The following is a 57,671-nucleotide window of genomic DNA, read 5'->3' as shown; positions in this document are numbered from 1 at the left end:
CAGAATGGATTCGCCAATGATGACCGCGGCCAGCCCGATCACGATGGTACCGATTCCCATGGAAATGTCCGCGCCGCCCTGCGACTGGGCAAAAAAGGCACCCGCGAGCCCGCACAGGGCATTGGAGATCGCCATCCCCAACAGGACCATGCGCCCCGTGTGGATGCCCTGCGCGCGCGCCATGCGCGGATTGGAGCCCGTCGAGCGCATGGCCAGCCCGATCTGGGTGGCGAAGAACCAGTCCAGCAACCACTTGGCTGCCAGTACGATGAGCAACAGGATCAGTGGCCGCGCCACATAGTCTTCCAGGCCGGCCGGCTGCAGCACGGTAAAGACCGTGGGCTCCATGATCAGCGGAATGTTGGGCGCATCCATGACCCGCAGATTGATCGAATACAAAGCGATCATGACCAGGATGCTGGCCAGCAAGTCCATGATCTTCAGGCTGACGTTCAGCCAGCCCGTGACCACGCCGGCAAAACCCGCAGCCAATGCGGCGGCTCCGGTGGCCAGGAAAGGGTCGCTGCCATGGTGGATCAGGATGGCCGCTGTGGCACCGCCCAGTGGGAAACTGCCGTCGACCGTGAGGTCGGGAAAGTTGAGGATTCGAAATGAAATCAGGACGCCCAGGGCGACCAGGCTGAAAATCAACCCGATCTCCAGGGCGCCCCACATCGAATAGACGGACATTACTGGATAACCTGCGCCGCCGTCTTGATCAGGTCTTCAGACAGGGTGACCCCCTGTTTTTCGGCGGCCGCCGGGTTGACGAACAACTCGACCCTGGAGCTGGTTTCCGATGCCATGTCGCCCGGCTTCTCGCCCTTCAGGATGCGCACCACCAACTGGCCGGTCTGCAGCCCCAGATCGTGGTAGTTGACCCCCAGCGCAGCGATGGCGCCGCGCTTGACGCTGTCGGTGTCCGACGCGATCAGGGGAATCTTGGCGGAATCGGCCACCTTCACCAGGGACTCGAACGCCGACACCACGTTGTTGTCGGTGCTGGTGTAGATCGCGTCGACCTTGCCGACCAGGCTGCGCGCCGCCGCGCCCACGTCGACGGTACGCGCCGCTGAGGCCTCGACCAGGGTCATGCCCGACTGCGGCAGGAGCTCGCGCATCTGCTTGACCACCACCACCGAATTGGCCTCGCCCGGGTTGTAGACCATCCCGACTTTCTTGGCGTCGGGCACGATCTGGCGAATCAGTTCGACCTGTTTTTCGAGGGCCAGGGCATCGGATACCCCGGTGACGTTCGTGCCGGACGCCTCCCAGGATGGAACCAGCTGTGCGGCCACCGGATCCGTCACGGCGGAATACACCACCGGGATGGACTTGGTGGCAGCCACCACCGCCTGGGCCGATGGCGTGGCAATGGCGACGATCACATCCGGATGGTCGCCCACGAATTTGCGCGCAATCTGGGCCGCGATGGCCGTGTTGCCCTGCGCGGTCTGATATTGCCATTTCAGACCCTTGGCCTCGGTGTAACCCGCCTCTTTGAGCGCCTGATGGACGCCTTCTTTGACGGAATCGAGCGCAGGGTGCTCGACGATGGAGGTGACGGCCACCGATTGGGCCTGTGCACTGGCTGCCAGCATCAGGCTGGCCAGCGCCGAAGCAGTAGCCAGTTGGCGAAGGACGGAGGACAGATTCATGAGGAGCTCCTGGAAGATTGCAGGGTATGGTCCCTGACGGTGCGAGATCTGGATACGCGGGATTGTAGATCGGCTTGCATGACCGCCTGCACGAACTGGTGGATCTTGTGTTCGTCTTTGATGCCGGGGGCGGACTCGACCCCGCTGCTGACGTCGACCGCATAGGGCGCACAGGCCGCCAGGCCCGCAGCCACGTTATCTGGTGTAAGCCCCCCTGAAAGCACGATGGCGCGCGCCCCTGGCGCGCTGGGCACGGCGCTCAGCAGGGCCAGGTCGAACTTCAGGCCGCTGCCGCCATAGGCCGGGCTGTAGCTGTCGAACAGCCAGGCCGAGGCAGAGGCATAACGCGAGCAGGTGCGCGCGAGCGCCGCCGCGTCATGCTGGCCGGGCGCCCCCACCCGGAAAGCCTTGATGTAGGGCATGCCGAACGAGGTACAGAATGTCTCGGGTTCTTCACCATGAAACTGCAGGATGTCGGGCCGCACGGTGGCGATGACCTGTTGTACATCCGCCGCCCGTGCATTGGCAAACAGCGCGACCGTACTCACGAACGCAGGGACCTGTGCCCGCAGCCGCGCGGCAGCGCGCGGCTGTAGATAGCGCGGGCTGGCAGGATGGAACACCAGGCCGATGGCATCCACGCCGCAATGAATGGCTGCCTGGAGATCGGCGTCGCGGGTCAGGCCACAGATCTTGATGCGCGTACGGCCGGTCATTGGAATGCGCCCCCCGGATCGTCGTCGAAATCGTCCAGCCCGTAGGTGCTGTCCTGGCCGAAGGTCACTGTCGCCGGATCGATGACCGGGGCATCCCCTTTGTAGTGCGTGACCATGCCCGGGAACGCCAATACGGCCGCCACCATCAGGATCTGGATGATGATGAACGGAATCGAACCCATGTAGATCTGTCCCGTGGTCACTTTGGCGATCAACTGGCCCGTGACCCGGTCGTGATAGTCTTCCTTGGGTGCCACGGAGCGCAAATAAAACAAGGCAAATCCGAACGGGGGGTGCACGAACGAAGTCTGCATGTTCACGGCCAGCAATACGCCGAACCAGATCAGGTCGATCCCCATTTTTTCGGCCACCGGCCCCAGCAAGGGCACGATGATGAAGGCCAGTTCGAAGAAATCCAGGAAAAAGGCCAGGAAGAAGGTCATCACGCTGACCACGACCAGAAAGCCCAGCTCGCCCCCGGGCACGTGCAGCAGCAGTTGCTCGACCCACAAGTCACCGTTGATGCCCCGGAAGCTGAGGCTGAAAATAGTCGAACCGACCAGAATGAACACCACGAAGCACGACAGCCGGGCCGTGCTTTCCATCGCCTGGCGCAATTGCCGCATGGAAAAGCGCCCGCGCGAAATGGCCATGACCAAAGCACCGACGGCACCCATGGCGCCGCCTTCGGTCGGTGTGGCCAAGCCGATGAAAATCGTACCCAACACCAGAAAAATCAGCGCCAGCGGTGGAATCATCACGAAGACGACCCGCTCGGCCAGCGCCGACAGCAACCCCAGCCGCAGCCATCGGTTGCCAAGCGCCATGGCCAAAGCCGCGCAGCCCCAGATCAGGAGAATGATGACCACCCGTTCATCGACTGGGATGTCTTCATGCGTGCTGAAATAATAATTGGACCCCCAGTAGGCGGCGGCCGCGGCGATCAGCGTCAGGACCAGCAGTGAACGCAAGCCCCGGTGGCCGCGTTCGTCCACGAAACCACGGGCTTCCATGGGCAGAGCCGGGACATGCGAGGGACGTACGATGGCCACCAGCAGCACGTATGCCATATAGGCGCCAGCCAGTATCAGGCCGGGCATCATGGCGCCCCGATACATGTCGCCGATCGAACGCCCCAGTTGATCCGCCAGAATGATGAGTACCAGCGACGGCGGTATGATTTGCGACAAGGTTCCGGAGGCAGCGATCACGCCTGAAGCCAGGCGGCGATCATAGCCATAACGCAGCATGATCGGCAGGGAAATCAGCCCCATGGAAATCACCGAAGCCGACACGACCCCCGTCGTCGCGGCCAGCAGGGCACCCACGAAAACCACGGCGATGGCCAACCCGCCTCTCAGGGGGCCGAACAGCTGGCCCACGGTATCCAGCAGGTCTTCGGCCATGCCTGAACGCTCGAGGATCAGGCCCATGAAGGTGAAGAACGGCACGGCAAGCAAGGTGTCGTTGCCCACAATACCGAAAATACGCTGCGGCAAGGCCTGAAACAGCAGGGGGCTCATGAGGTCCAGGTCGATGGCGATCAGCCCATAGAGCACGCCTGTGGCGGCCAGCGAAAAGGCGACCGGGAATCCCAGCAGCAGGAACACGATCAGGTTGAGGAACATGATCGGGGCCAGATTGCCGACGATGAATTCCATGGCTCAGTGCCCTTGACCGTGGGTGGCGCGCTGCTGTTGGGCCAGTAAATCTTCGACCAATGCTTCCTCGTCGGTTTTGCGGTCGGATATTTTCATGGGATTGGGGCACTGCCCGCGCAGGAAGCCGACGCACTTGATGAGATGCGACAGGCCCGCCAGGATGAGCAGGAAGAACCCGACGGGTATCAGCAGCTTGGCAGGCCAGCGAATCAGGCCGGCCGTATTTGAAGAAAGCTCCTGCAACTCGAAAGACAGCCAGAAATAGGGGATGGACAGCCAAAAGACCAGGCTGGCGGCGGGCAGCAAAAAGAATACGACACCGAAGATCTCGATGCCGACCTGTGTTCGTTCCGACAATTTCTGAGACAGCACGTCGACCCGCACGTGTTCATTGCGCAGGAACGTGTACCCTGCGGCCAGCAGGAAAATGGCACCGAACAGATACCACTGCAGCTCGAGCCAGGCATTGGAGCTCAGGCTCAGGAACTTGCGAAACACCGCATTGCCGGCGCTGACCAGCACTACCACCAGAACCAGCCAGGTCACGGCCCGCCCCACCAGCGTATTGAGTGCATCCACCCAGCGGGACCACAGGAGTAGGAGTTTCATGTTGTTTCCGGCGAAACGGCCAGGCGCTTTTGGCACCCTGTTCGAATAAACCGCTCAATTCTATACGAAGCGGTCGTGAGCTGGCCTCGGTAATCCCCCGAGTATGCTCAAAAATGCAGGGCGACGTGACGCGCCAGGGCCTGCATGGGGGCCAGCAGCGGCAGATCAGGGTGCGCCGGGTAACCGACGTGCGCCAGATACAGGCCATCGGGCATGAAAGTCGGCGCCGCGAGGCGGCGGTCGCGCTGTTCGAGCAGATCCGCCACCCAATCCGGCGGTCGACGCCCACGTCCCACCATGAGCAGCGCGCCCATCAGGTTACGCACCATGTGGTGCAGGAAGGCGTTGGCACGGAACTCGAACAAAAGCCAACCGGGCCGATCGTAAATCACCAGGGCCTGTAGCGTACGCACCGGGCTGGCGGCTTGACATTCGGCCGAACGGAACGCACTGAAATCGTGCTCGCCCACCAGGTACTGGCCCGCCCTGCGCATGGCCGCAGCGTCGAGCGCGTCATGCACCCAACCGGCGCGTCCACGCATCAGGGGCGAACGAACCGCGGCACTGTTGAGCAGATACAGATAGGTCCGGCTGCGGGCGGCGAAGCGGGCGTGGAAGTGCGCCTGAACCGGATGGGCCCAATGCACGGCCACGGAGTCGGGCAGCAAGGCATTGAGCCCGCGCACCCAGGATTCCATCCGGCGCTCGGCCTCGACGTCCACGTGGATCACCTGCTGCAGCGCGTGCACGCCCGAATCCGTGCGCCCCGCGCAGACGGTCGGGCAGCGGGCACCCCCAAGAAAACGCTGTAATGCCGTCTCTACGGCATCTTGTACGCCCCTGTGATCGGGCTGGGTCTGCCATCCGTGCCAACCGGTGCCCTGATAGGACAAGCCCAGAGCGATGCGCGCCACGGGGACCCTGCCCTATTTGAGATCGAGGTCGATGTCGCGGATTTTCTCACTGACCATGGCATGCGTTTCGCTCGAACGCAGGGCCGCCGCCTCGCGCGCCTTGCTGGCCCGGCGCAGTACCCAGGCAATGATCAGAACCAGCAGCGCCAGGATGCCCGATACGACCTTGACGGCATGCTGCTGCCACCACGATCCCGTTTCCGCCACAGCCGCACCGGGCGTGGCCGCTGCGGCCCTGGAGGACGAGTCGGCTGGCGCGGGCAACTGGATCGCTCCGGCCCCCCCACCTTGCGCCCCCTCTGGCCCGCCCCCCGGCGCGCCGGAAGACACCCCCGTGGCGCCCTCTGTGGCGCCCGCCACGCCTGCGGCCTGCGTTGCAGCCGCCGGGGCTGCAGCGCCTGCAGCCGAGCCCGTTATGCCGGCACTGCCCGATGAATCGGTGGCACCCGCCGGTTGCGACTCGCCGACGGTGGGCGCTGCACCGCTGGTGGCCTGCCCCCCCGCCGTGCCCGCCGATTTTGCATCCGTGCCGTCGTTGGCACCTACGGCCTCGGCACCCGCGCCGGGCGCGAGACGCTCTGAGTCAGCCGCCTGCATCGTGCCAACCGGACTGCTGGTATCCTTCGTGCCGGCATCCGCACCGACATCCACCTTCGCATGGGTATCCGCACCGACATCCACCTTCGCATGGGTATCCGCACCGACGTCCGCCTTCGTACCGGCGACATCGACCCCCGGACCGGCTGCATCGGGTTCAGCACCCATGGAACCGGAAACGGCGGCGGCTGACTGATCGGCGGCCTGCGCACCGGCGACGTCCGTATCTGCGACGTCCGTGTCTGCGGCATCCGAGCCTTTTGAGGATTCATCCGAAGGATCGCCGATCACGTCGGCCAAATGGCCCAGGGAGCTTCCCAGCGCCTCGACCCCCTGCACGATGGCACTGCGGGCCGCCTCACCCTGCGACTTGAGCGCCTGATCCAGGTTCTTGATATTGTCTTCAAGCTGGCTGATACGGGATTCGGCTTCTTCCAGGGCGTGCTGACGCGCCGTGACGGTGTCCGAATCTTTGGCCACGGCCGCTGGGGCAGTGTCGGGTTCCTGGGTGGACGGCGTATCTGCCGCGGAGGGTGCCGAAGCACTGGGCGCGCCTGAAGGGCTGGAGACGGAAGACGTGGCATCGCTCTGTGCCTGGACTGCGGTGCTGGCGGCATCCGTGCGGTCGGATGAAGAAGCCGCGACACCCGATGCGGCGGCCATGGCGTCCTTGGAATCCATGCCCTTCGCAGCCGGACTGCCTACTGCCGATGCTGCGCCGTTCGAGGCCTGGTCATGCGAAGAGGCCGAATCCGACAAGCGGCTGGCAGCAGACTGCGCTGAAGCGGCGGCATCGCTGCGCGCCACCGTGCCCGGCAAAGGGCCGGAATCCGAGAGGACTGAAGGCCGAGAGACGGCATCGGCATCAGCCACTGCAACAGGCCCCACTGCAGCCCCGGCTGCCACCGTGCTGCCCGACGGTGCCGGAGCGGGAGACTGCACCGGTTCGGTCAGGCGCAGGCGGTCTTGTACGTCGGGCACGGTCGCGACGGGTGGCTGTGCAGGCGTTTCTTTGTTGGGCGCCTCGATGGCTTGCGCCTGACTGGCCATGGCCCGATCGATGGCCGCCATACTGGGCACGGAATCGGCCAATGCGCCGCGCAAGCGCTTGAAAGCCGCTACGTGGGCCATGAACTGGCGCCGGGCTTCGGCATCGGAAATGGACAGGATCTCTGCCAGATCGGGCATGTTCAGCGTGGCCCCGGCGCGAACCAGATTGACGTTGTCATGAATGAAGGCGCGCGGGTTGACCCGCTGAAACGCCATCATAAGCTGGTAGATGGAGGCCCCTTGAGGCACCCTGTAGCGACTGATCTTGAACAGATTGTCACCCGGCTTCACCAGGATGGCTTCTGGCCGGACTTGCCCGGCTCGGGTCGTGGCCGAACCATTGCCCGGGCCCGATGCCTGCCCCACGGCAGCCCCTTTGCCCGGTGCGGGAGACACCAGCGATACCTGGTAGCGCTGCTGGCCACTGGCCGTCGACACGTCGAGCAGGAGATCCGCCAGGTCGGCCGTAAAGGGCAGCTTGGAAGACACACGCAGCACCCGCCTGCCTTCCCCGGCTGCAGATGGCGCGATCGAGACCGTCAGGCTGTCTAGCGATACGGGGGGAGTCAGGCCCGCAGCCAGCCATTGCTCGGCCGGCGCGGGCCGGGCCGAGAGCACGCCTTCGTCGGCCGGCGTCAGATCGGATACCGGGATCAGGACGAGAAAAGGCTCGCCGGCGGCAGAGGCCAGGCGTGCATGGCCAAATGATGCGGCATGGACTGCCCCGGCGGCCAGCAGGCTGCTGCCCAGCACCCCGATGGCCAGACAGCCTGTGGAAAGATGACGAAATCGTGACAGGCGGCGGGCCGTGATGTTCATTCAGAGTTCACCCAGAGCGATACGCAACATGCGTCGTAGTGGTTCGGCAGCACCCCACAGGAGTTGATCACCTACGGTGAAGGCGCTGAGGTACTGCGGACCCATGGACATCTTGCGCAAGCGGCCCACGGGAATGGACAGTGTCCCAGTGACCGCCACAGGTGTGAGGTCGCGCATCGAGGACTCTTTTTCGTTGGGGATCAAGCGGGCCCATTCGGTGCCGCCGCGTATCGCCTCTTCGATGTCTTCGAGGGGAAAATCGGCACGCAGCTTGATGGTAAGCGCCTGGCTGTGGCAGCGCATGGCGCCGATCCGTACACACAGGCCGTCGACCGGAATGGGATCCGCCCCGGCCTGGCCGCGCCCCAGGATCTTGTTGGTCTCGGCCCCGCCCTTCCATTCTTCACGCGAGACGCCGTTGCCGAGGTCCTTGTCGATCCAGGGTATCAGGCTGCCCCCCAGAGGCACGCCAAAATTGTCTTGTGGCAGCGTGTCGGCCTGCTGCGCCTGGAGAACGCCGCGGTCGATCTCTAGAATGGCCGATGCCGGGTCGTCGAGCAAAACGCGCACCGACTGATTGAGAATGCCGAACTGGGTCAGGAGTTCGCGCATGTGGCGCGCCCCGCCCCCGGAAGCCGCCTGGTAGGTCATGGTGCTTAGCCATTCGACCATATCGGCCTTGAAGAGGCCGGCGAGCCCCATCAGCATACAGCTGACCGTGCAATTGCCGCCGATGAAATCACGCACCCCGCGCTGGATGGCCGCATCGATGACCGGCCGATTGACGGGATCCAGCATAATCACGGCGTCGTCATTCATGCGCAACGTGCTGGCCGCGTCGATCCACAGACCATCCCAGCCGGACGCGCGCAGTGCCGGATACACGGCCGACGTGTAATCGCCCCCTTGGGCGGACACGATGATCGGAAGTTTCCTGAGCGTGGGGATATCGTGGGCGTCTTGTAGGGGACCCGCCCCGTCTGCCCATTCGGGTGCCCTGCCGCCGGCGTTGCTGGTTGAAAAAAACACGGGCTCAAATAGCGAGAAATCATTTTCCGTGCGCATACGCTGCATGAGTACGGAACCCACCATGCCGCGCCACCCCACCAAACCGACTGCCTGTACCATGAAAACCTGCCCGAAACAAAAAGCGAAATTGCGTCGAATCTGTCTATTTTAATGCTTTCAGCACGGCGTCGCCCATTTCGGTGGTGGATACCCGGGTCGTACCCGGTTCGTAGAGGTCGGGCGTGCGCAGGCCTTGCGCCAGGACATGCCTGACCGCCTGCTCGATGCGCAGGGCTGACGCGGGCTGGTCCAGCGAATATTGCAGCATCATGGCAACGGACAGAATCATGGCCAGCGGGTTGGCCTGGTTCTTGCCCGCGATGTCGGGCGCCGACCCGTGGCACGGTTCGTACAGGCCCTGTCGGCTTGCGTTCAAGGATGCGGACGGCAGCATGCCAATCGAACCTGTCAGCATGGCAGCCTCGTCGGACAGGATGTCACCGAACAGGTTTCCGGTGACGATCACGTCAAATGCCTTGGGTGCGCGCACCAGCTGCATGGCGGCATTATCGACGTACATGTGGCTGAGTTCGACCTGCGGATATTCGCGGGCCACGTCGATCACGGTGCTGCGCCACAGCTGGGACGTCTCGAGCACGTTCGATTTGTCGACACTGCACAGCCTGCCCTGCCGCCGGGCGGCTGCCTGGAAGGCGACGTGGGCAATGCGGCGGATTTCCCCTTGCGCATAGTGCATGGTGTCATAACCCTGTTTCTGACCCGCATACGGCCCATGTTCCAGGATGCGCACGCCGCGCGGCTGGCCAAAATAGATATCCCCCGTCAGCTCGCGCACGATCAGGATGTCGAGCCCCGACACCACGTCCGGCTTGAGCGAAGAGGCATTGGCCAGTTCTTCATAGAGGATGGCGGGCCGCAGATTCGCGAACAGGCCAAGTGCTTTGCGCAGGCCCAGCACGGCTTGCTCGGGCCTCAGGGCGCGATCGAGCTGGTCGTATTTCCAGTCGCCGACTGCGCCGAACAGAATCGCATCGGCGGAGCGCGCCAATTCGAGCGTACTATCGGGCAACGGATGGCCCGATATTTCATAGGCCGCCCCACCGACGGGGGCTTGCTGAAGATCCAGGTCGAGGCCCAAGGCCCCGAGCACCCGCATGGCCTGTTCGGCGATTTCAGGCCCGATGCCATCGCCGGGCAATACAACGATACGAGCAGTCATGTTTCATCCAATGACAGGCACCACGCCGTCGTGGTGGAAAACCATCAGGAAGCCACCTTGGTGAGCCAGGGGTGGCGCGCCAAACGGGCCGCCTCGAAGGCGCGGATCTCGTCGGCGTGCAGAAGCGTCTGGCCGATTTCATCGAGGCCCTGGAGCAGCGACTTCTTGCGATAGGCATCGACTTCGAACGACCACGCGGTGCCATCCGGCGCCGTCACCTGCTGGGCAGCCAGGTCTACGGTGAGCTGAAAACCGGGCGTGGCTTCGACCGCCTTGAACAGACCCGCGACGACCTCCTCGGGCAGAATCACCGGAAGCAGCCCGTTCTTGAAACTGTTGTTAAAGAAAATATCCGCGTACGAGGGCGCGATCAATGCCCGAAAACCAAATTGCTGCAAGGCCCATGGCGCATGTTCGCGGCTGGAGCCGCAGCCGAAATTACGGCGGCACAGCAGGATGGAAGCCCCCTGGTAACGTGGCTGGTTGAGCACAAAATCCGGATTCAGCGGGCGCTTGGCGTTGTCCATCCCAGGCTCGCCATGGTCCAGGTAGCGCAATTCGTCGAACAGGTTCGGGCCGAATCCGGTTCGTTTGATCGATTTGAGAAACTGCTTGGGGATGATGAGATCCGTGTCGACATTCTCGCGATCGAGCGGGGCCACCAGCCCCTGGTGCTGGGTAAAGGCTTGCATAGTCATTCCTGGGAAAAAGAACGTACATCGACAAAATGGCCGGCCACGGCCGCGGCAGCGGCCATGGCCGGGCTGACCAGGTGCGTACGCCCGCCCTGCCCCTGGCGGCCCTCGAAGTTGCGGTTCGACGTGGAAGCGCACCGCTCGCCGGGTTCGAGCCGGTCGGCATTCATGGCCAGGCACATGGAGCACCCCGGTTCGCGCCATTCGAACCCCGCATCCAGGAAAACCCGATCGAGCCCTTCTCGCTCTGCCTGAGCCTTGACCAGGCCCGAGCCGGGCACCACCATGGCGAGCTTCACGCTGCCCGCCACCTGCCGTCCGCGAATCACCGCGGCCGCGGCGCGCAGGTCTTCGATGCGGGCATTGGTGCAAGAACCAATGAATACCTTGTCGATGAAAATATCGGTGATGGCCGTGCCCGGTTGCAGGGCCATGTACTGCAAGGCCCGTTCCATGCCCTTGCGCCGTCCCGGGCTGTCCGCGCCTTGCGGGTCGGGTACCTGCCCACCGATGGACGTCACCATTTCGGGCGACGTCCCCCAGCTGACCTGCGGCTCGATCTGCGCGGCGTCGATCTCGACCACCCGGTCGAACGCCGCATCCGGGTCCGAATGCAGGGTCTGCCAGTAGGCTACGGCCTGGTCCCACAAGGCGCCTTCAGGGGCATACGGGCGGCCCTTGAAATAGTCGATGGTGGTTTGATCCACCGCGATCATGCCTGAGCGGGCGCCGGCCTCGATGGCCATGTTGCAGATGGTCATGCGGCCCTCCATGGAGAGCGCGCGCACGGCGCTGCCACCGAATTCGATGGCATAGCCTGTTCCGCCCGCGGTGCCGATCTGGCCGATCACGTACAGAATCAGGTCTTTTGCCGTACAGCCAAAAGGCAGGTCGCCCTCGACCTTGACCAGCATATTGCGGCTCTTTTTCATGAGCAGGGTCTGGGTGGCGAGCACGTGCTCGACCTCTGAGGTGCCAATGCCGAAAGCCAGAGCCCCCATCGCGCCGTGCGTGCTGGTGTGGGAGTCGCCACACACCACCGTCATGCCCGGCAGGGTCGCCCCCTGCTCGGGCCCGATGATGTGCACGATGCCTTGGCGCGGATCGTCCATGCGGAATTCGGTGATGCCCCAGGTCTCGCAGTTTTCGTCCAGCGTCTCGACCTGCAGGCGCGAGATCGGGTCCTGGATCCCCTGGCTGCGGTCCGTCGTGGGCACATTGTGATCGGCCACTGCCAGATTGGCGGCCACGCGCCAGGGCTTGCGCCCGGCCAGCGTCAGGCCTTCGAAGGCCTGGGGGCTGGTGACCTCGTGGACCAGATGCCTATCGATGTAGAGAATGCAGGTACCGTCGGGCCCCTGATGCACTACGTGGGCGTCCCAAAGCTTGTCGTACAGTGTTTGTGACATGATCGTGAACTCGAAATTCGTGAATGGTTCATTATGCCAACATCATCGATGCCGACAAGACCACCGATGATACTGGTATCAGCAGTACCCCTCTTTCCGGCGCGGGCCAGGGCCACCTGGGATCAACGCTTCTGGTACAGCGGCATCACTTGTTGCGCAGCGCGCTCGAGATCCTGGATGCGGCTTTGCGAAGAAGGATGGGTCGACAGGATCTCGGGTGGCCCGCCCGCCGAGACCCGCCCCATTTTCTGCCACAAGGACACCGCCGCATGAGGGTCGTAGCCCGCGCGCGCAGCCAGTTCGACCCCCATGCGATCCGCTTCGGTCTCGTGGGAACGGCTGTTGGGCAAGGTAAACATCACGTTGGCCAGCGTGCTGCCCAGATCGGCTGTCGCCTGGCTGCCGGTCACGGCCGCGAGAACCGACAGGCCGATGCCAGTGGCCATTTGCTGGGACACCTGCTCGCGCGCATGTTCGCGCAAGGCGTGCGCGATCTCATGGCCCAGTACAGCCGCCAGCTCGTCATCCGTAGGATTGAGCTTGTCGATCATCCCCGAGTACACCGCCATCTTGCCCCCAGGCATGCACCATGCATTGACGTCGGGCGAACGCAGCAGATGGACTTCCCAGTTCCAGGCCGCGGCGTCGGGCCGAAAGACGCCCACCTGGGCGATCAGCCGGCGCGCGATGTTCTGCACGCGCGCGGCTTGCGCGGCGGGCGTATCGAGCGCACCCTGCGCCCGGGCCTGCGCCAGCACCTGCGCATACTGCTGGGCGGCCTGCTGTTCGAGCTGCGCCTCGGACACCAGGCTGGTCATGTATTGTGGACGCTGCACGCCCACCAGGCCCGATCGAGTGGTCTGCACCGGTGCGCAAGCAGCCAGCAGCCCGCTGACTGCCAGGATCGAGCCAAGCCGGCGAATCAATCGTCGCGTCATCATCCGCATTGCCCCCTGTGACGCAGGGCGTGGTCCATGAGCACGATGGCCAGCAAGGCCTCGGCAATGGGTGTGGCGCGAATGCCGACGCAGGGATCGTGACGCCCCAGCGTCTGCACCATGACCGGTTCGTGATTGCGGTTGACCGAGCGCCGTTCGATGCGAATGCTGGAGGTCGGCTTGATGGCCAGCGACACCCGCAGGGGCTGGCCCGAGGAGATCCCGCCCAGCACACCGCCGGCCTGGTTGGAATAAAAGCCGTCGGGGCCAAGTTCATCGCCCTGCTCGGAACCGCGCAAGGTCACGCAGTCGAATCCGGAACCCAGCGATACCCCCTTGACGGCGTTCAGCCCCATCATTGCATGGGCGATGTCGGCATCCAGGCGATCATAGATCGGCTCGCCCCAGCCTGCGGGCACGCCTTCGGCACAGACCTCGATGCGCGCGCCAATCGAATCCCCCGAACGGCGAAGCTGGTCCATGAACGCCTCGAGCTCGGGCACCAACGCCGCGTTCGGCGCATAAAACGGGTTTTGCGATACGGGCTCCCAGGAATCGAACGGGATTTGGATGGGCCCCAATTGGCTCATGTAGCCTCGAATCACCACGTCGTGGTTTTCAAGCAGCCATTTTCTGGCGACGGCGCCTGCCGCGACGGTAGGCGCCGTCAGGCGCGCCGAGGAACGCCCGCCGCCCCGTGGGTCGCGCACGCCGTATTTTTTCCAGTAGGTGTAGTCTGCGTGGCCGGGCCGAAACGTGTCGGCGATGTTCTTGTAATCGCGGCTGCGGGCATCCGTATTGCGGATCAGGAGCCCGATGGGCGTACCGGTAGTGACGCCTTCGTAGACCCCCGAGAGGATTTCCACCGCATCCGCTTCCTGGCGCTGCGTGACGTGCCTGGAAGTGCCCGGCCGGCGCCGGTCGAGCTGGACCTGGATGTCGGCTTCGGACAGGGCCATCCCAGGCGGACAGCCATCGATGACGGCACCAATGGCCGGCCCGTGCGATTCACCAAAATTGGTGACGCGAAACAGAGTACCCAATGCGTTGCCGGACATGCTTGACCCATGAACAAAACGATCGGGATATTATGGCATTCTTTTCAGGCCTTCCGGCGCAGGCGGGCCGCTTGCTTGGCCGGGCGCACCGCCATAATGGCGCCGAGATACAGCCCCGAGGCGCACACGATTTCAAGCCAGGCCAGGTATTCAGATGCCGCGGACAGGTCTGACCAGGCACGAACCGCCCCTTCCATCAGGTAGAGCAGGCTGAGCATGGCCACCCACTGCAGGGTATACAGTTTGCCCTTGAGCACGCCGGATATGGCAAAGAGCAGCGGCACCCCCTTGAGCGCCCACAGCGACCCCCCGGGGCGCAAAGGCGCCCACCAGAGCTCCCAGCCCGTACACAGGACGATCAGCGCCAACAGGCTGATGCGCGCCAACGCCAGCCAAAACGCAGGTGGATCTGGATTCATGCTGCTATCATCGCCTCAAGGTTCCATGCCACAATCGCTCGCATATGCGCAAAACATTCAGCCTCCCCGGCCCGGTGCTGTCGGCCGAGCGCCGAACCCACATCCTGGACATCCTGAAGTTTACGCTGGAGTTCGCGGCCCGGCGCAAACTGACGCAGGTGGCATCCAGCCTGACCTTCACCACGGTACTCGCAATCGTCCCCCTGCTGGCCGTGGTGCTGGCGCTGTTCACGGCATTCCCGCTCTTTGGCGAATTTCGTCATTCGCTGGAAGCTTTCCTGGCTGACAGCCTGCTGCCGCCGTCGGTATCGGACACCATCGTCACCTATCTGAACCAGTTTGCCGCCCAGGCGTCGGGCCTGACGGCAGTAGGCGGCGCCTTTCTGGTGGTGACGTCGATTCTGCTCATCATGACCATCGACGAGGCATTCAATGACATCTGGCGGGTCGCGCGCCAACGCCCGCTGCGCCAGCGCCTGCTGGTGTACTGGGCCAGCATTTCGCTGGGTCCCCTGCTGGTTGGCGCCAGCCTGTGGGCCAGCGCCGTCGTGATGCGCGAATCGCTGGGTTACATCGCTGCCCTGCCCGACACGTTCATGTTGCTGCTGACCCTGGTGCCGTTCCTGGTCTCTGTGCTGGGGTTCACCGCCCTCTATGTCTTCGTGCCCAATTGCCGTGTGCAATGGCGCGACGCGCTCGCCGGCGGCCTGGGCGCCACGGTGGTCCTGAGCATCATGAAAGGGGCGTTCACCTGGTATCTGACGCAATTCCCCTCCTATACGGTCATTTATGGCGCATTTGCCACTTTGCCGATTTTTCTGTTGTGGATCTACCTGTCGTGGCTGGTGATCCTCATGGGGGCCACCGTGGCGTCCCTGTTGCCGGCCCTGCGCCTGCGCAGCCGCAGTCTTCAGCATCAACGCGGCGCGGGCATTCTACGGGCGCTGGATATTCTCCAGGCGCTCTGGCTGGCGCGTGACGGCAATCCGCCGGGGCTGGATCTGGCCTCGCTCGAAGCCCAATTACAGCTGCACCCAGACGATCTGGACAAGGTCCTGAATGCCTTGCGCGAGTCGGGCTACGCCGTGCCCGTCGCGGATTCAGATCACTGGGTCCTGGCCTGCAATCCAGCCAGCACGGACATCACCCCCGCCGTGGAGCGCCTGCTGCTGGACACCCGCCAGCCCGGCATTCAAGAGTGGCAGCTTCAGGCCCTGTCCGACGCTTTACGGGGTGAAGCCCCGCTGCTGGATCCCCTGTTCACTTCGGCATCTGTCGAAAAACGAACCGATCAGGCACAATAGCAACACGTGTCGATCACGCATCCAGGAGCCCGCCATGCTGAAAGTCAATGAAATCCTGCGCGTCAAGGGCAATGCCTTATATACCGGCACGCCCGATATGCCGGTGCGCAGCGCCCTGGCGACCATGAGCCAGTTCGACATCGGTTCGCTGGTCATCATGGATCACGGGCAGCTGGCCGGCATGCTCACCTTCCGTGAGATCATCCGCCACCTCGACGCCCATCACGGGCAAACAGATGACTTCACCGTACGCAGCATCATGGACGACGCACCGGTCAGCGTTACGCCCAACACCGATGCACATGAAGTCCAGCGCCTGATGCTCGACAAGCATGCGCGCTACATTCCCGTCATGGATGGCCCCACCCTGATGGGGGTAATTTCCTTTTACGACATGGCGCGCGCATTGGTCGAAGCCCAGAAGTTCGAAAACGACATGCTCAAGGCCTACATACGCGACTGGCCGGCAGATGACGCCAGCCCGCCCGCCCGTGCCATAAGACCGGGTTGAAGGGCCCGCCAGGCGTGGCGCACCGCTTGGGGGCCCAGGCGGTTCAGTATCGCGGGGTCGGACAGCATGCGCCGCCACTTGCGGGCGCCCTTGGTGCCCGCGTGCCAGCCCAGCAAGCCGCGCACCAGAATGGGCATGGGCACCCCTTGGGCATGATGCCGGGCCAAGTAGGGCAACAGGGTCTCAAGGATTTCTTCGCGGGCTGGCAGGGGGCTGTGGGGCTCGAGCGCCTGATGCAACTGTGAGAGCACATCCGGGTGATGCCATGCGGCCCGGCCCAGCATGACCCCATCGAGTTGTTCGAGCCAATGCAGACAACTGGCCACGTCAGCCAGCCCCCCATTCAGAACGATGACCGCATCGGGGAAATCGGCCTTCAGCCGATGGGCGTACTGCGGGCGCAGCGGCGGGATCTGGCGGTTTTCCCGGGGCGAGAGGCCCCGCAAGATGGCATTGCGCGCGTGCACGATGAACACCCGGCAACCGGCTTCGTACAGGATACCGACGAAATCACGTACAAAATCATAGGATTCTTCGTGATCCAGCCCCAAGCGATGCTTCACGGTAACGGGCAGGCTGGTGGCGTCTTGCATCGCCCGCACGCAATCGGCCACTTTCAGGGGTTCGGCCATGAGACAGGCGCCGAATGCGCCCTGCTGGACCCGATCCGACGGGCAACCACAATTCAGGTTGATTTCATCGTACCCCCACTGGGCCCCCAATCGGGCAGCCCGCGCGAGATCATATGGATCGCTGCCCCCCAATTGCAGGGCCACGGGATGCTCGGCCGGATCGAAATCCAGGTGCCGTGACGCCTGGCCGTACAGCAGAGCGCCCGTGGTGACCATCTCGGTATAGAGCCGCGCGGTGGGCGCCAGCTGGCGATGAAAGTAGCGGCAATGGCGGTCGGTTACGTCGATCATGGGTGCCACGCAAAGCCGCCAGGCCCCAGGGCGCACAGGATCCGGCGTTGCGCGTCGGGCAAGAGTAGACACAGGCCGTCGATGGTATTTTCAGCAAAGCCTCATTCTACCCTGGACCATCCCGACCAGGGCCGCAGCGACCCCGCTGGTCATTTGGACTAAAATCTTCCATTCCTGGTTTGTCGGCGCGTCATTGACGCCAGGCAGATTCCCTCTCGTCAATCCGCTGCGGCACCTGCCCGCTTTCCTCATCCATGGCCGTTTTCACCCCTGTCAGCAACGACGATGCCTGTACGCTGCTGCTCGAGTACGATCTGGGCAGGCTGGTGGCCCTGCGCGGCATCGCCGCCGGCATCGAAAATACCAACTACTTCCTCGACACTGAACGCGGTGCCTTCGTACTGACGCTGTTCGAAGTGCTGACGGCTGAGCAGCTGCCTTTCTATATCGAGCTGATGCACCACCTGGCGCTGGCCGGCGTGCCGGTCCCACAACCCCAGACCCGATACGACGGCGCCCGCCTCAGCAGGGTATGCGGCAAACCGGCGGTGATCGTCACCCGTCTCTCGGGGGGGTATGAACCCGAGCCCGGGCCCCAGCATTGCGCACTCGCAGGTCGAACCCTGGCCCAAGCCCATCTGGCTGCACAGGATTTCCCCATCCATCAACCCAATCTGCGTGGCCTGGCGTGGTGGCAGGCGACCGCGCCCGTGATACAGGCGTTTCTGAATCCCGCACAACAGACCCTGCTGCACGAATCGCTGGCCGAGCAGGCGGTATTTGCCGCCAGTGCCCTGTATGCGAAATTGCCGTCGGGGCCGGCGCACTGCGATCTTTTTCGCGACAATGTCCTGTTCGATGGCACCTGGGAATCGCCCCGCATGGGTGGTTTCATCGATTTTTATTTTGCCGGTTGCGATACGTGGTTGTTCGATGTCGCCGTCAGTGTGAACGACTGGTGCATTCAGCGCCCGACCGGGCGCTTCATCCGCACGCGCCTGCAGGCATGGCTCGAGGCCTATCACGCGGTGCGTCCATTCAGCCCCGAGGAAGCGGCGGCATGGCCGACCATGCTGCGGGCCGCTGCGCTCCGGTTCTGGGTGTCGCGCCTGCACGACTATTATCTGCCGCGCCCTGCCCAAACGCTCAAACCGCACGACCCGCGCCACTTCGAGCGCATCCTGCGGCTGCGCAGCACGCGCCCCGCCCCTGCCTTGCCCCAACCATGAAACCATTGCAAGCCGCCATCCTGCCGACCCGCGCCGGCTGGTTCTGGATCCAGCAAGGTTATGCGCTGTTCAGACGCCAACCCGTGGCCATGCTGTTCTGGAGCGTGCTCACCAGCCTGTTCATCAATGCGGGCGCCCTGTTTCCGGTCATTGGCCAGGCGATTCTTGTAACGCTGACGCCGACGCTCACGTACCTGACACTCTGCGCCGGCAAACATCTGGCCAACGATCGCCGCATTCTGCCGGGCATGTGGTTCCTGCCGCTGAAGACACCGGGCGTTCTGCGCGGTTTGCTCAGGCTGGGCTGGGCCTGGCTGGTATGCTCCTTCGTCGCGGCGTTCGTAGCGCTGCTGCCGTTCATGGACACCCTGGTCGACCTGATCGATTTGCAGGAAACGCCCGACCTGCAGGCCCTGGCTCAGGCCATGTGGGCGCCGTTGATGCTGTTTGGCCTGATCTATCTGTTCCTTTCGGCCCTGTTCTGGCACGCGCCGGCGCTCGTGGGCTGGCACGCTCTGCCGCTGCGCCGGGCGCTGTTCTACTCGATGGTCGCGTGCTGGCGCAATAAAGGAGCCATCCTGCTGTACATCGTCACGTGGGTCGCAGCTTACCTAGGATTGCACGAATTCATCGGCCTGCTGGCAGCATCCGGCATGAGCGACTCGACCCTGGCCTGGGTCATCCTGCCACTCGACATCCTGATCACCGCACTGCTTTACTGTAGTTTTTACCCCATTTACCGTAGTATTTTTGAAAGCAATCAGGGGGCGTCGATCCGAGACCAGGCCTCGGCAAGCTGAGCCTGCCAACCAGGCATCCGACAATACCCGGCCGGCAGCTCGAGCACGGCGGACGCGCGGACGCACCCAGCCCACCGCCACGGCCGCAAGGATTCATGCTGGCTCAGCACCGCGCCCGCAGGCCCCAGAAACAGGACATCGATGGGGTTGGCCAGGGCCCATGTATGGATCGCATTGCATGACATGAACAACAGGCCACGCGGGCTGTTCCCCCATGTTGACCAAGCGGCCAACCCCAGCCAACGGGCTTTGAAACCCCGCGCCGCAACCAAAGTCATGGGCTGTTGGCTACCCAGCCAGCAAGCCACCTCCTGCGGGCCCAGACCCCGGTGCCGCCCGATCACGGACTGAGCCCCAGAAATTTGACGATGACGGGGAACGCAATGACCAGGAAAGTGCAGGGAAAAATGCATAGAACCATCGGAAACAGTATCTTCACGGGTGCTTCCAGCGCGAGTTTCTCGGCGCGCTGAAAGCGTTCGCTGCGCTGGTGCTCGGCCTGCGCTTTCAGTAGCGGGCCCAGACTCATGCCAAGCCGATCAGCCTGAAGCAGCGCAAAGACCAGATTGCGCACGCCTTGTACATCGGTGTCCTCGGCCCAGCGCTGGAGCCACTCGGCACGGCTTACCCCGGTGCGCTCCAGGCGGACGGCCGCAAACAGACTGGCACGCAACAGGCCTTCAGGCGCCTGCCCGGCGACCTGTTGCAACGCGGCGGACAGGCCCTGGCCCGCCTCGACACACAACGACAGGAGATCCAGCAGGAAGGGCAGCTCGCGCTGCATGGCCAGGCGGCGCGCGGCGATCTGCCGGCGCATTCGCCATTCGGGCCAGAAATAGCCACTGGTGGCGGCCACGATGCCGCCCAGGCCACACGCCCGGGCCGGTGCGTCCAGCCACGCCGCCAGCAGCAGCGCCGCCATGCCAGCCCCCAGCAAGCACAGCAAACGCGCCGCCAGCCATCGGGCCGGATTCCAGCGCTCATCGAGGCCGGCGCGAGGCCCCCACTGGCGCAAATGCAGGCGCATCTTCCAGGTGACCCACGGGCGGCACCAGGGTTCCAGAGCCACGATCCATGGCCACCATGGCGGGGCCGCAGGCTGCGTTTCGCAAACCGGCAGGTTCGCCCATGGCCGCCCCAGCAGCCAGAGCCCCAGGCCCATGGCAAGCGCGGTGAAGGCGAGGCTGGCCCAGAGCATGGGGTGCTCAGATGTCGATGCGCGTGATGCGCCGGATCCAGAACATGCCGATCAGATCCAGTACGATGAGCGCCGACAGGACGAACCACCCATACCAAGTGGTCCACAGCAGAGACATGGCGTCGGGCTCGAGCCGAGCCAGCACGATCACCAGCAGGACCGGCAAACCCAGCATGATGTGACTTTGCAGGCGGCCCTGTGCCGTCAGCGCGCGGACACGCCCGATCCAATGCTGGCGCATGCGCAATGTCGTCGCCATGCTCTCGAGCGTGTCAGCCAGGTTGCCGCCCGTGCGCAAGGCGATCCCGACCGCTGATACGAACAGTGCGCAGGACTCGGTCGGCATTCGAGTACGCAAAGCGTCGAGTGAGGATTCCAGGCTCATGCCCAGGCGCTGCTGACGCAGCATCAGGCCCAGTTCTTGGGACAGGGGTACGGGCGATTGCGCCGCCAGATGCTGCAGTGCCGGCTGCAGACCCGATCCGGCACGCAGCGCCCCCGCAAGCGCCAGGATCATGTGGGGCAGTTGAGCATCGAAGCGCTCGACCCGGCGACGCCCGAACTGTTGCAGGATGAGCCTGGGCAGGATCGCCAGTGCGACGAATACAGGCCATACGCCCCACCAGCGGCCCACGACCCAGGCAAATACGACGGCCAGTACCGCCAACAGCCCCATGAAGGCCAGCCACACCCGACGTGGATCGATAAACAGAAACGAGGCATCGAGCGTATGCCGGGTTTCCTCATCCACACGCTGTCTGTAGGCCTGCCAACGGCGCTCGGCCTGGTTCATCAGCAGCCAGGCCCCGATCGCCAGACAGAGCCCTGCAGGCAGCCACATCAACCACCACATGCTAACCTCCGAAACGCGGCGGTGCGCCGGCAGCCGTTGGCGCGGGACACACGGTATGCCCCGTGAAAAGTGCTGGATCGAGCGCCTGGATGTCTTCGAAACCCCGTGGCAACAGGCCACAGCCAGAAAACACAGCCGGCGGCCCCGGTTTGCCCAGATAGATATCCTGCAGCTGAATGCGGCCGGCCTCCATGCCGGTGACCTGCACGATGGCGCTGATCAACCGGCGGCCATCCGCGACCCGCACGAGCTGAACCAGCATATCGATACTGGCTGCGATATGCTCGCGAATGGCGGCCAGGGGCAAATCCATCCCGGCCATCAGGATCATCGTCTCCAGGCGCCCCAGGGCATCGCGCGGGCTGTTTGCATGCAAGGTGGTCAACGAGCCCTCATGCCCTGTATTCATGGCGGCCAGCATGTCGAAGGCTTCGGCGCCGCGGCATTCTCCGACCACGATCCGGTCGGGGCGCATGCGCAGCGCATTGCGCACCAGATCCCGAATTTCGACCCGGCCCCGCCCTTCGAGATTGGGCGGCCTGGCCTCCAGGCTGACCAGATGCCCATGATTCAGGCGCAGCTCGGCGGCATCCTCGATCGTCAGGATACGTTCGCCGGCCGGGATGGCATTGGACAGTATGTTGAGCAAGCTGGTTTTTCCAGAACCGGTTCCGCCGGATACGACGATGTTCTTGCGGTGCCGGACACAGAGCGTCAGGAAGCTTGCCATCGCCTGATCCAGGGTACCGGCGTCCAGGAGGTCTTGCATGGCCAGGCGACGCAGCGGAAATTTTCGGATAGTCAGGCTGGCTCCCCGCAGTGCGATCGGGGAAATCACGGCATTGACTCGGGAGCCATCGCGCAGGCGGGCATCCACCATGGGCGAACTGTCATCGATGCGTCTTCCCAGCGGCGTGACGATACGCTCGATGATCCCGAGCACGGCTTGTTCGCTGCTGAAGCAGGCGCTGGCGCGCAGCAGGCGCCCGGCGCGCTCGACAAAGACCTCGTCGTGCCGATTGACCATGATTTCGGAAACATCGGGATCAGCGAGCAAGGGCTCGAGGGGGCCCAGGCCGACGGCTTCATCGACCAACGCCCGGACCAGCGCATCACGCTCGACACCAGTGGCCGGGTGCGGCTGGCCCGACAACAGCTGGTGCAGAACCGCCGTGGCTTCGGCCCGCAGGGCATCGTGACTCATGTGGCTGATATCATGGCGGCGCAGCTGCAGGGCGGCGATCAGCTCGTCGTGCAAATGCTGCCGCATCGCCTTGTCCTCGGCGGACCACGCCATGACCGAAACGGTTTCAGACGGCCCCGCGTCGGCATGAGATGGCGCATCAGCCAGGTTCGTACCCGATTCGCAGGGCGGTGGATGCTCGGACGAATCCTCGCCGCCGGCCGGCCCCTCGGCGGCAAGAAGGCGGATCAGGCATGGGCCGATCAGCAACTCGTCGGTGGGGCGCAAAGGGCCATGGGTGGCCACCCGGGTGCCGTTGACGAACGTGCCGCCCAGCGACCCGAGGTCTTCGACCCAGATCTCGCCCTGGCGATCCACCAGGCGGGCATGGTGGCGCGCCACACGCCAGCCTCGCAGAACCAGCGCACACCCTGACTCGCGCCCGATCAGCAGGGGCAGCGCATGCTGCGCCTGCAGTTGGCGCCCGTCTTCAAAGGATAATTGCAGCTTGACCGATCTCATTTCAGCGCATCCCGATGGGCGGGACCGCCCGCCATTGCGAGCCTGGGCCGGGCGCCCGGGGATTCCAGCGCTGCTGGGTGCTTGAAGGCGGGGCGGGCCGCGCGCCGCGGATGGGATTGATCAGCGTGGGTTCTTCGCTGAAACCCTGTTTCACGATGCCGATGGCACGCTGCACCCGCTCGCCCAGATCGGGATGATCGGCCATTACCACATGCGGGGTGACCAGTATCACCAATTCGGTTTCCTGGCGCTGGCTGCGAACCGACCGAAAAAGCGAACCCACCAGCGGCACATCGCCCAGGCCTGGCAGCTTGTCCACATTGCGGGACTGGTCGCGGGACAAGAACCCGGCCAACACCAGCGTTTGCCCCGAACGGACGTTGAATTCCGTGGCCGTGCGCCGGGTCTTCAGTGATGGCCCGCCCGGCACCGAGAGCGAAGAGTCGATCGAGCTGACCTCGACCTCGATACGCGAACGCACGGCCCCATTGCGTTCAATGGAAGGTGTGATGCGCAAGGACACCCCATAGGATTTGAATGAGGTCTGGGTATTGCCATTGTGGTCTGTCGTACTGTAGGGAACCTCGCCGCCGGCGAGAAACTCTGCGGTCGCGCCACTGCGCGCAAGCAGCTGGGGCTGCGCGAGGACCAAGGCCTGACCCTCCTGGGCCAGCAGGTCGATGCGCGAGGCAAACAGTGCGTTGATGCCGTAGTACCCCGCCGCGGGTGCCGCAGGAAACGGCAGGGGCAGTACGCTCTGGCCGGGTCGGTCGGCAAAGCGCCGCGATCCGCCGTCGAGCCCCAGGCCGACGGTGGCGCCGCCGCCACTGTGCGATTCCCAGCGCACGCCCAGCTCACGCAGCAGGGTTCTGGGGACTTCCACTACCTGTACGTCCAGCAGGACCATTTGGTCCCAACCCATGGTGCCAGTGAAATCCAGCAATTGTGGATAGCGGCGCCCCAGCTCGGACAGCCGCTGCCGATCGCTATCGGACAGCTCATCGCCTTCGACGACCAGCTTTTCACCCAACACGGATACCCGGACACCCGGAATGCGCTCGACCAGGCTGCGCAACTCGTCCTGAAGCTGGCGGGCGCCTTCCGGCGCCACCTCGACGGCATAGCGCTGCACCTTGCCATCGGCCGTCCAGACGTGCAAGGTGGTAAACCCCATGTTGCGCGCAAATAGAATCACTTCACGGTCATCCGTACTGACTGCATTGAGAATCTTGCCATCGCCCACCGCGACCCGGGCAACGCCAGGTATGCCCAATACGCGCACCTCCCCCACTTGCAGCGCCAGCGCGGTTTCAGGAACGGCCTGCGCCGCCATGACCGCCGGGAGCAGCAGCAGCCATGCCATCACCACGGTGCAGCAGCAGCCGATTCGGGCGCACACTTGGATGCTCATGGAAATTCCTCCTCATCCGGACCGGCCGGATCGATGGCGGGCAGGCGCTGATCGAACGGCCCTTGCAACTGCGGCCAGGCACCGGCGTTCGCCTGGGGATAGAGATCTGTATCCTGGGCGCCAGGGCCATCGGCCGAGGGATCCGCCGCGACACCGCTGCGCTGCCACGCGGTGCTCAGTTGCAGATCGGCGGGCATGTCGAACCAACCGCTACCGGGGCGGGCTACCGGCCTTTCGGTTCGGGCCCAGGCAGGCAAACCCCGTGCCCCTGACGAGCCATACAGAATGACCGCCTTGCGCGCCGGCTGCGGCGGCGGATTGGCCACCCCCAACAGCGAAGCAAGATCTCCGCGAGCGGCCAGCCGGTTGGCTTGTGCATCGCCCGGGTGCCGAAGAATCGCGGTCAGGGAGCCGGCCTGACGGGCGGCCACCAGCTTGATCACATCCTCTGGTGCCGCATCGAGCGTGATCGTGCTGTAAGCCACCGCCTCCGGCTGCCCGGAAACCTGGGTTTCATGGCCCGTAGCCAGAACTTGCACCCCTTGCAGCAAGGGTGTCGTAAGGCGCTTGCGTTGGTGGTCGAACGAAACATAGAGATCGATCAGGTCGCCGGGTTGCAGCAGGCCAGACAAAGAATTGACCTGATCCACCGGCAGTGTCACAGCGCGCCGTCCGGGCGCCAGCTGCTCGGAGAATGCCTCGGACGGCGGCCGCACATGCGCGAGCAGGAGCGGATTGCCCGCCTGCACGTCTGCCGTCAGCACCCTGCCCTGCAGTTCGAGATGGCGCGCGGCTGGCAGAGTATCGCTGCCCGCCCAGCGGACCGGGAACGCGCGCACTGCGAGATCGGCTGGTTCGAGCCGGGTGCCGGCCAGCATGTCGCGGGCCGCGACAATGCGCTCGACCATTTCGAGACGCGCCTGCCGCTCGATGGCCTGGACCCGCTCGCGCACATGCTGACCCAGCAACACGGCGGCCAGCAATCCGCAGAAGGCCGCCAAAATGCCCAGGAATACAGGGCGCGACGGAAGTGCAAGCCGCATGTTCATGAGCCCTCGGGACGCAGCCAAAATACCAATGCCGTTTCTTTGCCGAGTCTGCGAACGAGCACGTTGAGAACCGCGTTGAACCGTGGAAGCAGCCAGTCTGTCGAGAAGCGGGGGTCATCGATGTCCGCATCTGGGGTATCCGCTGCCTTCGCGCGCCTGGGCACGGACCGCTGCCAACCCTGCGCCTGCAGGCTCTGGTGGACCTGCATGACGAGAGGGCGGGCGCCTATTGGGCAGCGATAGATCATCAGTTGCTCCCGGCCCGCAGAAGCCCGAGTGGACATGCTGAGTACCCGCGAGCAAACCGGTGGCGCAAGCGTTGACAGGCTCTGCATTGCAGGCTGAACAGGCCTGGGAGAAAGGACCGACAGCACCCCGTAGGTGCCCGATGCAGTGGGTTGCAGGCGAACGAGCCAGTGTTGACCCTGCCAAAGGCCGGACAGCTGCAGACCTTCGATGGAAAATTGCATCCGATCGAAGCGCCGACCCAGGCGTGCCGCGAGCGCGTCCACAACCGCAGGTATGCCGTGCGCGGCCTTGAAAGGCCGCACGTCGAGCGATGCGGCCGGCCAGTCGAAGCGTTCGGGGTCGGCCCACGCCCAATCGGGCCCTGTAGGCAAACCAGTGTCGTCCCAAGAGAACGTGCCCGCCCGGCTGGCGCCGACCTGGAGCCCGAATACGAGCGGCAGCATGACCAGCCAGTACATCAGGCGATGCAGGCGGTTCAACAAGGCGCGGTTCATGGTGTGTCCTCGAGATAGCGGGCGGGAATCCGCCCGACCCAGGATGACAGCCAGTCCCAGTCTGGTTGCGCGCGCCCCCAGGCCTGATCGACCCCAGCCATGCGCTGGCTGACCGCCTGCCCGGCCCCCCGGGATGGCTCCGCCATGCTTCGCCAGGCGGCTGCACTGCGCCCCAACGTGTCTTGCACCGCCGCATCGGAATGCGCGGCCCCAGAACCCGCAGCAATGGCTGTATGACGGTGCAGGGACAAACCCAGTTGATCGAAATCGCGCAAGGTGCCCGTCGCCGTTGGTAGGCCGCGCGTGGTGAGTGAAACGTGTGCCCGCCAGGGCAGCGCATCGCCCAGCTGCAACTCGGCCCGCAACGCAGCGGCGATCGGCAGGGGATCACCGATCTGCGCAAAGGGCGGTGTCTCGACCTGGTCGAGACTGACCCGGGGTGCGCCAGCCGCCCGTGCCTGGCCATCCCGGCCTTGCCAGCGGTTGCCGGGGCCAGACAGATCCTGTTGCACCTGCAAGTCGATCATGAGAGGCTCGAGCCCTTGATAGGCATGGGCAAAAGCGGCATGCCGGCTGGCGTGATCAAGCTGCTGGCGGATATCCTGCAACTGGCCCAGCCAGCCGATCGCAATCCAGAACGAACCCAACCCGCCCAATACCAGCAACGCTTCGATCAGCGCCTGGCCCGCTTGTGCTTGACAGCCCATGTCATTCCCCTGCCGGCTCATCGAGCCCCGACGCGAGGCGGGCCAGCCAGTACGGATGAAACAGGTTGGGGGTTTCACGCCGACCATCCAGGCGGATATGTGGCCTTGAAAAATGGCTTTCCGCCGCGCTGCGGGCCCTTACGCGTCGGCCTTGCGGCCCGGTACGCTGTGCCCGCACCACGAACCGGGCCTGACCCTGATGCCCGAAAGACGCCTGGATATCCTGATGAGCAGCCAACCCGCGCCCGCCCCACACCTGCCGATCGCGCACGGCGTATGAATTGGCCAGGGGATTGGCCTGCCCGCCCGCCAGATCCCAGCCGGCGGCAGCCTGAACCCAGCGCCAGAAAGCCTGATCGGCAAAAGCGTCAGGCGGATTCTGGACATGGTCTTCAGCCAGTACCTGCCCGTCATGGGCGGGGAGCCAGGCCCAACCCATGGCGTATTCGCGGTAGTAACAGCCGATCCAGCGGTTGGAGCGCAGGGCATGAAAGGATTGGGTGTCGCCCGCCTGCCAGCGCCCTGCGGTGTCTATCCGGGTTTCGCCCCGACGCCGCAGTTCATGGCGCCGCGACGGGCAGCGTCCGCTGACAGGCCATGGATTGCGCGCGGTATATTGCCTGGGGCCCAGGAACCGGTAGGGGGCCGCCAGCGACGTGAGCCATGCAACCATGGCCGCATCGGGCGGCTGGCGCTGGACGAAACCGGGCCAATCGTCGTGCAGGATTTCAAGTTGCCAGGACAGCGTGCCGTCTTCAGGGTAATGGGCCGCCATGACCGCCTGCATCATCGCCATCCGGCGGTCGGGCAGCGCCTGTACCAGCACCGCCGCCAACGCCTGAGTCGTGTCATGCACAAAGGTTTCATGAGCCGCGTAGGCCTGGCGCAATGCACTGCCCTGGCGCGCCTGCTGCTCGAGCCCGACCGCCTGCGCGGCCGCCAGGTAGGCCTGCCCATGCGCGGGTCCGAATTCGAGGCCGATCAGATGAGCCGGCGGGTTGCCCTGTGCAAGGCGTCGGGCCTCCATGCCACCGAAATGCGCCCAGCTGCCCAGCGTGACCAGGTGGGCCATGGCCAGCTGGTGTGCCCATTGAGCACGGTGTAGATAGGACAGGAAATTGAGGGTGCGCGCCTGCACCAGCGCCCCGCTGTAGGCGGCCGCATCGAGCCCGTGGATGAGGCGGGTTTTTTCACCCAGGAGCTGCCCCATTGAAAACCGGCTGACCCAGGCCAGACCCACAATGGCGGCCAACAACAGCCCCAACGCCAGCACCTGCCCTTTCTGGCGGCGCGCGCTTGCGGCCGCTGGCCAGCCGGTGAGGCCGCCCCGCCCATCATTGAGCCGCATCTGCATTGCCGGTAAATGACTTGAGCGACTTGGCGGCCGCCTGTGCCGCCGCCGCGTCTGCGGCAGACTGCGCCATGCGGGATTGTTCCGAACCGTCTTCCCCGGCGATTTCTCGGGCCATCGCCGCGGTCTGTGCCCGTATCACCTGGCCGAAGAGCTGGTACACGGCAATCGCGGCGACTGCCACCAGCGCGACCACAATCACATATTCGACCATGGCCTGGCCCGCGGACCGGGCACGCCGCACGTTTGGCTGGCCTGCGACGGGATGCCGGATGAACGCAAGGGGATCGGGGATTTTCATGGCGGGCTCCGATTGGACAGGACGGGAGCCCAGTGTCCCGCAGCACAGAATCCACGGCTATTCGCGGAACCCGAAACGGATAAAAAAACCCCGATGCACGCATCGGGGCCGGTTTTGGGTTGGATACAGCCGCTAGACTACCTGTAACCGCAGCATGCCGAGCCGTTCGATGCGGGCCTCGAGCCGGTCGCCCACCTGGACGGCACCGACGCCCGCCGGCGTTCCGGTAAACAGCAGATCACCCGCCCGCAACTCGAACAGCGTCGAGAGATAGGCGATGGCTTCGGGCACCGACCAGATCATGTCGGCGAGATCCCCCGATTGGCGCAACTGGCCGTTGACCCACAGCTCGATCGCACCGGACGACAGGGCCCCCACCGCCCGCACTGGGTGCAAAGGCCCCATCGGCGCGCTGAAATCGAAGGCTTTTGCCGTTTCCCAGGGCCTGCCGGCTTTTTTCGCGGCGGCCTGGAGATCTCGGCGCGTCATGTCCAGCCCGATCGCGTATCCCCAAGGCGTCTGAGCCGCCTGCTCTGGCGAGAGGTTGCGCCCCCCCGAGGCCAATGCAACGACCAGTTCGACCTCGTGGTGCAGATCTGCGGTGGCTGGCGGGTATGGCAGATCGCCGCAGGCGCCTTCGGGCACGCTGAATGCTGCATCGGCTGGCTTGGCAAAGAAAAACGGCAACTCGCGCCCCGACGCCCCCATTTCACGGGCGTGGTCCGCGTAATTGCGGCCTACACAGTAGATGCGGCGCACCGGAAAGCGCGCCCCGGAGGCGGCGATGGCCAGGGTATGGACAGGTACCGAAGGAACGGCCGGATCACCAGGCGGCGTCATGACGAACGCGCTCAATTGGACGAACCGCCCGCAAAGCGCCTGACCGAAGCCATGATTTCTTCCTTGGCCGCCTCGAGCCCGGACCAGCCCTGGACCTTCACCCATTTGCCCTTTTCGAGATCCTTGTAATGCTCGAAAAAATGCCGGATTCGCGCCAACTCTTCGGACGGCAGGTCGTCCGTTGAGCGCAGGTGCCGATACGGCGGATACAGTTTGTCTGTTGGACAGGCAAGCAGCTTCGCATCCAGGCCCGCTTCATCTTCCATGTTCATCACGCCCAATGCACGGCAAGGAATGACCGTGCCCACTTGCACTGGAAACGGCGACAATACCAGGACGTCGACCGGATCGCCGTCCTCGGACAGGGTTTGCGGTATATAGCCGTAATTGCATGGATAATGCATGGCCGTCAGCATGAAGCGGTCGACGAACACGGCGCCGCTGGCCTCGTCGACTTCGTATTTGACCGGATCCGCGTTCATGGGAATTTCAATCACGACATTGAATTCTTCGGGGAGCTTGTCCCCCGGAGGGACCTGGTTCAGGCTCATTGGATTTCCTTGTGAATCAAAGAATGAAAAGTGTCAGCGATGCAGACCGCGATCCGACGTCTGCGACATGTCTACACCGGGTAAGGGCGCGCTGTCGAAATAGAGCTCTTCGGCGCGCTTGGGCGGGTTCGGTGCATCGGGCTCCGGCGGTGTCGCCACGCCATCGAGGCTCAGGTAGCCCGGATCATCGCGAATGTCTGCGGCAGGCAACATATGCCGTATGGTGGGAATTTCGGCATCTGCCGCCTCGCAGGCTTGACGCCAGTGCAACAATGCCGATTCCGGCCGCCCCAGGGCATCCTGGAGATTGCCCAACAACGCGTGCACGTGAGCATCTGAACGCAATGCCAGGCTGCGCTGCAGATAGTGCTCGCCCTGCCCCCAGAGTTCGGCGGCCAGGCACAGCTGCCCCAGCGCCGTCAGAAGGCCAGGGTGTTCTGGACTGGCCTTGAGCCAGATCTCGGCATGCCCGAGGCGTTTTTTTGCCTGATCGGCATCGCAGCGTGCATACGCGCGCAACAGCCGGTCGTCGAGCGCCTGATTGAGGGCGGCTTCGAGGATGCGCGCCGACTCGTCTGGATGGCCAAAACGCAACTGGGCATCGGAACCCGCCAAGGCGACCAGGGGATCGAGGCGCTCTGCGGCGGACAAGTCGCCCCAGAGGGCGCCCCAGCTGGATTCGGTGGCCTGGGACAGGCGCTGAACCGCCGCGTCGCAGATCAGGCGATGGGCGCGCGGCGCTTCGATGGCGCTGCGCCGCAAAAGCAGGCGGGTGATCTCGTAGACCTGATCAGCATGCCCAAGCTGGTGATGCGCCCGCAACAGCAGGCGCGTGCCGTGCAGAAAACGCGAAGAGGCATCCTGCAGGGGCTGCAGCAGTTCGAGTGCGTCCTGGGCGCGATTTTGATCCAGCAGCATCTCGGCCGTGACGGTATCGACCGCCTGACGCAGGCGCATGTCTGAAGCAGCGCCTTCACGCGCCAGTGCCAATGTCTGATCGCGCCGTGCGTATTCGCCCAGAAGATGCAAGGCACGCGCCGCACTGAGCCCGGCCAGCACTTTGCGGGGCACGGACCGTGTGCGCGCCATCAGCGCGCCCAGGTCCTTCTCGGCCTGGGCATACCGGCCCTCGAGCGCATTGATCCAGCCCTTTTCGAGCAGCTCGACATCGCGTTTCTGGGTTCGGCGGCCACGCCAGTCGCGCACCCGCTGGGGGCCGCGACCCAGCCATTCGATCAGGCGCAGTACGCCATGCAAGACGATGAAGGCCAGAATCAGCAGCGTGATGGCCAGCGAGATCGAAAGTTCGATCCGCCAGGGCTGCGCCAGGATCAATACATTGCCGCCGTGCTCGTTGAGCAGCAAGGCGGCCGTGACGGCGGCTGCGAACAGGATGAAGGTCCAGATCAAGGTCCGCATGGCTACCCCTGCCGGGAACCCGGTGCGGGCCGTTCGGGATGGGTCTGACCGGCCCCATCCGCCGGTGAACCGCCATCGGACACGGACGGCCGCAAAGCCGACTGCTCTGCCTCGCGCGCGGCCGCCAGGGCGGCGAGGCTGTTATCCAGGCCGGGCAGCTCGATCTCGATCGGCGTATCGTAGAGGTCTCTTGCAAGCTTCAGGGCCTGCCGCGCGGATGCATCGCGCATATCGTAGCGTTCATCGATCGCCGTCGCCAGGTGGGCGAGTTCGGTACGCCAGATCCGTGTCTGTTGCATGAGCAATGCCAGCTGAGCCATCATCACCCGCTGCTTGAGCGCCTCGCGGAAACGCAACGCCTGTTCCGGCGACATGAGCAATGCGGCCGGATCATCCACGCGCCGCACGTCCAGCAGCTCGCGCAGGTCGCGGGCGGCCAGCCGGGCGGTCTCCTGGACCTGATCCCAGGCCTGCCCGGCCAGCGCCTGCCAGCCCGCGCTCGTGGCTTCGGGATCGGCTGCGGCGGCGTCGCGAGACGCCGGTGCGCTAGACTGCGCCGGGCCCGTATCGGATGCTTCGGCCGGGGGTTCGGTTTTTTCGGGAACCAGCAGGGTCGCCGACCCCACCAGGTCGGACAGGCGATTGACCCGTTCGGACAAGGCGGGCAGGTTGATGGTAGAGACGGCGCGCAGCCGGTCGATGTCGCCATTGATCGATTGCTGCAGGGCTGCCAGCGCAGGCCGGTTGGCGCGCGCCAGACGCGCCTGGGCGGACTCGAGCGAGATCAGGGCGTTGGCGACATTGCCGCCCATGGCCAGCTGTTGCTCGGCCATGGCCAACAAGTGATCGATGTCATTGAGCAAGAGCAGGTCGGAACCGCTGTCGGTCATGAGCTGCAAGGCCTGGTCGAGTTCCTGGACCTGGCCGTTGGTGGCCTCGAGGGTCGCCTGCAGATCGCGCAGTTGCGCAGCCTGCTGACGCACCTGGCTGAGAGCCTGGTCGGCTTGCTCGCGGGTGCGGTCGATCAGCTGCTGGTAACTGGCCCGCTCTTGCTGTGCATCGGCCTGCAGGGCACGATATTGCTGATTCTGATAATACAGGGCGCCCCCCAGAACCAAGGCGAGCAGGATCAGCAAAACCCCCAGGATCAGTGCACCGGCTGAACGCTTGCCCGACGCGGCCCGCCCTTCGGTTGCCTGACGGACCGAGGCATCCGGGGCTGGGGTGGCCGATGGAGCGGGTTCGACAGCAGGCGCAGACGAATTCTTGTCGGTATCGGTCATGAGGATGGCGGGTTCCTAACAGATTGTGCAGCAGCCAATATAGCGCGAAACAGCGAGGATTCATCTGGATCGCTGATCGTGATGGCCAATGGTTCCGCAGAGGCTTGTTCGCAACGCCATTGTAAACGGCGTGCGATTCTTTCGTGCAGCGTCACCACGGCCAGCCCGGTTGCCGGCCACGAGAAGCCATGAAACGTCAGGCTCCGGTCGATGGCATCCAGCGCCTCCAGACTGGTCAGCAATAGCACGAGCGCGCCCCCCCGTGCCAATCGGCGGGCCACCGGCGCTTCCCACAACACGGGTACGCGATGATAGGCTGCATGGCAGGAAACGGTCCACCTGCGGGCACGCAGCTGATCGGCCAGCCAGTCGCGCCCATGCTGGGCGCGGAATACGTAAGCCCGACCTGAATCAGGCAGACGGGCCAGCAGCACGTCGAGCAAATGCTCGGAATCGGGCGCGCAACCTGGATCCGGAGCCAACACATGAGTGGCAGGTATTTGGCCGCGCAAGGCCTGCGCAGTGGCCGCGCCCACAGCCGCGGCCCAGGCGCCGGGCAACCAGCCGGCATGGTGGCTGAAATACGCATCGACGGCCTGCCGGCTGACGAAAATACCCAGTTCGCCAGGCTGCGGAACCGGGCAGGCTTCGGCGACGGGCTCGATGCGCAAGGCAGGCGCATCCATGACGATCAAGCCGTCGGTGCGCAGGCGACGGGCCAGGCTTTCGTTACGGCCTGCCGGACGCGTCAGCAAAATGTCGACAGCGTCTGCGTCATGACCGGCGGGTGTCTGGTCCATGAGCGCCGATGGAAATGAAGGCCCGCCGATCAGCGCGCCGCCGCCTGCGTCAGCCTGGCCAGGATCTGATCGGCCCCTTGTGCCAGGAGCGCCTGCGCCAGCCGGATGCCCAGCGCCTCGGCCTGTTCCGGAGTGCAGCGGCCTTCGGCCCGCAGACAACACGAACCATCCGGTTCGGCGACCAAGGCCCGCAGAAAAATTTCCCCGGCCTGCCACACCGCATGCGCAGCCAGCGGTACCTGACAGGAGCCACCCAGCGTGCGCGATACCGCCCGTTCGGCCTGCACACAGATCTGCGTTGCCTCGCAGGCCAGGGGCGCCAGTATGGCCGCCAGGTCACCACGCGAGGCCAGTACCTCGATCCCCAGGGCCCCCTGGCCAGCAGCCGGCAGACACCACTCTACCGGCAGGAATGAGTGGATCCGTTCGGCCAGGCCCAAGCGCTGCAACCCGGCTGCAGCCAGGACGATGGCCGAATAGTCGCCCCGATCGAGCTTGGCCAGGCGGGTATCCAGATTGCCGCGCAGAGGTTTGACCTGCAGGTGCGGATAGCGCGCACGCAGCTGGGCCTCGCGCCGCAGACTGGATGTTCCCAGCACGGACCCCGCCGGCAGGGCTTCGAGCCCACCCGGCACCGGGCAGACCAACGCATCGCGCGCATCGGCGCGCTCCAGGACCGCGGCCAGACGGAACGGCTCGGTGAGATCTACCGGCACGTCTTTCAGGGAATGCACGGCGAGATCGGCGCGGCCGTCGAGGAGCGCGAGCTCGAGCTCTTTGATGAACAACCCCTTGCCACCGACCTTGGACAGGCTGCGATCCAGGATCTGATCGCCGCGGGTCGTCAGTTCGAGGAGGTCTACCCGACACGCGGGATACAGGGCCTGCAAGCGGCCTTGTACATGACGAGCCTGCCACAGCGCCAGGCGGCTGGCGCGGGTGGCGATCACCAAACGCTCGGGGGTCGGAGACATGGCCGGGAGCCCTACAGTACCGACTTGAGCAGCGTGCCCATTTCGGACGGATTGCGGGTAGTGCGTATGCCGCAGGCTTCCATGACCTCGAGCTTGGCGTCTGCCGTATCGGCCCCCCCTGAAATCAAGGCGCCGGCATGACCCATGCGCTTGCCTGCCGGCGCCGTGACGCCAGCGATGAAACCCACCACCGGCTTGTTCATGTGATCCTTGGCCCAACGGGCTGCATCGACCTCATCCGGGCCGCCGATCTCGCCAATCATGATGACGGCATCGGTTTCAGGGTCGTCGTTGAACATCTTGAGCACATCGACGTGCTTGAGGCCATTGATCGGATCGCCGCCGATACCCACGGCACTGGACTGGCCCAGCCCCAATTCGGTGACCTGCGCCACGGCCTCGTAGGTGAGCGTACCCGAGCGGCTGACGATCCCGACCCGGCCTCTGCGGTGGATGTGCCCGGGCATGATGCCGATCTTGATCTCATCGGGTGTGATCAGGCCCGGGCAGTTGGGCCCGAGCAGCAAGGTCTTGCGGTTTTCATCGCGCATGCGGTTGCGCACTTCGAGCATGTCGCGCACCGGGATCCCTTCGGTGATGCAGATGACCAGCTCGAGATCGGCCTCGACGGCTTCCCAGATGGCCGCCGCCGCACCGGCCGGGGGCACGTAGATGACCGACACCGTGGCGCCGGTGTCTGCCTTGGCCTCTTGCACCGATGCGTAAATAGGAATGCCTTCGAAATCCTGGCCGGCCTTCTTGGGATGCACGCCCGCCACGAAAGCCGCCTGGCCGTTGGCATATTCGCGGCACATGCGCGTGTGGAACTGGCCCGTTTTGCCGGTAATGCCCTGGGTGATGACCTTGGTATTCTGGTTGATCAGAATCGACATGAATATTCCTCTGAATGCTTTTTATTGTGCAGCGGCAACGACGGCGGTCGCCGCATCTGCCATGGTATCGGCGCTGATGATGGGCAAGCCGGATTCGGCCAGCATCTGCTTGCCTTTCTGCTCGTTGGTGCCTTTCATTCGAACCACCAGTGGCACGTCGAGATCCACGGCACGACAGGCCGCGATGACCCCCTCGGCAATGACGTCGCAGCGCATGATGCCGCCAAAGATATTCACCAGGATGGCCTTGACGTCTTTGTTCGCCAACATGATCTTGAAGGCCTCGGTGACTTTTTCAGCGGTCGCGCCGCCGCCCACGTCCAGAAAGTTCGCCGGTTCGCCGCCAAACAGCTTGATACTGTCCATGGTGGCCATCGCCAGGCCGGCCCCGTTGACCAGGCAGCCGATATTACCTTCGAGCTGGATATAGGCCAGGTCATATTTGCTGGCTTCGATTTCTGCCGGGTCTTCTTCATCGAGGTCGCGGTAGGCCACGATCTCCGGATGGCGAAACAAGGCGTTCGGATCGAAGTTGAACTTGGCATCCAGCGCCTTGATGTCGCCGTTGCCTTCCAGGATGAGGGGGTTGATCTCGGCCAGAGAGGCGTCGGTATCCCAGTACACCTGATACAGCTTCTTGAATTCTGCCGCCGCCTTGGCCACCGAGGCGTCGGGCACACCGATCCCGCGCGCCAGTTGTTCTGCTTCTGCATCGGTGAGGCCGGCGACTGGATCCACGAAGACCTTGAGGATTTTCTCGGGGGTCTTTTCGGCCACTTCCTCGATTTCCATGCCCCCCTCGCTGGACGCCATGACGCAGACACGCTGGGAGGCCCGATCGGTGACGATGCCGACGTAATATTCCTTGCGGATGTCGGCGCCCTCTTCGATCAGCAGGCGCCGCACCTTTTGCCCCTCGGGCCCGGTTTGGTGGGTCACCAGCTGCATACCCAGGATCTCGTTGGCCAGCGCACGCACCTCGTCGATGGAACGTGCCAGTTTGACGCCCCCGCCTTTGCCCCGGCCCCCTGCATGGATCTGTGCCTTCACGACCCAGACGGAGCCCCCCAGTTGTTCGGCCGCCTTGACGGCTTCGTCGACCGTGAATGCAGGGATTCCGCGTGGGACTGTCACGCCAAACTTCTTCAGCAATTCCTTGCCTTGATATTCGTGAATTTTCATGAAAGCGTTACCTGTGAAGGGATGGAGAAAAAAACGGGCCGGCCGGCCAGACGTTACCCTGCGTCCAGCGCTGGGGGCTTGGGCTCTGGTGCATCGGGTCCTTCGTACCAGTCCGGGTGATGCACGCGCACCACCGGGCCGTCGACCCGCAGCGCGTGGCAGCCATCGAGCTCAAAAGGCCGTTTTCGGGAGACGGGCCGCACGCGCCTGCGCCCCGCCATTGTTTGTATGGCTGCGGTGGGCAGGACCTGCGCCAATTCGGTGACGTGCGTGCAGCCAGCCGTACGGCCAAAGCGCTCACGCACGGCATGGCGAAAGCGCCGCAGCAGGTTGAGCCCCACCAGATTCTCGTATGCCGGTGCGATGGCACTGCAAAAATCCCCGTACGGCGCGGCTTCATACGCCACCTCGGCCGCCGTGATGGTGTAGTGTTCGTCGATGGTGATGCGCAGCAACATGTGGTGCACCGGCTCGCCCGCCCGGTGCAGGCGGCCCGACCGTTTGGGGAAGTCATAGGCTTTGGTGTCTATGAGCTCGGCTTCGAGATCCCATAGGCCATCCTCCCGTTCATACGACTGGATGTGTATGGAACGGCGGTGCAAAGGCTCGCGGGCGCAATCGGGGGGAGATAAGGGCATCGAAAGGCTTGATGTCTGTCAAACCTTTCGGATTATATACGCACCCCGTCAGGCCGCCTCGCGCAGGATATGCGCCGCCTGCACCATGTGTTCCAGCGCCGCCCGCGTTTCGGGCCAGCCGCGCGTCTTCAGGCCGCAATCCGGATTCACCCACAGGCGCTCGGCCGGCAGATACCGAGCGGCCTTGCGCATCAATCCGACCATCCAGTCCTGCTCCGGCACGTTCGGCGAATGGATGTCATACACGCCCGGTCCGATATCGTTGGGATACGCATACGCTTCAAACGCATCCAACAGTTCCATGTTCGAACGCGACGTCTCCATGGTGATGACGTCCGCATCCATGGCGGCAATGGCCTCGATGATGTCATTGAATTCCGAATAACACATGTGAGTGTGGATCTGTGTGGCATCCTGCACGCCGCCCGTGCTCAAGCGGAAACAGTCGACCGCCCAATCCAGATAGGCGCCCCAGTCATCGCGACGCAAGGGCAGGCCCTCGCGAAACGCCGGTTCGTCGATCTGGATGACCCGTATGCCCGCCTGTTCCAAGTCCAGCACCTCGTCGCGCAGCGCCAGCGCAATCTGCCGGCACGTCAGATCCCGCGGCTGGTCATCGCGCACGAACGACCACTCGAGGATCGTCACCGGCCCGGTCAGCATGCCCTTGACCGGCTTGTCGGTCAGCGACTGGGCATACGAGGACCACGCCACGGTCATCGGCGCCAGGCGGCTGACATCCCCGTAAATCAATGGCGGCTTCACGCAACGCGAACCATAACTCTGCACCCAGCCATACGCAGTAAACGCAAACCCGGCGAGCAGTTCGCCAAAGTACTCGACCATGTCGTTGCGTTCGGGTTCCCCATGGACCAGGACATCGAGCCCGATATCCTCCTGGAACCGGATCACCCGCTCGATTTCGGCGCGTATGGCTTTTTCGTAGGCGGCGTCCCCCAGTACACCGGCACGCCAGTCACGCCGCAGGCGCCGGATTTCCGCCGTCTGCGGAAACGAGCCAATAGTGGTCGTGGGGTAGGCTGGCAGGTGCAGGCGCTGCTGCTGAGCCTGGATGCGCTGCGCGAACGGCGGCCGTTGGCGCTGGATCGTCGCCGATCCCGCAAGGCGACGCGCCACCTCAGCGCGGTGGATGCGCCCCGAGGCCCGCCGCTGGCGCACGGCGGCCCGCTGGCTCTCCAAGGCCACCCGATCGTCCTGGCTGAGCATCCCATCCAGCAGCGCACCCAGCAGGCGCAGTTCGCCCAATTTTTGCGTCGCAAACGACAGCCAGCTGCGTAATTCGGCGTCCAGCTCGGTCTCGAGATCCAGGTCGATGGGCACATGCAACAAGGCGCAGGACGGCGCCAGCCACAACCGTTCGCCCAGGCGCCGGCGGATCGGATCGATCACGTCGCGCAGGTGGTCCAGATCGGCGCGCCAGACGTTGCGCCCGTCAATGACGCCCACGGACAGCACCTGATCGTCTCGCACGGCGTCCACGACCGCCTCGAGCTGTTGCGGCGCACGGACCCCATCGACGTGTATGCCCTGCACCGGCAATGAATGCAGCAGCGGCAGCTTGTCGATCACATGATCAAAATAACTGGTCAGGAGCAGCTTGGGCCCGTGGTGAGCCAAGCGCCCGTAGGCTGTCTCGAAACCCGACAGCCAAGCAGGCGGCAGGTCGAGCGCCAGGACTGGTTCGTCAACCTGCACCCAGTCCACCCCCTGGCGGTGCAGGCGCTGCAGAACCTGCTCATAGACGACCAGCAGGCGCGGCAGCAAATCCAACTTGGCTGGATCAACGGCCCCGCCGGCATAGGCGTCGCCCTTGCCCAGCCACAGCCAGGTCAGCGGACCGGGAATCACTGGCCGCGCACGGTAGCCCAGGGCCTGCGCTTCGGCCACCTGATCGAACAAGTCCTCGCGGGCGATCCGATAGGTTTGCTGCGGATGCAGCTCGGGCGTGATGCAGTGATAGTTGGTGTCGAACCATTTGGTCATCTCGCACGCATGCGCCGGCGTGCCCGACGGCGCACGACCGCGTGCCATGCGAAACAGGGTGTCCAGGCTCACGCCGGTGCGTTCATCTTGCGCAAAACGAGCCGGCACGGCCCCCAGCAGACACGACCATTCGAGAATATGGTCATACCATGCGAAATCGCCGACGGGTACCCAATGCACGCCAGCCTGCGCTTGAATCGCCCAGTGTCGTGCCCGCAACGCCCGCCCTGTATCGAGAAGCGCCGCCTGGTCGATGCGGCCGGCCCAATAGTCTTCCAGCGCGCGTTTCAATTCACGCTGCGCACCGATCCGAGGAAATCCTAAATTATGAATAATAGTCATGTTCTTACCAGATTAAATTACTTTTTCTCAATAACTGGTATTCTGCCTCAAAGCGTCCCCGATAAAAAATCAAATCCCACAAGCAATACTTGAGAAATATTCATGTTAGAAGTCCGCCACCTTGAAACCATGCTGGCTATCCGCGAAGAAGGCAGCCTGCAGGAAGCCGCCGAACGGCTGCACCTGACGCAGTCCGCGCTGTCACACCAGCTGCGCGACCTCGAAGTGCGGCTGAAGATTTCGCTGCTCAACCGGCGCACCCGCCCGGCGCGCCTGACCACCGCCGGACTGCGCCTGGTAGCGCTCGCAGAAGACGTGCTGCCGCGCATCCGGGCCGCCGAGCTGGAGCTGTTTCGCCTGTCGGTCGGGCGCGCCGGGCGCCTGCACGTGGCCATCGATTGTCACTCCTGCTTCCAATGGCTGATGCCGACCCTGGACACCTTTCGCAAGGACTGGCCGGAGGTCGCCCTGGACCTGACGGCCGCCTTCGCGTTCGCCCCCCTGCCCGCCCTGGTTCGCGGCGACGTGGACGTTGTGGTGACGTCGGATCCCCAGCCCCTGGAAGGAATCCGCTATACCAGCCTGTTTGCCTACGAACTGGTGCTGGCGGTCGCAAGCCGAAGCCCATTGGCGCAGGCGGCCCGCCTCGGCCCTGAAGACCTGGCAAACGAAACGTTGATCACCTACCCGGTAGACCGCAGCCGGTTGGACGTGTTTACAGGATTCCTTGACCCTGCCGACGTGGAGCCGCGCGCGCTGCGCACGGCAGAGCTGACCCCCATGATCGTGCAGCTGGTGCTCAGCGGACGCGGCGTGGCCGCCCTGCCCAGCTGGGCGCTGGATGAATATCGCGATGTCGCCGGCCTGACGGTCTGCCGCCTGGGCGATGGCATCTGGCGCACCTTGCAGGCCGCCATCAGGCTGGAAGACGAAGCGACGCCGTACGTGCAAGCCTTCGTGAAACAAGCGCGCGAGACCTCGTTTGCCACTTTGCCGGGCATCCGGGCCCCCTGAACGGAGCGACGATCAAACGCGCGTGAAGGCAGCCGCGCCAGGCCACGCTGAACGATGGCACCGGGCGAGGGCTCAGGCGTCTGGGTCTTGATGGGCCAGGACAGCGCGGATGACGTCGGCGCCAAACCCCCGGCCAGCCAGGAACCGGTACTGCCGGGCGTACTCGCGGGCATCGGCGGCCGGCCCGGAAAACCGGGCCTGCCAAACCTGCCGCGCCCGGGCGTGCTCGGTGCCCTGCAACTGCTGGCGCACCGCATCGAGTTCGGCTTCATCGACGCCCTGCTGGCGCAGGGCCTGGAGGATGCGCAGGGCCCCTTGGCGTGGTGCTTTGGTGCGTACGTACCCCTGTACGTAACGGGCGTCGGATTGCCAGTGACCGGCCGTCAGTTGATCGAGCACGGCATCAATGGCCGCGGGATCGTCGCCATGCGCCATCAATTTGCGCCGGAGTTCGGCGCGCGAGTGTTCACGGCGCGACAGATAGCCCACGGCCCGCGCCTTGATGCGGCTGGCCGGCGCGCCCTTGGGCCCTGATGACGGCTCAGTCGCCATCGGCCACGGAGGGTTCGGCGCGGGGCGCATCGGAACGCACGGGGATCCCGAATTGCTCGCGCACCCGATTTTCGATGTCGAGGGCCATGTCAGGGTGCTCTTTGAGGTATTCGCGCACGTTGTCTTTGCCCTGCCCGATGCGGTCCCCGCGATAGCTGTACCAAGCCCCGGATTTGTCGACGATGCCGGCCTGGACGCCGAGGTCGATGATTTCACCTTCGCGCGAAATGCCGGTGCCATACATGATGTCGAATTCGACCTGCTTGAACGGCGGCGCCACCTTGTTCTTGACGACCTTGACCCGGGTTTCGTTGCCCAGGACCTCGTCGCCCTTTTTGATGGCGCCGATGCGCCGGATGTCGAGCCGTACGGAAGAATAGAACTTGAGCGCATTGCCACCGGTGGTGGTTTCCGGATTGCCGAACATGACGCCGATCTTCATGCGGATCTGGTTGATGAAGATCACCATGCAGTTGGCCCGCTTGATGGTGGCGGTGAGCTTGCGCAGGGCCTGGCTCATGAGCCGGGCCTGGAGGCCAGGCAGGGAATCGCCCATGTCGCCTTCGATTTCGGCCTTGGGCACCAGAGCGGCGACCGAGTCGATGACGATGAGGTCGACCGAGCCCGAACGCACCAGCGCGTCGGTGATTTCGAGGGCCTGCTCGCCGGTGTCGGGCTGGGAAATGAGCAGGTCGGCCAGATTCACGCCCAGCCGGGCGGCGTATTGCACGTCGAGGGCGTGTTCGGCATCGATGAAGGCACAGGTGCCGCCGATTTTTTGCATTTCTGCAATGACCTGCAGGGTGAGCGTGGTCTTGCCCGAGGATTCTGGGCCGTAGACTTCGATGACGCGCCCGCGCGGCAACCCGCCCACACCCAGGGCGATGTCGAGGCCCAGCGAACCGGTGGACACGACTTGGATGTCGTGCTCGACCTGGTTGTCGCCATAGCGCATGATGGAGCCCTTGCCGAACTGTTTTTCAATTTGCGACAGGGCGGCTGCCAGGGCCTTGGCGCGTTCTGGATTGACCTTGCCGGAGCGTTCGTCCATGGGGAAGATTCCTGTGTGATGTGATGGCAGCGGGTTTGCCGGCCCGCATGCCGATTGACTGGATAAATCAAATTATGGCATCAAATGATACTGTATGAAAACCCAGTTGTCACATATTCGGCACAGCGCGCGGACAGCCGGCCAGGCCACGTCATGCGCCAGCCCATCGTTAACCCTGATGCTGGCACGCCGCCGATCATGTCAAAATGGCCCGAAGCGGGTTGCCTCCGGCAGGCGGCCCGTGCCTCGAGCCCGACTTCCGGAGTGTCTTCTCCGTCATGCGTATTCTCATCGCCGAAGACGACAGTATTCTAGCCAATGGCTTGTCCCGATCCCTGCGCTACGACGGCTATGCCGTCGACGTGGTGAATGACGGCTCCAGCGCCGATTCGGCCCTGCAGTTGCAGGCATTCGACCTGCTCATCCTCGACCTGGGCCTGCCCCGCCTGAACGGCCTGTCCGTGTTGCGCAAGCTGCGCCAACGCGGCACCCCCATTCCGGTGCTCGTTCTGACGGCAGCCGATTCGGTCGAACAGCGCGTCGAAGGCCTGGACCTCGGCGCCGATGACTACATGTCCAAGCCCTTTGCCCTCAGCGAGCTCGAGGCGCGCGTGCGGGCCCTGATACGCCGCCATGGCGGCAGCCGCAGCTCCATCCTGCGCCATGGCCGGCTCACGTTCGACCTGGTCGGTCGCCTCGCCAGCATCGACCAGTCCCCCCTCGATCTCTCCGCGCGCGAGACCAGCCTGCTGGAAATCTTTCTGTCGCGCAGCGGGCGCATGATCAGCAAGCACCAGCTGGTCGATCTGCTGTGCGAGTGGGGCGAAGAAGTCACCACCAATGCGATCGAAGTCTATATTCATCGCCTGCGCAAGAAAATCGAACCCGCCGACGTCCATATCCTGACGGTCCGGGGCCTGGGCTACTGTCTCGAGCCCGACACACGCGATATGCAGGCCGATCCAGCCACGGTCAACTGACCACGCGCATGTTTCCCAGCAACGGGCGCCGCCGGCGCAATCATCGACACCCCACCCTGCTCGGGCGCATTCTGCTGTGGATGATCGTACCCTTGTTCACGCTATGGTCGATTGGCATCGTCATCACCTATTTCATCTCCTTGAATCTGGCGAATTCGCCCTACGACCGGACGCTGGCCAGCCACCTGCGGCTGCTGCGCCATGAAATCGAACTGCAACACGTGCAGCAAGGGACCCTGCACATCTCCGATGCGGCGCGCAACGTGTTGGCCGGCAGCCATGAAGAAGAGCCTACGCGCTGGCTGATTCTCGATGCCAATGGCCAGCGCCTGGCGGGCGATTCCACCATTCCGGTGCCGGATGACTGGGGCTATGACATCGACCAGGTCCGGTTTCGCAATGCCACGCTGGGTCATCAAGCGCTGCGCATCGCCTACGTATGGGGCGGGCGCGACCTCGACGGCACCGGCTTTCTGGCGGTGGTGGCCGAGCCGGCCGAACCCCGCGCCACCCTCCAGCAGGAAATCCTCACCGGCATGCTCACGCCGCAGCTGATCATTCTGCCGCTGGCCGCCATGCTGGCTGGCCTGGGGCTCACCCAGGGCCTCGAGCCCCTCAGCATCCTGCAGGAACACATGCGCCGGCGCAAACCCAGCGACCTATCGCCAATTCGCGATGACCTCGCCCCAGCCGAGATCGTCCCGCTGATCGCCGCCATGAACAACCTGCTGCGGCGCCTGGCCGATTCCATCGACTCGCAGCGCCGCTTCGTGGCCAATGCAGCGCACCAGCTCAAGACCCCGCTGGCTGGCATTCGCACCCAGTGCGAAGTCGCCCTGCGCGAAAAAGATCCCGAACACATGCGCATCAGCCTGCAGCAGTTGATCATGGGGTCGGACCGCGCCACGCGCCTGGTCAACCAGCTGCTTCTACTGGCACGGGCCGAATCGCATCAACCGGGGATGGAACCGGTGCAAGCGCCGGTCGACCTGCGCCCGCTGGCCGAGCAGTGCATCCTCGACTGGCTGCCCACGGCCCTGCAGCGCCAGATCGACCTGGGTTTCGAAGGCGCCGATGAGCCGCTGCCGGTATTCGGCAATGCCTTGATGATCCGCGAATTGCTCAACAACCTGATCGACAACGCCTTGCTGTATACCCCTGCGGGCGGCCGGGTGACCGTACGCGCCCTGGCCGACGGCCATCAGGTTTGCCTCGAGGTGCAGGACAACGGCCCTGGCATCCCGCCGGCCGAACGCGAACGGGTCTTCGACCGGTTCTATCGCATCCTCGGCCAGGAGGCCGAAGGCAGCGGCCTGGGGCTGGCCATCGTGCGCGAAATCACTGAACACCACAAGGCAGACATCCGTTTTCTGCCCTGCGGCAACCACCATGACCCCGACAGCGCCGGCACCCGGCTACGCGTCTCTTTTCCGCGCGACCTCCCGAAAGCCCGAACATGAACCGAACCCTTCGAACGCCCCCCGAAATGGGCAGCGATGCCAGTCGCCCCATGACGTACGAAGAACGTCGCGTCATTCTTGCGTCCTCTATGGGCACGGTATTTGAATGGTACGATTTCTACGTATACGGCTCACTCGCAGCCGTCATCGCACAGCACTTCTTCACCGAATTGAATCCGACCACCGGATTCATCTTTGCGCTGCTCACTTTTGCGGCCGGTTTTGCCGTACGCCCTTTCGGTGCCTTGGTGTTTGGGCGCCTGGGCGACATGGTGGGGCGAAAGTACGCTTTCGTGATCTCGATCCTGATCATGGGGCTGTCCACGTTCCTGGTCGGCGTGCTGCCATCGGTCTCCTCGATCGGTTCGGCCGCGCCCATGATCCTGCTGTTGCTGCGCCTACTCCAGGGTCTGGCCCTGGGCGGGGAATACGGCGGCGCAGCCGTGTATGTGGCAGAACACGCGCCGTCCCATCGCCGCGGTTTCTTCACCAGTTGGATACAGACCACGGCAACGACCGGCATGTTTCTCTCACTGGTGGTGGTCCTGGGTACACGTGGCGTATTGGGTGAGGAGGCCTTCCACAACTGGGGCTGGCGCATTCCGTTCCTGATTTCGGTGCTGCTGCTCGTGATTTCGGTCTGGATCCGCTTGCGCTTGCACGAGTCTCCCGCCTTCACCCGCATGAAGTCCGAAGGCCTGGTGTCGCGCGCGCCGATCAAAGAGGCCTTCGGGCGCTGGCGCAACCTGCGCCTGATCCTGCTGGCGCTGCTGGGCCTGACGGCCGGGCAGGCCGTGGTCTGGTACACCGGCCAATTCTATGCCTTGTATTTCCTCACCGAAACCCTGCGCGTGGATGCCAACACGGCCAATCTACTGGTTGCGCTGGCCCTTCTGCTGGCCTGCCCGTTCTTCCTGTTCTTTGGCTCATTATCCGATCACATCGGGCGCAAGCCGATCATCATGGCGGGCTGCCTGATTGCCGCCGTCACCTATTTTCCGATCTTCAAGGGCCTGACGCACTATGCCAATCCGGCGCTCGAGCGCGCCCAGGACACAGCGCCGGTCTATGTCATCTCCGATCCAGATGACTGTTCGCTGCAGTTCAACCCCATCGGGCTGGCCACATTCACCAGCGCCTGCGATCTGATCAAGACCTTCATGGCCAACCATTCGGTGAACTACATCAATCAGCCCGCGCCGGCCGGGAGCACCGCCTATGCCATGATCGGCCAGCAGCGCATCGACAGCTTCGATGGCACCGATCTCAGCCGCATCGAATTCGCGCAACGCAGCACCCAGCTGCAGAACGCCCTGGCTCAGGCCATCCGCAGCCACGGCTACCCGGCACGCGCCGACCCATCCCAAATCAACTACGTCATGGTTCTGCTGCTGCTGTTCTTTCTTGTTTTCCAGGTCACCATGGTGTATGGGCCGATTGCCGCCATGCTGGTCGAAATGTTTCCGACGCGCATCCGCTACACCTCCATGAGCGTGCCCTACCACATCGGCAACGGTTGGTTCGGCGGCTTCCTGCCACCCGTCGCCTTTGCCACCGTGGCGACCACCGGCAACATGTACGACGGCCTGTGGTACCCCATCATCATCTGCATCATGACGCTCGTCATAGGCAGTCTCTTCGTGCGCGAGACGCGGCACAACGACCTCGATGCCCCATGAAGGCCGGCGTGTACAATCAAGCCCCGCCCATATCCAGTCATTCGACTCTGTCCGCCGATCACCATGTGGTTCAAGAATCTCAAGCTGTACCGTCTCGCCAGCCATGCTGCCCTCTCACACGACGCCCTCGAAAGCGCGCTCGAACCGCTGGCTTTCGAACCGGGAGGCAGCCAGGACAGCCAGGCATCGGGCTGGCTGCCACCGCGCGAGGAGGGCGGCCTGGTCCATGCCGCGCATGGCCAGATTCTGCTGCGCATGCACACCGAAAAGAAGCTGCTGCCGGCCACCGTCATCAACCAGGCCAGCCTCGCACGGGCGCAAGAAATCGAAGCCCGTCAGGGCTACCGGCCGGGCCGCAAGCAAATGAAGGACATCAAGGAACAGATCACCCTCGAGCTGCTGCCGCGTGCCTTCGTAATTGCGCACGATACGCGGGCCTGGATCGATACCCAGCACGGGTGGATGGCGATCGATGCGGCGGCCACCGCCCGCAGCGACGACTTCCTCGGTCTGCTGGCCCGGACGCTGACCCCCTTCCCCATCGTTCCCCTGCATGTCCAGGTATCCCCGGCGGCCGCCATGACCCAATGGCTGCTGGATGACGAACCTCCCGTCGGTTTTGCCATCGACCAGGACACCGAATTGCAGGCCACCAACGAATCGCGCGCCACGGTGCGCTACGTGCGACAGACGCTAGACCCAGAGGAAGTGCGCCGGCACATCACGCAGGGCAAGCAGTGCACCCGCCTGGCGCTGACCTGGCATGACAGGGTCTCATTCGTGCTGACCGAAAACCTGGACATCAAGCGAGTCGCCCCGCTGGATGTACTCCAGGCCCAGCAGGATGGCCAGGCCGCCAACGAGGCGGAACGCCTCGATGCCGACTTTGCACTGATGACGGGCGAACTGGCCCGCCTGCTCGATGACTTGACGGCGGCTTTGGGCGGCCTGAAACAGGCCTGAGCCGGATTCGCCGGCACGCCCGGGGGACGCGGCTCAGTACATGCCGTGAAACACGCTGTCGTCGGGCCCGATATGCGAGGGCGGAACCCAGGTCACGTCGCGCATAGAATGCTGCACCAGGCTCTCGACGCCCAGCAATACCGCAAAAATGGCCATGCGCACGGGAATTCCGTTGTCGGCCTGTCGGAAGATGGCCAGCCGGGCATCGTGGTTGAGATCGGTGCTGAGGTCGTGCGCCCCTTCGCGGCTGTCCCGTGGCAAGGGGTGCATCACGATGACGTCGGGGCCGCAGCAGCGGTCGACAATCGCCCGATTGACCTGGAAGGCCTCGTCATAGCCTTCGAGCGTTTCCCCCGCAAAGCGCTCTTTCTGGACACGGGTGGCGTAGACCACGTCGGCTCCCTGCAGACCCTGCTGCAGATCGTGAGTCTGTTCGATGACATGGCCATTACAGCCCGCCTTTTCGAGCAGATGGGTTGGCATCTCGAGACCGGGCGGCGAGACCAGCGTGAATTTCAAGCCGCGGTACAGCGCGAGCAGCTTGATCAACGAATGCACGGTACGCCCGTATTTCAGGTCGCCCGCCATCACCACATGCGCGCCATCGACCAGCTTGCCCAGCCGCGAGAATTCCGTCAGGATGGTGTAGAGATCCAGCAAGGCCTGGCTGGGATGCTCGCCGGGGCCATCGCCCCCGTTGACCACCGGGATGTTCGTGGCTGCGGCGAACTCGGCCACCGAGCCCTGCTCGGGGTGGCGAATCACCATGGCATCCACGTAGCCACTCATCACGCGGCTCGTGTCGTAAATTGATTCGCCCTTGGCCATCGACGAAAAGGTGAACCCCGTGGTGTCGCACACAGAGCCGCCGAGCCGACAGAACGCAGCCCCGAAACTGACCCGCGTGCGGGTACTGGCCTCGAAGAACAGGTTGCCCAGCACCGCGCCTTCCAGCACCCGGGATACTTTTTGCCGACGGGCGATAGGCTGCATCTGGTCTGCCACCCGGAACAGTTCTTCGACCGATTCGCGGCTGAACTGGTCGACCGACAGCAGCTGATGCTTGTTGTCGATCGCAATGCGGTCCCGCAATGGCCCTGTCTGGGCCGTTTGCGCATATTTCTGCAGCAGTGCGTCGTTTTCGACGATCTCCGTCACGAAACGGCCAACGACCTCGGGCATGGCGCGGGATTCCTGCGAACCCTCGGGTAGCAGCCAGGTGTCCAGAGCGCGCCGTTTCACCCCGATTCGGGCGGCAAACAGGTCCCGGGTGAGGTTCAGGCGCCGCATGGCGTCACGCAGAAACACTTGTTGGGCAATCGCCATGGCGGCCTCCAATATACGCAATGCGTAGATTTTAACGAACTCCGGCGACTGCGCGAGCAATATTCTCTGCTTCAACCAGCGAGTCAAAAGAAAACAACAGCTGCTGCTCGCTGACGGGTGCGGCATATCGAGGCGCTGCCAGCAATTTTTGACCGACCACCAGCGCCAGCCGCAAGCCAGGGTATGCCGCTGTGCCTGCCTGTGCCCGATCGAGCCCCCGTTCAGTCAGGATCAGGACCAGCTGGCCGCCCGGCCCTGGGCCTTCGACGGCGCGAATGCCCATCAGGTCGGAGCGGCGGATCAGGGGCTCGGGACGCAGGTAGATCACCCCGGTTGGCTGCAAGGCCACGGGAACCCAATCCACATGAGGATGCACATCGGCCAGGTAGACCCCGAGGTCACTGGCCGCGGGCGGATCCGACCCCGGAGAGGCCGCCTGCAGTGCGGCGCCTGGAACCAGGACGAGCCACAGCAACAAGAAGCGAAGGACGGCCCGTCGCAGCCGCCCATACACGGTTTCATGGCAAATGAGTTGGCGCAAAAGAGCCTCCCTGGATATCGAAAGTCCCCGCACGCACACGAACGCGGACGTGATCGAGCGGCTGGCCCTGAGGGTCGATGAGTTCGAGCGTGTGCACGCCGGCGGTCGGCACCCACCATGCACCGTGTCCGTCTGGGGCGCTGGGCAACGACATGCCATCCACCCGCCAGAGCGCCTCGTCCACGGTCCTGCCCAGGGCGTCGACCGCCCGCAATCTCTGGCGCTGCCGCGCTTCGGGCACGTCAGGATCCAGCGCCAGGATCGTACCATCCACCGGTGCGGCCACGCGGACCGCTGGCGCCCCAGGCGGCGGGTGTACGAATACCGGTTGCGCCGTGTCGCCCAGAAAATATTCCAAGCGGGCGGGTTCCAAAGCAGCCCCCTGCTGGATCATCTGCGCCACGACCCCATCGGGCACGGCCGGCGCCCTCGAGGGCCTGTCGCGATGAAGCCAGGCCAGTATGTCGTGCCAGATGGGTCCTGCACCGCTGACACCCGATATGCCCCGCATACTGCCGCCTGCGCTGTTGCCCACCCAGACGCCGACGGTGTAGTCGGCCGACCAGCCGATACACCAGTTATCTCGCATGTCGCGGCTGGTGCCGGTCTTGACGGCGGACCAGAACCGGGTGGCCAGCGGGCTGTCGAGCCCGAACGTCCGTACGCGGGCTTCGCGGTCAGACAGGATATGCCCCACGAGCCAGGCCGCTCCGGCGGAATACGGATGACCGCTGCCTTCGGCGCGCGCATGGCCGGCTGCCAGGTGCGTGGCTGGGGTATGAACCCCTCCACGGGCCAGGGTACGGTATGCGTTGGTGAGCGACAGTAAATCGACGTCGGCCGAACCCAGGGCAAGGCTGTAGCCATAATAGTCGCCCGCATGCCGCAGCGGCAGGTCGAGCGCCTGCAACTGCCGCGCAAAGGGCCCCGGGCCCACCATCATCAGGGTGCGCACTGCAGGTACGTTCAGGGACGCAGCCAGCGCTTGGCGTACGCTGACCCAGCCGGCGAACTGATGATCATAATTATCGGGTATGTACAGCCCGCTGCCCGCCTGCAGATCCAGCGGACTGTCATCCAGCAGCGAAGCGGTGGTCAGGCGCTGCTGATCGAGCGCCAGAGCATACAGGAAAGGTTTCAGGGTGGAGCCCGCCTGCCGCAAGGCCAGGACGTGATCCACCTGGCTTGCCTCCGACAGCCGGGCGCCCGATGATCCCACATAGGCCAGCACGGCCCCCGTGCGATTCTCGAGCACCACGACGGCGGCATCCGTCGCACCGGTGCCCCGTAGGTCCTCCAGGTGGCGCTGCACCACCGCCATCGCAAACGGCTGCAGGTCAGCCCACAGCGTGGTACGCACACTGCCCGCCTCGATCTGGGGCGAGCGCGCCATGACGTACCGAGCCCAATGCGGCGCCCACGCCGGCGCCCCTTGCCACGGCCCGTGTGCACGCGCCAGTATCGTGCGCACAAAGGCGGGCAAGTGGGTACACTGGGTTGGCTGCCCAAGTTCGCGCAGCAGATGGCACGTGCGACGCACCAGCACGGGCGCCGGCGCATTGGGCCCGCGCAGCAAAATGGCCGCCAGGGCCGATTCACGCAATGTCAGGCCCGCCGCCTGCTTGCGAAACAGGACCCTCGACAGGGCGTCGACACCGACCAGTTCACCCCGCCAAGCGACCCGGTTCAGATAGGCCTCGAGGATCTGTGCCTTGCTCCAACGGGCCTCCAGCTCGCGGGCCGCCTGCATTTGATCCCACTTTTGCGCCAGGCTTCGACCGCCCGCTGTCCGCTGCAAGCCGGGTTCAAGCAGCGCCGCCAACTGCATGCTGATCGTGGACGCGCCGCGACGGTGGCGCGCCCCCACCAGCGAGCCGGCGGCAGACAGGCTGGCGAGCCAGTCGACCCCATGGTGCGTATGAAAGCGGCGGTCTTCCGAGGCAATGACGGCACGCTGCAGCGCCGCGGAGACCTGGCCCAGCGGCACCCAGTCTCCGCGGCGGCTGGCAAAATCCACCCGAACGCGCTGCAGTTCCTGCCCATCGGCGGACAGGACGCGCACATCGGACGGCCGCCAGGCCTGCCGTACGGACGAATAATCCGGCCAGGCCGCAAACACGGCAGCGTGCCATGCCGCCCAAAGGACGAACACCCGGATCACGCTCACTGCGCCGGCTCCACCTGGATCGGTTCATTGGGCCGGCTGCCGAACACATCGGGCTGATACAGGGCTTCGGCCCGCGTAGGCGGCAGCTGGTAGGTCCCAGGCACGTTCAGCCGCACCGTGTATTCGACCACATGCGTGCCGGGTGGCAGCACGTCGAAATAGGCCTGCCAGGTATCCGCCGCCCGCTCGATCCAGGCGGGCGCGAGGCGTTCGGCCTGTGGCCCGCCCGCAGAGCCGGTTGTCGCAGCCGACCAGATCATCGAGTCCCTGCCCAGCTGGCTTCCGAGAATGCTTGCCCCGGCGGGAATCGGGTCACTGACCACCGCCCAGCTCAACCACTCTGCCGAATGCAGGGTGAGTACCACCCGATATATATCGCCGACGGACCAATGCGTGTCCACGGCTTTGGCCAGGACGTCCATGCGACGCTCTATCCGCAAACCGGCGTCGACTGGGGCCGATGACGGGACTGCAGCCAGCGCCAGCACATTGGCCCAACCCGAACCGGGTGCCTGCTGCTGCATGGACAGGTGGCCCTGCCCGCTCGGGGGCCAAGGCAGAAGCAAGGTGTCGCGGCGAACGCCATCCACCTGGGGCAGGTCCGTCCAGCGGATGGTCTGATCGGCCGAACCGCCAAGAGAAAGCCGCAGAGCCCCTTGCCCTGCCTGCGCCTCGCTGGCCTGCGCAAACCGGTTGATGGCCAGAATCCCCAAGGCATTGGCGGGTGTCGTAGCCCAGGCGCCGTTGCGTTGCCTGGCCAGCAAACCCTGCACCAGCAATGGCCAGTCAGGCTGCCAGCCCGGCAAATCCAGCGCAGACCATAGCAAGCGCGCCTGGGCTGTGGTGGCATCATTCATCAGCCACCACCCCGCATCCGCAGATTCGTCCGCCACCGACAAAGTGCCGCCGTGGCGCCGCAAGCGGGCGCGCACGATTGCCTGCACGTCGGCCAGCCGCTGATCACGATGATCGAGATCAGGCACGTGCTGCAGAATGGACAACCAGGTGACCAGGGCGGCAGTGGGCCAGCCATCCACAACCAGATCGAAGGTATCGAGCAGGCCGGGCTGCCACGCCTGCCACCGTGCCAAAGCATCCACCGCAATCAGTTTTCGCCAAAATGTGTCGTCCACAGGCGCCCAGGCACGTTCGTCGAGGCGACCCAGGACGAAATCCTGCAAACCGGACAGCATCGCCTCGCGGGCCGTGGAAGGAATGGCGTACGGCCAGCCAAGCTGGCGGGCATCAGCGGCAAGTTCGAGCACATAGGCCGTCAAGACCACGTTGCCCCGCCCTCCGGGAAAATAGGCCAGCAAGCCCTGGGTGTCCTGAAATGAAGGTAGCCGGCGCATGAGGGCCTGCCAGGCAGCCGCGTCTTGCATCCCCAGCGCCCGAGAGCCCAGCTGCTCGAAACAAGTGTAGGGATACCGTTCAAGCCAGTCCAGAACCCCGGGCAGGGTGCCCGCCAGGCTGGACTGCAAGCCAATCTGCACGCCACCACGCAAGCGCTCTTCTACGGCGATGGCCCCCACGGGCGCCGCGACGGGCAGGGATACGGGCCGATCGGGTTGCAGGGCGACCAGGGTGGCCTGCTGCACCGCCACAGGCACGGCCGGCCGCAATGCCTGGCGGATGTGGATGGCATCCTGAGCGGCGCTGCCCGTGCCCCCATGGGTAGCGGCCGTGAATGTCCAGTGCAGGGTCGCCGCATCCGACCCGCCTGGCAGCCAGGGTGCCTGCCATTCCCAGTGAACCTGGCGGGAGGCGCCAGCGGGCAAGTCGATATCCTGCGCGGGAAATTCGACACCCGGGTACTCGCCCAGACGTACGGCAGCCCGCACGCCCAGCGCCATAGGCGACTGAGTCCGATTGAGCACCGTGGCCCCGACCTGGAACCGATCCTGTTCACGGATGACCTGGGGCAGGCCAGACACCAACTGAAGATCCTGTGTCGTGACGATATCGGCATACCCCGTACCAAACCGGTCGGCACCCAGATCGACCACGGCAACGAGGCGGAACCGTGACAGAGCATCGTTCAACGGCACCTCGACCCAGGCCTCTCCGTGATCATCCAGCACCAGCCCACCCTGCCACAGCAGCCGCGTATCGAACAATTCGCGGGTGGCATTGAACCCTCCGCCCCCGCCCGCGACAAGCGCCTTACGGCCGTAATGCCGGCGCCCGACCACTTCGGACTGCCCCGTCGCGGTCTGCACGCCATAATCGCGCCGCACGCGCATGGCATCGAGCACATCCCAGCTCGCGTTATCCTGTAGTTCGAGCAAGGCCTCATCAATGGCCGCAAACGCCAGGCCCGCCCCGGCGGCCGGCCTGCCATCGGCCTGCAGGGCCCGAATCCGCACCCGCGCCGTTTCCCGTACCTTGTACGTGGCCTGTGCCGGTTTCACCTCGACCGTCAGCTGGTCCTCGCCACCCTGCACCTGTATGTCCGCGATGCCATATCTGAACGCCGGCTTGGCCAGATCGACCAGGCCCGTTGGAGGCGGCGCATCGGCCACTTGCTGTTCCCGGGCATCCCACCAGACCATGGGATTGCGCCAGCCCCACCGGGCGAAGCTGGCCCAGGGAACGGCGCGTACCCGCCCACGCAGCGCCAACACCGATACATACACATTGGGCCCCCATGCCGCCTCCACAGGGAGGCGAATCACTGGCTCATCCCCCTGAAGCTCGACGACCTGCGCCTGCAATACCCCTTCGCGCTCGACAGCCACCAGCGCGCGCGCTTCGCGAAACGGCATGCGGACCACGAATTCCGCCGTTTCACCGGGCGCCCACGCCTTCCTGGCCGGGATCACGTCCATGCGGTCGTGATCCGCCCCTCCGAACCAGGCGTCATCTCCCCACACCCACAGCCGGGTTGCCGCGCGCGAGGTCCGCCCGGCTGGATCCCGGACACTGGCTTGCAGCTCGACCTCACCTTCGTGCGCCGGCACGAACGTACACTCGAATTCGCCCTGGCCGTCGGTCACGCCTTCGCACAGGGTGCCCAGAGCACTGTCCTGAACCTGCGTATCGTACGCATAAAACCCGCCCACCAGGCGCTTGCGCGTCGAATACGTATTGCGCAGGCGGCCATCCAGCTGCACGACGATCCCTGCCCGAGGCTGGCCATCGATACCGCGCACCTGCATCCTGACAGCGGCCTCGCGGCCTTTGGCCACCCAGCCGCTTGCTTTCAGCCCGACGATGACCTCGGCCGGCCAGACATCGACCTGACGTGCGATGGTCTGCACCTCGCCGGCCGGATCAGAAAATGAGGCCTCGAACAGCCAGGACATGGGCTCGGCGACAAGTGGCACCGGATCGACATCGACACGGGCAAAGCCCTGTTCATCGAGCAGCGCGGGCTGCTTGTCCAGGAACAGGCGCCTGAACCGGTGCGATCCGGCCTCGGGCTCGTCAGGCCGGAACCCTTGGTCGCCAAACACATAGCCCGAATCTTCGAACGGCGGGTCAACCCAGGGTCTGGCCACTGCGGACAAGGTGACCGGCAGCTGTCGGGCGGGCCCGCCCGAGATCCAGGCGAGCTGCATGTCGACCTGTACCATTTCAGGCGCCACCAACGGCCCGTGGTCGATGCCATCGGCCGCGATCTTCAAAGACCCTTCGAGCAAAGGCAGCTTGAAGGATTCGACCCGAAAGTGACCGGCCTCCAGATGGGGCCGCCAAGTGTCCTCATCGCCTATTGACGCGGCAGGCGCCAACTCGATCGTGTATTGGCCCAGCCGGGCGGCTTCGGGCACCGGATAATCGAGCAGCGCATACGCCCCGCCGCCGGCATTCTCTTGCCAGTTCACAGGCCATTCGACGGCCTCGCCGGATCCTGCGTGACGGATCACCACCGTGCCTGGCAAGCGTGTACGCGCCGGGCTGCGTAACCCGGCGCGTACTTTTTCACGCAGGAAGAGTTTCATCGAAACCGTTTCTCCGGTGCGAACCAGGCTGCGATCGAGCACGGCATGCGCCACCTGATCGGGTGCCTCGTCGTGGCTGACCGGAATATCGAAACGCCAGGGCTCGATGCCGCGATCCCAGGTCGACCAGGCAAACGAGAAATCTGCCTGCCCATGCGCGAGCGGATGATTCGCCGCAATCCGCGCGCTCGCCATGACCCCGGACAGCTGAGTGCCTTCGCACCAGACACTGGTCGGCACAGCGGCCTGGACATGCCAGATGCCTTGCGCATCGGTGACGCCGTTCAGCAGGCGATGGCCGTCGCAGGACAGTATGCCCACCTGTGCATCGGGCACTGGACGTCCTTCATCCAGCGTCGTGACCCAGACCAGCGTGTCATCGCGTCCCGTCTTCAGGTGAACCGCCAGATTGGTCACCAGCACCGCAGTACGCACATACATTCGGGGGTCTGGGTCTTGCGCGGTCGCCAAAAGTGCCTGCCCCAGGCGCGGCGAGGATATTTCGATCACGTGCAGGCCTGCCTGGGCCACTGGCACGCCCAGCATCTCGATATCCGGACCATCGGCAAGCGGCAGGCCCGGCAGGTGCAGCGTCTGGATGTCATCCGATGAAGCCAGCAAAGGCAGGCTGCGCACATCCACCCGCGGTTCGTCTGGTTCTGCGTCACGCACCGGACGCAAGGCCAGACGATCCGCGAATTGGGCCGAAGTCATTTGGCCATCCTGCAGATTCAAGACGCGCGCCATCCACTGCAAGGCCTGCACTTCGTCACGAATCGTGAAGTCCTGTAACGTCCCGGCCGACACCTGCAGCGCCTGTGTGCTCAGGTCGGGCCCTACCCGGCGCAAGGCCACCGGCACAGCCGGTGTCTGCGGCTGCTCGGGTGGGCCATCGGCAAAGCGCTCGATGATGCCGAAGGGCCCGGACGCAAACTTGACCAGCGGCGGCAGCGCGTCCATGACGATGTCCATGGGAAAACGATCGGCGTTGTCCAGACTGCGGCCCATGTCATCTGAAAGGTCGGCCGGCAATTCGAGCGTCAGGTGGCTGCTTTCCTGAAATGGCGGATCGAAACGCAAGGCGTCGAGCCATGGGTCGCCAGGGTAGGCATCGGGCGCAAACTGGCTGGCCTGGCGGGGCCCTGCAGGGGTCTGCAGAACGATCTGCTCGGCCTGGGCGCGTGAGATCGGGCTGGAAAATCGTAAATCCAGGGCGGACAATGGCAGACAAGGGGCTTCGGCCGTGGTGCGCGTGCAACTGAACGTCGCCTGAAACGGATCACGCACCTGAAACGTCTGTGCCAAACTGGCCGTGGACGCCGCCGGCGAGTACCCCTGCCCGGCCACGGACGAGACCCCGGGCTGGACCACCAGGCGTACCCGCGCACCGGGCGGCAGGCGCCGCTTGCATTGCAGTATGCGCGCGTCCGCCCGCTCGGGCGTGTCATCTGCCCAGCCCAGCGCATCGAGCAGGCGCTCGCGGTCTGCACCCGCCAACAGGCGCACAGGCACGGCCTCTCCCAGCCCCTGCACTTCACAGAACGCATGCGCCAGCAAGGACTGGTTGTCTACCGGTGCATTGAAACCCAGTACGAAACCCTGATCTTCTGCAATCGTGGATCCCCAGGGCCAGACCAGGCGCGCGCGGGGTCCGCCCGTACCAAAAGACTGTTCGGGGTACGCAAGGGGTCGACCCTGCGCATCGACGAACTGCGGGTTGACCTGCGCATGACATCGCACATCGCCCTTGAGCGTGTTTTCGAACGAGTAAACCCAATGCGCCGGATCCACCCAGCGGCCCGCCCCCGGCTGGGCTGGCGTGCATTGGATCTGGAAGGGATCGGCAGCCTGGGCGTCGCCCAGCGCGACAGCCGGCATACTGAAGCCGACCTGCACCTGGCTGATTTCGGCCACCATGCCTTGCGGCAGAAATTCAGTGACGTCCGCAGCCATGACACCGGGCGCGACGACACACAGGGCCAGCGGAACGAGCCACCGACGGACAGGCCATATTCGCATGCAGCGGCTCCAGGGATGACGATATCGAAAATAGGTTACCATTCGCGTCCCGCAGCGTCATGTCTCGGCAAAAGCGGGAACCTGTGCAATAATTGCTGGCTTGTCGCCCTGGCCTCTACCAGCCAGGCCGCAGTGGGCCTATAGCTCAGTTGGTTAGAGCAGCGGACTCATAATCC

General features: G+C 64.4%; 50 protein-coding genes (1 of these 50 running past the window's edge). 9 read left to right on the top strand and 41 right to left on the bottom strand.

Going from position 1 to position 57,671, the window contains the following annotated elements:
• From WCZ84_RS00815 to WCZ84_RS00750, 14 genes are all read right to left on the bottom strand, one after another.
• Positions 1 to 690: the 5' portion of an ABC transporter permease gene (locus WCZ84_RS00815; protein ID WP_372684351.1), read on the bottom strand. 198 nt of this gene lie to the left of the window's left edge; the window shows 690 of its 888 coding nt (coding positions 1–690); the start codon lies at positions 688 to 690; the stop codon falls past the left edge of the window.
• Positions 690 to 1,658 (bottom strand): ABC transporter substrate-binding protein, encoded by a 969-nt coding sequence (locus tag WCZ84_RS00810; RefSeq protein ID WP_372684350.1) that lies wholly within the window; start codon positions 1,656 to 1,658, stop codon positions 690 to 692. Before WCZ84_RS00810 ends, WCZ84_RS00815 begins: the two co-directional genes overlap by 1 nt.
• Complete coding sequence (locus tag WCZ84_RS00805; protein WP_372684349.1) at positions 1,655 to 2,374, bottom strand: phosphoribosylanthranilate isomerase; 720 nt, start codon at positions 2,372 to 2,374, stop codon at positions 1,655 to 1,657. The genes WCZ84_RS00810 and WCZ84_RS00805 overlap by 4 nt, the downstream gene beginning before the upstream one ends.
• Entirely contained in the window at positions 2,371 to 4,035 is a 1,665-nt protein-coding gene (locus WCZ84_RS00800) for a TRAP transporter large permease subunit (RefSeq protein WP_372684348.1), read from the bottom strand. Before WCZ84_RS00800 ends, WCZ84_RS00805 begins: the two co-directional genes overlap by 4 nt.
• A gap of 3 nt (positions 4,036 to 4,038) precedes the next feature.
• The gene (locus WCZ84_RS00795; RefSeq protein ID WP_372684347.1) at positions 4,039 to 4,644 is read right to left on the bottom strand and encodes a TRAP transporter small permease subunit; all 606 of its coding nucleotides are present in this window, start codon (positions 4,642 to 4,644) and stop codon (positions 4,039 to 4,041) included.
• Positions 4,645 to 4,751: 107 nt separating this feature from the next.
• Complete coding sequence (gene truA, locus WCZ84_RS00790) at positions 4,752 to 5,558, bottom strand: tRNA pseudouridine(38-40) synthase TruA (RefSeq protein ID WP_372684346.1); 807 nt, start codon at positions 5,556 to 5,558, stop codon at positions 4,752 to 4,754.
• A gap of 12 nt (positions 5,559 to 5,570) precedes the next feature.
• Positions 5,571 to 8,024 carry a FimV/HubP family polar landmark protein gene (locus WCZ84_RS00785; protein WP_372684345.1) on the bottom strand — a complete coding sequence of 818 codons (2,454 nt, stop codon included), beginning with the start codon at positions 8,022 to 8,024 and terminating at the stop codon, positions 5,571 to 5,573.
• Complete coding sequence (gene asd, locus WCZ84_RS00780) at positions 8,025 to 9,152, bottom strand: aspartate-semialdehyde dehydrogenase (RefSeq protein ID WP_372684344.1); 1,128 nt, start codon at positions 9,150 to 9,152, stop codon at positions 8,025 to 8,027.
• A gap of 43 nt (positions 9,153 to 9,195) precedes the next feature.
• A complete protein-coding gene (gene leuB / locus WCZ84_RS00775) occupies positions 9,196 to 10,272 on the bottom strand; it encodes a 3-isopropylmalate dehydrogenase (protein ID WP_372684343.1) in 1,077 nt (358 codons plus the stop codon).
• A gap of 44 nt (positions 10,273 to 10,316) precedes the next feature.
• Complete coding sequence (leuD, locus tag WCZ84_RS00770; protein WP_372684342.1) at positions 10,317 to 10,964, bottom strand: 3-isopropylmalate dehydratase small subunit; 648 nt, start codon at positions 10,962 to 10,964, stop codon at positions 10,317 to 10,319.
• 2 nt (positions 10,965 to 10,966) lie between these two features.
• A complete protein-coding gene (gene leuC, locus WCZ84_RS00765; RefSeq protein ID WP_372684341.1) occupies positions 10,967 to 12,376 on the bottom strand; it encodes a 3-isopropylmalate dehydratase large subunit in 1,410 nt (469 codons plus the stop codon).
• A 122-nt stretch (positions 12,377 to 12,498) separates the two neighbouring features.
• Entirely contained in the window at positions 12,499 to 13,317 is an 819-nt protein-coding gene (locus WCZ84_RS00760; RefSeq protein ID WP_372684340.1) for a M48 family metallopeptidase, read from the bottom strand.
• Complete coding sequence (gene aroC, locus WCZ84_RS00755; RefSeq protein ID WP_372684339.1) at positions 13,314 to 14,372, bottom strand: chorismate synthase; 1,059 nt, start codon at positions 14,370 to 14,372, stop codon at positions 13,314 to 13,316. The genes WCZ84_RS00760 and aroC overlap by 4 nt, the downstream gene beginning before the upstream one ends.
• Positions 14,373 to 14,416: 44 nt before the next feature.
• Positions 14,417 to 14,791, bottom strand: coding sequence for a DUF2069 domain-containing protein (locus WCZ84_RS00750; protein WP_372684338.1), 375 nt, complete (start codon positions 14,789 to 14,791; stop codon positions 14,417 to 14,419).
• Between the two features lie 44 nt (positions 14,792 to 14,835).
• On the opposite strand from WCZ84_RS00750, the gene WCZ84_RS00745 reads away from it, so the two are divergent.
• Together WCZ84_RS00745 and WCZ84_RS00740 are read left to right on the top strand one after the other, a co-directional pair.
• Positions 14,836 to 16,095, top strand: a complete 1,260-nt coding sequence (locus WCZ84_RS00745; protein WP_372684337.1) for a YihY family inner membrane protein — start codon at positions 14,836 to 14,838, stop codon at positions 16,093 to 16,095.
• Positions 16,096 to 16,129: 34 nt separating this feature from the next.
• Positions 16,130 to 16,606: a CBS domain-containing protein gene (locus tag WCZ84_RS00740; protein ID WP_372684336.1), complete on the top strand. Its 477-nt coding sequence runs from the start codon at positions 16,130 to 16,132 to the stop codon at positions 16,604 to 16,606.
• Here the strand turns inward: WCZ84_RS00740 and dusA are convergent.
• The gene (gene dusA / locus WCZ84_RS00735; RefSeq protein ID WP_372684335.1) at positions 16,543 to 17,529 is read right to left on the bottom strand and encodes a tRNA dihydrouridine(20/20a) synthase DusA; all 987 of its coding nucleotides are present in this window, start codon (positions 17,527 to 17,529) and stop codon (positions 16,543 to 16,545) included. The genes WCZ84_RS00740 and dusA overlap by 64 nt on opposite strands.
• Before the next feature lie 254 nt (positions 17,530 to 17,783).
• Here dusA and WCZ84_RS00730 point away from each other — a divergent pair, with 254 nt between their 5' ends.
• Together WCZ84_RS00730 and WCZ84_RS00725 are read left to right on the top strand one after the other, a co-directional pair.
• Positions 17,784 to 18,758 carry a homoserine kinase gene (locus WCZ84_RS00730; protein ID WP_372684334.1) on the top strand — a complete coding sequence of 325 codons (975 nt, stop codon included), beginning with the start codon at positions 17,784 to 17,786 and terminating at the stop codon, positions 18,756 to 18,758.
• A complete protein-coding gene (locus tag WCZ84_RS00725; protein WP_372684333.1) occupies positions 18,755 to 19,558 on the top strand; it encodes a BPSS1780 family membrane protein in 804 nt (267 codons plus the stop codon). The genes WCZ84_RS00730 and WCZ84_RS00725 overlap by 4 nt, the downstream gene beginning before the upstream one ends.
• On the opposite strand, the gene WCZ84_RS00720 is transcribed toward WCZ84_RS00725, so the two are convergent.
• The 20 genes from WCZ84_RS00720 to metE form a co-directional block, all read right to left on the bottom strand.
• Positions 19,519 to 19,836, bottom strand: a complete 318-nt coding sequence (locus tag WCZ84_RS00720; protein WP_372684332.1) for a DUF192 domain-containing protein — start codon at positions 19,834 to 19,836, stop codon at positions 19,519 to 19,521. The two genes, WCZ84_RS00725 and WCZ84_RS00720, sit on opposite strands and share 40 nt — an antisense overlap.
• A 62-nt stretch (positions 19,837 to 19,898) precedes the next feature.
• Positions 19,899 to 20,756, bottom strand: coding sequence for a type II secretion system F family protein (locus WCZ84_RS00715; protein ID WP_372684331.1), 858 nt, complete (start codon positions 20,754 to 20,756; stop codon positions 19,899 to 19,901).
• A gap of 7 nt (positions 20,757 to 20,763) precedes the next feature.
• Entirely contained in the window at positions 20,764 to 21,609 is an 846-nt protein-coding gene (locus WCZ84_RS00710; protein ID WP_372684330.1) for a type II secretion system F family protein, read from the bottom strand.
• Between the two features lies 1 nt (position 21,610).
• Entirely contained in the window at positions 21,611 to 23,314 is a 1,704-nt protein-coding gene (locus tag WCZ84_RS00705) for an ATPase, T2SS/T4P/T4SS family (protein ID WP_372684329.1), read from the bottom strand.
• A 1-nt stretch (position 23,315) separates the two neighbouring features.
• Entirely contained in the window at positions 23,316 to 24,725 is a 1,410-nt protein-coding gene (locus tag WCZ84_RS00700; protein WP_372684328.1) for a type II and III secretion system protein family protein, read from the bottom strand.
• Positions 24,722 to 25,768 (bottom strand): Flp pilus assembly protein CpaB, encoded by a 1,047-nt coding sequence (gene cpaB, locus WCZ84_RS00695; protein WP_372684327.1) that lies wholly within the window; start codon positions 25,766 to 25,768, stop codon positions 24,722 to 24,724. The genes WCZ84_RS00700 and cpaB overlap by 4 nt, the downstream gene beginning before the upstream one ends.
• A 2-nt stretch (positions 25,769 to 25,770) precedes the next feature.
• Positions 25,771 to 26,517, bottom strand: a complete 747-nt coding sequence (locus tag WCZ84_RS00690; protein WP_372684326.1) for a hypothetical protein — start codon at positions 26,515 to 26,517, stop codon at positions 25,771 to 25,773.
• The gene (locus WCZ84_RS00685; protein WP_372684325.1) at positions 26,514 to 27,224 is read right to left on the bottom strand and encodes a hypothetical protein; all 711 of its coding nucleotides are present in this window, start codon (positions 27,222 to 27,224) and stop codon (positions 26,514 to 26,516) included. The genes WCZ84_RS00690 and WCZ84_RS00685 overlap by 4 nt, the downstream gene beginning before the upstream one ends.
• Before the next feature lies 1 nt (position 27,225).
• Positions 27,226 to 28,572, bottom strand: a complete 1,347-nt coding sequence (locus tag WCZ84_RS00680; RefSeq protein ID WP_372684324.1) for a hypothetical protein — start codon at positions 28,570 to 28,572, stop codon at positions 27,226 to 27,228.
• On the bottom strand, positions 28,559 to 28,789 hold the full coding sequence (locus tag WCZ84_RS00675) for a hypothetical protein (protein WP_372684375.1): 231 nt from the start codon (positions 28,787 to 28,789) through the stop codon (positions 28,559 to 28,561). The genes WCZ84_RS00680 and WCZ84_RS00675 overlap by 14 nt, the downstream gene beginning before the upstream one ends.
• Before the next feature lie 219 nt (positions 28,790 to 29,008).
• Positions 29,009 to 29,716: a fumarylacetoacetate hydrolase family protein gene (locus WCZ84_RS00670; protein WP_372684323.1), complete on the bottom strand. Its 708-nt coding sequence runs from the start codon at positions 29,714 to 29,716 to the stop codon at positions 29,009 to 29,011.
• 11 nt (positions 29,717 to 29,727) lie between these two features.
• Positions 29,728 to 30,267, bottom strand: coding sequence for an inorganic diphosphatase (gene ppa / locus WCZ84_RS00665; RefSeq protein WP_372684322.1), 540 nt, complete (start codon positions 30,265 to 30,267; stop codon positions 29,728 to 29,730).
• Positions 30,268 to 30,300: 33 nt separating this feature from the next.
• Positions 30,301 to 31,686, bottom strand: a complete 1,386-nt coding sequence (locus WCZ84_RS00660; RefSeq protein ID WP_372684321.1) for a heme biosynthesis HemY N-terminal domain-containing protein — start codon at positions 31,684 to 31,686, stop codon at positions 30,301 to 30,303.
• Between the two features lie 2 nt (positions 31,687 to 31,688).
• Positions 31,689 to 32,969 (bottom strand): uroporphyrinogen-III C-methyltransferase, encoded by a 1,281-nt coding sequence (locus WCZ84_RS00655; protein WP_372684320.1) that lies wholly within the window; start codon positions 32,967 to 32,969, stop codon positions 31,689 to 31,691.
• Complete coding sequence (locus WCZ84_RS00650) at positions 32,966 to 33,769, bottom strand: uroporphyrinogen-III synthase (RefSeq protein WP_372684319.1); 804 nt, start codon at positions 33,767 to 33,769, stop codon at positions 32,966 to 32,968. Before WCZ84_RS00650 ends, WCZ84_RS00655 begins: the two co-directional genes overlap by 4 nt.
• A 29-nt stretch (positions 33,770 to 33,798) precedes the next feature.
• Entirely contained in the window at positions 33,799 to 34,743 is a 945-nt protein-coding gene (gene hemC / locus WCZ84_RS00645; RefSeq protein ID WP_372684318.1) for a hydroxymethylbilane synthase, read from the bottom strand.
• Positions 34,744 to 34,754: 11 nt separating this feature from the next.
• A complete protein-coding gene (gene sucD, locus WCZ84_RS00640) occupies positions 34,755 to 35,636 on the bottom strand; it encodes a succinate--CoA ligase subunit alpha (RefSeq protein WP_372684317.1) in 882 nt (293 codons plus the stop codon).
• Positions 35,637 to 35,657: 21 nt separating this feature from the next.
• Positions 35,658 to 36,818 carry an ADP-forming succinate--CoA ligase subunit beta gene (gene sucC, locus WCZ84_RS00635; protein WP_372684316.1) on the bottom strand — a complete coding sequence of 387 codons (1,161 nt, stop codon included), beginning with the start codon at positions 36,816 to 36,818 and terminating at the stop codon, positions 35,658 to 35,660.
• Positions 36,819 to 36,871: 53 nt separating this feature from the next.
• A complete protein-coding gene (locus tag WCZ84_RS00630) occupies positions 36,872 to 37,456 on the bottom strand; it encodes a DUF2889 domain-containing protein (RefSeq protein WP_372684315.1) in 585 nt (194 codons plus the stop codon).
• 48 nt (positions 37,457 to 37,504) lie between these two features.
• Positions 37,505 to 39,802 carry a 5-methyltetrahydropteroyltriglutamate--homocysteine S-methyltransferase gene (metE, locus tag WCZ84_RS00625; RefSeq protein ID WP_372684314.1) on the bottom strand — a complete coding sequence of 766 codons (2,298 nt, stop codon included), beginning with the start codon at positions 39,800 to 39,802 and terminating at the stop codon, positions 37,505 to 37,507.
• Positions 39,803 to 39,904: 102 nt separating this feature from the next.
• Here metE and WCZ84_RS00620 point away from each other — a divergent pair, with 102 nt between their 5' ends.
• Entirely contained in the window at positions 39,905 to 40,816 is a 912-nt protein-coding gene (locus WCZ84_RS00620; protein WP_372684313.1) for a LysR family transcriptional regulator, read from the top strand.
• Between the two features lie 72 nt (positions 40,817 to 40,888).
• On the opposite strand, the gene recX is transcribed toward WCZ84_RS00620, so the two are convergent.
• Complete coding sequence (recX, locus tag WCZ84_RS00615; protein ID WP_372684312.1) at positions 40,889 to 41,368, bottom strand: recombination regulator RecX; 480 nt, start codon at positions 41,366 to 41,368, stop codon at positions 40,889 to 40,891.
• Complete coding sequence (gene recA / locus WCZ84_RS00610) at positions 41,358 to 42,419, bottom strand: recombinase RecA (protein ID WP_372684311.1); 1,062 nt, start codon at positions 42,417 to 42,419, stop codon at positions 41,358 to 41,360. Before recA ends, recX begins: the two co-directional genes overlap by 11 nt.
• A gap of 278 nt (positions 42,420 to 42,697) precedes the next feature.
• Here recA and WCZ84_RS00605 point away from each other — a divergent pair, with 278 nt between their 5' ends.
• The 4 genes from WCZ84_RS00605 to WCZ84_RS00590 all read left to right on the top strand — a co-directional run bounded on the left by WCZ84_RS00605 (position 42,698) and on the right by WCZ84_RS00590 (position 47,501).
• Positions 42,698 to 43,399, top strand: a complete 702-nt coding sequence (locus WCZ84_RS00605; protein WP_372684310.1) for a response regulator — start codon at positions 42,698 to 42,700, stop codon at positions 43,397 to 43,399.
• Between the two features lie 8 nt (positions 43,400 to 43,407).
• On the top strand, positions 43,408 to 44,859 hold the full coding sequence (locus WCZ84_RS00600; protein WP_372684309.1) for a sensor histidine kinase: 1,452 nt from the start codon (positions 43,408 to 43,410) through the stop codon (positions 44,857 to 44,859).
• Positions 44,860 to 44,909: 50 nt separating this feature from the next.
• Positions 44,910 to 46,538 carry an MFS transporter gene (locus WCZ84_RS00595; protein ID WP_372684374.1) on the top strand — a complete coding sequence of 543 codons (1,629 nt, stop codon included), beginning with the start codon at positions 44,910 to 44,912 and terminating at the stop codon, positions 46,536 to 46,538.
• 63 nt (positions 46,539 to 46,601) lie between these two features.
• Positions 46,602 to 47,501, top strand: a complete 900-nt coding sequence (locus WCZ84_RS00590; RefSeq protein WP_372684308.1) for a recombination-associated protein RdgC — start codon at positions 46,602 to 46,604, stop codon at positions 47,499 to 47,501.
• Between the two features lie 33 nt (positions 47,502 to 47,534).
• On the opposite strand, the gene WCZ84_RS00585 is transcribed toward WCZ84_RS00590, so the two are convergent.
• From WCZ84_RS00585 to WCZ84_RS00570, 4 genes are read right to left on the bottom strand one after another with little or no spacing between them, the layout of a single operon-like run.
• Positions 47,535 to 48,827, bottom strand: coding sequence for an aspartate carbamoyltransferase (locus WCZ84_RS00585; RefSeq protein WP_372684307.1), 1,293 nt, complete (start codon positions 48,825 to 48,827; stop codon positions 47,535 to 47,537).
• 31 nt (positions 48,828 to 48,858) lie between these two features.
• Positions 48,859 to 49,368, bottom strand: coding sequence for a hypothetical protein (locus WCZ84_RS00580; protein ID WP_372684306.1), 510 nt, complete (start codon positions 49,366 to 49,368; stop codon positions 48,859 to 48,861).
• A complete protein-coding gene (gene pbpC / locus WCZ84_RS00575; RefSeq protein ID WP_372684305.1) occupies positions 49,346 to 51,535 on the bottom strand; it encodes a penicillin-binding protein 1C in 2,190 nt (729 codons plus the stop codon). Before pbpC ends, WCZ84_RS00580 begins: the two co-directional genes overlap by 23 nt.
• Entirely contained in the window at positions 51,532 to 57,495 is a 5,964-nt protein-coding gene (locus WCZ84_RS00570) for an alpha-2-macroglobulin (protein WP_372684304.1), read from the bottom strand. The genes pbpC and WCZ84_RS00570 overlap by 4 nt, the downstream gene beginning before the upstream one ends.
• Positions 57,496 to 57,671 lie beyond the last annotated feature (176 nt).

The sequence above is a fragment of the Castellaniella sp. genome (assembly GCF_041675725.1).
Taxonomy (GTDB): domain Bacteria; phylum Pseudomonadota; class Gammaproteobacteria; order Burkholderiales; family Burkholderiaceae_B; genus Castellaniella.
The sequence above is the reverse complement of the archived record's forward strand: the minus strand, read 5'-3'. Positions and strand labels throughout refer to the sequence as shown.

Bases quoted from the DNA above. Each gene is read 5' to 3' on its own strand.
- WCZ84_RS00795 (WP_372684347.1), bottom strand. From the start codon at position 4,644: ATGAAACTCCTACTCCTGTGGTCCCGCTGGGTGGATGCACTCAATACG.
- WCZ84_RS00710 (WP_372684330.1), bottom strand. From the start codon at position 21,609: ATGTGGTGGTTGATGTGGCTGCCTGCAGGGCTCTGTCTGGCGATCGGG.
- recX (WP_372684312.1), bottom strand. From the start codon at position 41,368: ATGGCGACTGAGCCGTCATCAGGGCCCAAGGGCGCGCCGGCCAGCCGC.
- metE (WP_372684314.1), bottom strand. From the start codon at position 39,802: ATGACTATTATTCATAATTTAGGATTTCCTCGGATCGGTGCGCAGCGT.
- WCZ84_RS00680 (WP_372684324.1), bottom strand. From the start codon at position 28,572: ATGCGGCTCAATGATGGGCGGGGCGGCCTCACCGGCTGGCCAGCGGCC.
- WCZ84_RS00690 (WP_372684326.1), bottom strand. From the start codon at position 26,517: ATGAACCGCGCCTTGTTGAACCGCCTGCATCGCCTGATGTACTGGCTG.
- WCZ84_RS00650 (WP_372684319.1), bottom strand. From the start codon at position 33,769: ATGGACCAGACACCCGCCGGTCATGACGCAGACGCTGTCGACATTTTG.
- WCZ84_RS00630 (WP_372684315.1), bottom strand. From the start codon at position 37,456: ATGCCCTTATCTCCCCCCGATTGCGCCCGCGAGCCTTTGCACCGCCGT.
- WCZ84_RS00605 (WP_372684310.1), top strand. From the start codon at position 42,698: ATGCGTATTCTCATCGCCGAAGACGACAGTATTCTAGCCAATGGCTTG.
- WCZ84_RS00810 (WP_372684350.1), bottom strand. From the start codon at position 1,658: ATGAATCTGTCCTCCGTCCTTCGCCAACTGGCTACTGCTTCGGCGCTG.
- leuC (WP_372684341.1), bottom strand. From the start codon at position 12,376: ATGTCACAAACACTGTACGACAAGCTTTGGGACGCCCACGTAGTGCAT.
- asd (WP_372684344.1), bottom strand. From the start codon at position 9,152: ATGGTACAGGCAGTCGGTTTGGTGGGGTGGCGCGGCATGGTGGGTTCC.
- dusA (WP_372684335.1), bottom strand. From the start codon at position 17,529: ATGATCGACGTAACCGACCGCCATTGCCGCTACTTTCATCGCCAGCTG.
- WCZ84_RS00720 (WP_372684332.1), bottom strand. From the start codon at position 19,836: ATGACTTTGGTTGCGGCGCGGGGTTTCAAAGCCCGTTGGCTGGGGTTG.
- cpaB (WP_372684327.1), bottom strand. From the start codon at position 25,768: ATGCGGCTTGCACTTCCGTCGCGCCCTGTATTCCTGGGCATTTTGGCG.
- WCZ84_RS00740 (WP_372684336.1), top strand. From the start codon at position 16,130: ATGCTGAAAGTCAATGAAATCCTGCGCGTCAAGGGCAATGCCTTATAT.
- WCZ84_RS00745 (WP_372684337.1), top strand. From the start codon at position 14,836: ATGCGCAAAACATTCAGCCTCCCCGGCCCGGTGCTGTCGGCCGAGCGC.
- sucD (WP_372684317.1), bottom strand. From the start codon at position 35,636: ATGTCGATTCTGATCAACCAGAATACCAAGGTCATCACCCAGGGCATT.
- WCZ84_RS00785 (WP_372684345.1), bottom strand. From the start codon at position 8,024: ATGAACATCACGGCCCGCCGCCTGTCACGATTTCGTCATCTTTCCACA.
- leuD (WP_372684342.1), bottom strand. From the start codon at position 10,964: ATGCAAGCCTTTACCCAGCACCAGGGGCTGGTGGCCCCGCTCGATCGC.
- hemC (WP_372684318.1), bottom strand. From the start codon at position 34,743: ATGTCTCCGACCCCCGAGCGTTTGGTGATCGCCACCCGCGCCAGCCGC.
- WCZ84_RS00800 (WP_372684348.1), bottom strand. From the start codon at position 4,035: ATGGAATTCATCGTCGGCAATCTGGCCCCGATCATGTTCCTCAACCTG.
- WCZ84_RS00725 (WP_372684333.1), top strand. From the start codon at position 18,755: ATGAAACCATTGCAAGCCGCCATCCTGCCGACCCGCGCCGGCTGGTTC.
- WCZ84_RS00760 (WP_372684340.1), bottom strand. From the start codon at position 13,317: ATGATGACGCGACGATTGATTCGCCGGCTTGGCTCGATCCTGGCAGTC.
- WCZ84_RS00705 (WP_372684329.1), bottom strand. From the start codon at position 23,314: ATGAGATCGGTCAAGCTGCAATTATCCTTTGAAGACGGGCGCCAACTG.
- ppa (WP_372684322.1), bottom strand. From the start codon at position 30,267: ATGAGCCTGAACCAGGTCCCTCCGGGGGACAAGCTCCCCGAAGAATTC.
- recA (WP_372684311.1), bottom strand. From the start codon at position 42,419: ATGGACGAACGCTCCGGCAAGGTCAATCCAGAACGCGCCAAGGCCCTG.
- WCZ84_RS00675 (WP_372684375.1), bottom strand. From the start codon at position 28,789: ATGGTCGAATATGTGATTGTGGTCGCGCTGGTGGCAGTCGCCGCGATT.
- WCZ84_RS00660 (WP_372684321.1), bottom strand. From the start codon at position 31,686: ATGCGGACCTTGATCTGGACCTTCATCCTGTTCGCAGCCGCCGTCACG.
- WCZ84_RS00570 (WP_372684304.1), bottom strand. From the start codon at position 57,495: ATGCGAATATGGCCTGTCCGTCGGTGGCTCGTTCCGCTGGCCCTGTGT.
- WCZ84_RS00600 (WP_372684309.1), top strand. From the start codon at position 43,408: ATGTTTCCCAGCAACGGGCGCCGCCGGCGCAATCATCGACACCCCACC.
- aroC (WP_372684339.1), bottom strand. From the start codon at position 14,372: ATGTCCGGCAACGCATTGGGTACTCTGTTTCGCGTCACCAATTTTGGT.
- WCZ84_RS00805 (WP_372684349.1), bottom strand. From the start codon at position 2,374: ATGACCGGCCGTACGCGCATCAAGATCTGTGGCCTGACCCGCGACGCC.
- WCZ84_RS00620 (WP_372684313.1), top strand. From the start codon at position 39,905: ATGTTAGAAGTCCGCCACCTTGAAACCATGCTGGCTATCCGCGAAGAA.
- WCZ84_RS00670 (WP_372684323.1), bottom strand. From the start codon at position 29,716: ATGACGCCGCCTGGTGATCCGGCCGTTCCTTCGGTACCTGTCCATACC.
- leuB (WP_372684343.1), bottom strand. From the start codon at position 10,272: ATGACTGCTCGTATCGTTGTATTGCCCGGCGATGGCATCGGGCCTGAA.
- WCZ84_RS00585 (WP_372684307.1), bottom strand. From the start codon at position 48,827: ATGGCGATTGCCCAACAAGTGTTTCTGCGTGACGCCATGCGGCGCCTG.
- WCZ84_RS00590 (WP_372684308.1), top strand. From the start codon at position 46,602: ATGTGGTTCAAGAATCTCAAGCTGTACCGTCTCGCCAGCCATGCTGCC.
- WCZ84_RS00750 (WP_372684338.1), bottom strand. From the start codon at position 14,791: ATGAATCCAGATCCACCTGCGTTTTGGCTGGCGTTGGCGCGCATCAGC.
- WCZ84_RS00685 (WP_372684325.1), bottom strand. From the start codon at position 27,224: ATGGGCTGTCAAGCACAAGCGGGCCAGGCGCTGATCGAAGCGTTGCTG.
- WCZ84_RS00700 (WP_372684328.1), bottom strand. From the start codon at position 24,725: ATGAGCATCCAAGTGTGCGCCCGAATCGGCTGCTGCTGCACCGTGGTG.
- sucC (WP_372684316.1), bottom strand. From the start codon at position 36,818: ATGAAAATTCACGAATATCAAGGCAAGGAATTGCTGAAGAAGTTTGGC.
- WCZ84_RS00655 (WP_372684320.1), bottom strand. From the start codon at position 32,969: ATGACCGATACCGACAAGAATTCGTCTGCGCCTGCTGTCGAACCCGCT.
- WCZ84_RS00730 (WP_372684334.1), top strand. From the start codon at position 17,784: ATGGCCGTTTTCACCCCTGTCAGCAACGACGATGCCTGTACGCTGCTG.
- WCZ84_RS00595 (WP_372684374.1), top strand. From the start codon at position 44,910: ATGACGTACGAAGAACGTCGCGTCATTCTTGCGTCCTCTATGGGCACG.
- WCZ84_RS00715 (WP_372684331.1), bottom strand. From the start codon at position 20,756: ATGCTCTGGGCCAGCCTCGCCTTCACCGCGCTTGCCATGGGCCTGGGG.